General features: G+C 42.5%; 54 protein-coding genes, 1 pseudogene and 1 riboswitch (1 of these 56 running past the window's edge). Of the genes and pseudogenes, 28 read left to right on the forward strand and 27 right to left on the reverse strand.

Annotated features, from left to right (window positions below; translation table 11 throughout):
• Positions 1 to 125: 125 nt before the first annotated feature.
• The gene (locus LC586_RS23115) at positions 126 to 1,298 is read right to left on the reverse strand and encodes a homospermidine biosynthesis protein (RefSeq protein WP_229487004.1); all 1,173 of its coding nucleotides are present in this window, start codon (positions 1,296 to 1,298) and stop codon (positions 126 to 128) included.
• Between the two features lie 42 nt (positions 1,299 to 1,340).
• Positions 1,341 to 1,601 (reverse strand): hypothetical protein, encoded by a 261-nt coding sequence (locus LC586_RS23120; RefSeq protein WP_229487005.1) that lies wholly within the window; start codon positions 1,599 to 1,601, stop codon positions 1,341 to 1,343.
• Positions 1,602 to 1,715: 114 nt separating this feature from the next.
• On the opposite strand from LC586_RS23120, the gene LC586_RS23125 reads away from it, so the two are divergent.
• Positions 1,716 to 2,600, forward strand: coding sequence for a ParA family protein (locus LC586_RS23125; RefSeq protein WP_229487048.1), 885 nt, complete (start codon positions 1,716 to 1,718; stop codon positions 2,598 to 2,600).
• 224 nt (positions 2,601 to 2,824) lie between these two features.
• Entirely contained in the window at positions 2,825 to 6,208 is a 3,384-nt protein-coding gene (locus tag LC586_RS23130; protein ID WP_229487006.1) for an amino acid permease, read from the forward strand.
• 169 nt (positions 6,209 to 6,377) lie between these two features.
• Here the strand turns inward: LC586_RS23130 and LC586_RS23135 are convergent, their stop codons facing one another.
• Together LC586_RS23135 and ileS are read right to left on the reverse strand one after the other, a co-directional pair.
• A complete protein-coding gene (locus LC586_RS23135; protein WP_229487007.1) occupies positions 6,378 to 7,529 on the reverse strand; it encodes a histidine decarboxylase in 1,152 nt (383 codons plus the stop codon).
• A 540-nt stretch (positions 7,530 to 8,069) separates the two neighbouring features.
• Positions 8,070 to 10,985, reverse strand: coding sequence for an isoleucine--tRNA ligase (gene ileS, locus LC586_RS23140; RefSeq protein ID WP_229487049.1), 2,916 nt, complete (start codon positions 10,983 to 10,985; stop codon positions 8,070 to 8,072).
• Between the two features lie 359 nt (positions 10,986 to 11,344).
• Here ileS and LC586_RS23145 point away from each other — a divergent pair, with 359 nt between their 5' ends.
• From LC586_RS23145 to LC586_RS23195, 11 genes are all read left to right on the forward strand, one after another.
• Positions 11,345 to 11,713 (forward strand): Crp/Fnr family transcriptional regulator, encoded by a 369-nt coding sequence (locus LC586_RS23145; protein ID WP_229487008.1) that lies wholly within the window; start codon positions 11,345 to 11,347, stop codon positions 11,711 to 11,713.
• A 280-nt stretch (positions 11,714 to 11,993) separates the two neighbouring features.
• Positions 11,994 to 12,359 carry a Lin0512 family protein gene (locus tag LC586_RS23150; RefSeq protein ID WP_229487050.1) on the forward strand — a complete coding sequence of 122 codons (366 nt, stop codon included), beginning with the start codon at positions 11,994 to 11,996 and terminating at the stop codon, positions 12,357 to 12,359.
• Positions 12,360 to 12,739: 380 nt separating this feature from the next.
• Positions 12,740 to 13,093: a hypothetical protein gene (locus tag LC586_RS23155; protein WP_229487009.1), complete on the forward strand. Its 354-nt coding sequence runs from the start codon at positions 12,740 to 12,742 to the stop codon at positions 13,091 to 13,093.
• 183 nt (positions 13,094 to 13,276) lie between these two features.
• Positions 13,277 to 13,687 (forward strand): hypothetical protein, encoded by a 411-nt coding sequence (locus LC586_RS23160; RefSeq protein ID WP_229487010.1) that lies wholly within the window; start codon positions 13,277 to 13,279, stop codon positions 13,685 to 13,687.
• A gap of 391 nt (positions 13,688 to 14,078) precedes the next feature.
• Positions 14,079 to 14,417 carry a hypothetical protein gene (locus LC586_RS23165; protein ID WP_229487051.1) on the forward strand — a complete coding sequence of 113 codons (339 nt, stop codon included), beginning with the start codon at positions 14,079 to 14,081 and terminating at the stop codon, positions 14,415 to 14,417.
• 296 nt (positions 14,418 to 14,713) lie between these two features.
• Positions 14,714 to 15,898 (forward strand): AbrB family transcriptional regulator, encoded by a 1,185-nt coding sequence (locus LC586_RS23170; protein ID WP_229487011.1) that lies wholly within the window; start codon positions 14,714 to 14,716, stop codon positions 15,896 to 15,898.
• A 239-nt stretch (positions 15,899 to 16,137) separates the two neighbouring features.
• A complete protein-coding gene (locus LC586_RS23175; protein ID WP_229487012.1) occupies positions 16,138 to 16,329 on the forward strand; it encodes a hypothetical protein in 192 nt (63 codons plus the stop codon).
• 274 nt (positions 16,330 to 16,603) lie between these two features.
• Positions 16,604 to 17,308, forward strand: coding sequence for a phosphoribosylanthranilate isomerase (locus LC586_RS23180; protein WP_229487013.1), 705 nt, complete (start codon positions 16,604 to 16,606; stop codon positions 17,306 to 17,308).
• Between the two features lie 78 nt (positions 17,309 to 17,386).
• Complete coding sequence (locus LC586_RS23185; RefSeq protein ID WP_229487014.1) at positions 17,387 to 18,202, forward strand: DUF1838 domain-containing protein; 816 nt, start codon at positions 17,387 to 17,389, stop codon at positions 18,200 to 18,202.
• 43 nt (positions 18,203 to 18,245) lie between these two features.
• A complete protein-coding gene (locus LC586_RS23190) occupies positions 18,246 to 18,767 on the forward strand; it encodes a GNAT family N-acetyltransferase (protein ID WP_229487015.1) in 522 nt (173 codons plus the stop codon).
• Between the two features lie 6 nt (positions 18,768 to 18,773).
• Positions 18,774 to 18,959 carry a hypothetical protein gene (locus tag LC586_RS23195; protein WP_229487016.1) on the forward strand — a complete coding sequence of 62 codons (186 nt, stop codon included), beginning with the start codon at positions 18,774 to 18,776 and terminating at the stop codon, positions 18,957 to 18,959.
• A gap of 61 nt (positions 18,960 to 19,020) precedes the next feature.
• Here the strand turns inward: LC586_RS23195 and glsA are convergent, their stop codons facing one another.
• Entirely contained in the window at positions 19,021 to 20,013 is a 993-nt protein-coding gene (gene glsA / locus LC586_RS23200; RefSeq protein ID WP_229487017.1) for a glutaminase A, read from the reverse strand.
• 899 nt (positions 20,014 to 20,912) lie between these two features.
• Here glsA and LC586_RS23205 point away from each other — a divergent pair.
• The 6 genes from LC586_RS23205 (at position 20,913) to LC586_RS23230 (ending at position 27,986) form a co-directional block, all read left to right on the forward strand.
• Positions 20,913 to 22,019, forward strand: coding sequence for a septal ring lytic transglycosylase RlpA family protein (locus LC586_RS23205; RefSeq protein ID WP_229487018.1), 1,107 nt, complete (start codon positions 20,913 to 20,915; stop codon positions 22,017 to 22,019).
• 334 nt (positions 22,020 to 22,353) lie between these two features.
• Complete coding sequence (locus tag LC586_RS23210) at positions 22,354 to 23,955, forward strand: bifunctional pantoate--beta-alanine ligase/(d)CMP kinase (RefSeq protein WP_229487019.1); 1,602 nt, start codon at positions 22,354 to 22,356, stop codon at positions 23,953 to 23,955.
• A gap of 676 nt (positions 23,956 to 24,631) precedes the next feature.
• Complete coding sequence (gene sodB, locus LC586_RS23215; RefSeq protein WP_229487020.1) at positions 24,632 to 25,234, forward strand: superoxide dismutase [Fe]; 603 nt, start codon at positions 24,632 to 24,634, stop codon at positions 25,232 to 25,234.
• A 138-nt stretch (positions 25,235 to 25,372) separates the two neighbouring features.
• Positions 25,373 to 25,579: a hypothetical protein gene (locus LC586_RS23220; RefSeq protein WP_229487021.1), complete on the forward strand. Its 207-nt coding sequence runs from the start codon at positions 25,373 to 25,375 to the stop codon at positions 25,577 to 25,579.
• A 93-nt stretch (positions 25,580 to 25,672) separates the two neighbouring features.
• Positions 25,673 to 26,809 carry an AIR synthase related protein gene (locus LC586_RS23225; RefSeq protein WP_229487022.1) on the forward strand — a complete coding sequence of 379 codons (1,137 nt, stop codon included), beginning with the start codon at positions 25,673 to 25,675 and terminating at the stop codon, positions 26,807 to 26,809.
• A gap of 490 nt (positions 26,810 to 27,299) precedes the next feature.
• A complete protein-coding gene (locus LC586_RS23230) occupies positions 27,300 to 27,986 on the forward strand; it encodes a PHP domain-containing protein (RefSeq protein ID WP_229487023.1) in 687 nt (228 codons plus the stop codon).
• Positions 27,987 to 28,544: 558 nt separating this feature from the next.
• On the opposite strand, the gene LC586_RS23235 is transcribed toward LC586_RS23230, so the two are convergent.
• From LC586_RS23235 to LC586_RS23300, 16 genes are all read right to left on the reverse strand, one after another.
• Positions 28,545 to 30,008 (reverse strand): calcium-binding protein, encoded by a 1,464-nt coding sequence (locus LC586_RS23235; RefSeq protein WP_229487024.1) that lies wholly within the window; start codon positions 30,006 to 30,008, stop codon positions 28,545 to 28,547.
• Between the two features lie 1,150 nt (positions 30,009 to 31,158).
• On the reverse strand, positions 31,159 to 31,845 hold the full coding sequence (gene arsH, locus LC586_RS23240; protein WP_229487025.1) for an arsenical resistance protein ArsH: 687 nt from the start codon (positions 31,843 to 31,845) through the stop codon (positions 31,159 to 31,161).
• Between the two features lie 164 nt (positions 31,846 to 32,009).
• Positions 32,010 to 32,483, reverse strand: coding sequence for a phosphatase domain-containing putative toxin (locus tag LC586_RS23245; protein ID WP_229487026.1), 474 nt, complete (start codon positions 32,481 to 32,483; stop codon positions 32,010 to 32,012).
• A gap of 50 nt (positions 32,484 to 32,533) precedes the next feature.
• Positions 32,534 to 32,947, reverse strand: a complete 414-nt coding sequence (arsC, locus tag LC586_RS23250) for an arsenate reductase, glutathione/glutaredoxin type (RefSeq protein WP_229487027.1) — start codon at positions 32,945 to 32,947, stop codon at positions 32,534 to 32,536.
• Between the two features lie 183 nt (positions 32,948 to 33,130).
• Positions 33,131 to 34,282 (reverse strand): ACR3 family arsenite efflux transporter, encoded by a 1,152-nt coding sequence (arsB, locus tag LC586_RS23255; RefSeq protein ID WP_229487028.1) that lies wholly within the window; start codon positions 34,280 to 34,282, stop codon positions 33,131 to 33,133.
• The gene (locus LC586_RS42735; RefSeq protein ID WP_438822925.1) at positions 34,279 to 34,515 is read right to left on the reverse strand and encodes a hypothetical protein; all 237 of its coding nucleotides are present in this window, start codon (positions 34,513 to 34,515) and stop codon (positions 34,279 to 34,281) included. Before LC586_RS42735 ends, arsB begins: the two co-directional genes overlap by 4 nt.
• The gene (locus tag LC586_RS42740) at positions 34,499 to 34,837 is read right to left on the reverse strand and encodes a hypothetical protein (protein WP_438822926.1); all 339 of its coding nucleotides are present in this window, start codon (positions 34,835 to 34,837) and stop codon (positions 34,499 to 34,501) included. Before LC586_RS42740 ends, LC586_RS42735 begins: the two co-directional genes overlap by 17 nt.
• Before the next feature lie 118 nt (positions 34,838 to 34,955).
• The gene (locus tag LC586_RS23265) at positions 34,956 to 35,282 is read right to left on the reverse strand and encodes an ArsR/SmtB family transcription factor (RefSeq protein ID WP_229487029.1); all 327 of its coding nucleotides are present in this window, start codon (positions 35,280 to 35,282) and stop codon (positions 34,956 to 34,958) included.
• Positions 35,283 to 35,485: 203 nt separating this feature from the next.
• Complete coding sequence (locus LC586_RS23270) at positions 35,486 to 35,806, reverse strand: type II toxin-antitoxin system HicB family antitoxin (RefSeq protein ID WP_229487030.1); 321 nt, start codon at positions 35,804 to 35,806, stop codon at positions 35,486 to 35,488.
• Positions 35,796 to 35,921 carry a type II toxin-antitoxin system HicA family toxin gene (locus LC586_RS41195; protein WP_308189086.1) on the reverse strand — a complete coding sequence of 42 codons (126 nt, stop codon included), beginning with the start codon at positions 35,919 to 35,921 and terminating at the stop codon, positions 35,796 to 35,798. The genes LC586_RS23270 and LC586_RS41195 overlap by 11 nt, the downstream gene beginning before the upstream one ends.
• A complete protein-coding gene (locus LC586_RS41200) occupies positions 35,918 to 36,079 on the reverse strand; it encodes a hypothetical protein (RefSeq protein ID WP_306423283.1) in 162 nt (53 codons plus the stop codon). Before LC586_RS41200 ends, LC586_RS41195 begins: the two co-directional genes overlap by 4 nt.
• 316 nt (positions 36,080 to 36,395) lie before the next feature.
• A complete protein-coding gene (locus LC586_RS23280) occupies positions 36,396 to 37,100 on the reverse strand; it encodes a precorrin-2 C(20)-methyltransferase (protein WP_229487052.1) in 705 nt (234 codons plus the stop codon).
• A gap of 2 nt (positions 37,101 to 37,102) precedes the next feature.
• Positions 37,103 to 37,729 (reverse strand): precorrin-8X methylmutase, encoded by a 627-nt coding sequence (locus LC586_RS23285; protein ID WP_229487031.1) that lies wholly within the window; start codon positions 37,727 to 37,729, stop codon positions 37,103 to 37,105.
• Positions 37,730 to 37,928: 199 nt separating this feature from the next.
• On the reverse strand, positions 37,929 to 39,524 hold the full coding sequence (gene cobG, locus LC586_RS23290; protein WP_438822927.1) for a precorrin-3B synthase: 1,596 nt from the start codon (positions 39,522 to 39,524) through the stop codon (positions 37,929 to 37,931).
• A 1-nt stretch (position 39,525) separates the two neighbouring features.
• Positions 39,526 to 39,618, reverse strand: a riboswitch (adenosylcobalamin-variant (AdoCbl-variant) riboswitch).
• A gap of 461 nt (positions 39,619 to 40,079) precedes the next feature.
• Positions 40,080 to 40,538, reverse strand: a complete 459-nt coding sequence (locus LC586_RS23295) for a universal stress protein (RefSeq protein WP_229487033.1) — start codon at positions 40,536 to 40,538, stop codon at positions 40,080 to 40,082.
• A 41-nt stretch (positions 40,539 to 40,579) separates the two neighbouring features.
• Positions 40,580 to 41,476, reverse strand: coding sequence for an FAD-binding domain-containing protein (locus tag LC586_RS23300; protein WP_229487034.1), 897 nt, complete (start codon positions 41,474 to 41,476; stop codon positions 40,580 to 40,582).
• Between the two features lie 99 nt (positions 41,477 to 41,575).
• On the opposite strand from LC586_RS23300, the pseudogene LC586_RS23305 reads away from it, so the two are divergent.
• Positions 41,576 to 41,671 (forward strand): annotated as a pseudogene (locus tag LC586_RS23305) (peroxiredoxin); the annotation flags it as partial.
• Positions 41,672 to 41,734: 63 nt separating this feature from the next.
• Here the strand turns inward: LC586_RS23305 and LC586_RS41950 are convergent.
• Positions 41,735 to 41,950: a hypothetical protein gene (locus LC586_RS41950; RefSeq protein ID WP_369010539.1), complete on the reverse strand. Its 216-nt coding sequence runs from the start codon at positions 41,948 to 41,950 to the stop codon at positions 41,735 to 41,737.
• Positions 41,951 to 42,272: 322 nt separating this feature from the next.
• On the opposite strand from LC586_RS41950, the gene LC586_RS23315 reads away from it, so the two are divergent.
• The 5 genes from LC586_RS23315 (at position 42,273) to LC586_RS23335 (ending at position 45,955) form a co-directional block, all read left to right on the forward strand.
• Positions 42,273 to 42,662, forward strand: a complete 390-nt coding sequence (locus tag LC586_RS23315; protein ID WP_229487036.1) for a hypothetical protein — start codon at positions 42,273 to 42,275, stop codon at positions 42,660 to 42,662.
• A 3-nt stretch (positions 42,663 to 42,665) separates the two neighbouring features.
• Positions 42,666 to 43,091, forward strand: a complete 426-nt coding sequence (locus LC586_RS23320) for a hypothetical protein (RefSeq protein ID WP_229487037.1) — start codon at positions 42,666 to 42,668, stop codon at positions 43,089 to 43,091.
• A gap of 106 nt (positions 43,092 to 43,197) precedes the next feature.
• A complete protein-coding gene (locus tag LC586_RS23325) occupies positions 43,198 to 43,854 on the forward strand; it encodes a type I restriction endonuclease (RefSeq protein ID WP_229487038.1) in 657 nt (218 codons plus the stop codon).
• A 260-nt stretch (positions 43,855 to 44,114) separates the two neighbouring features.
• Positions 44,115 to 44,741 (forward strand): restriction endonuclease subunit R, encoded by a 627-nt coding sequence (locus tag LC586_RS23330; protein WP_229487039.1) that lies wholly within the window; start codon positions 44,115 to 44,117, stop codon positions 44,739 to 44,741.
• A gap of 5 nt (positions 44,742 to 44,746) precedes the next feature.
• The gene (locus tag LC586_RS23335) at positions 44,747 to 45,955 is read left to right on the forward strand and encodes a cysteine desulfurase family protein (protein ID WP_229487040.1); all 1,209 of its coding nucleotides are present in this window, start codon (positions 44,747 to 44,749) and stop codon (positions 45,953 to 45,955) included.
• Here the strand turns inward: LC586_RS23335 and LC586_RS23340 are convergent.
• Positions 45,903 to 46,130 (reverse strand): aldo/keto reductase, encoded by a 228-nt coding sequence (locus LC586_RS23340; RefSeq protein WP_229487041.1) that lies wholly within the window; start codon positions 46,128 to 46,130, stop codon positions 45,903 to 45,905. The two genes, LC586_RS23335 and LC586_RS23340, sit on opposite strands and share 53 nt — an antisense overlap.
• Positions 46,131 to 46,863: 733 nt before the next feature.
• On the opposite strand from LC586_RS23340, the gene LC586_RS23345 reads away from it, so the two are divergent.
• Entirely contained in the window at positions 46,864 to 47,604 is a 741-nt protein-coding gene (locus LC586_RS23345) for an SDR family oxidoreductase (RefSeq protein ID WP_229487042.1), read from the forward strand.
• Positions 47,605 to 47,946: 342 nt separating this feature from the next.
• On the opposite strand, the gene LC586_RS23350 is transcribed toward LC586_RS23345, so the two are convergent.
• From LC586_RS23350 to lepA, 4 genes are all read right to left on the reverse strand, one after another.
• A complete protein-coding gene (locus LC586_RS23350; protein WP_229487043.1) occupies positions 47,947 to 49,002 on the reverse strand; it encodes a cyanophycinase in 1,056 nt (351 codons plus the stop codon).
• A gap of 921 nt (positions 49,003 to 49,923) precedes the next feature.
• Positions 49,924 to 51,111 carry a glycosyltransferase family 4 protein gene (locus tag LC586_RS23355; protein WP_229487044.1) on the reverse strand — a complete coding sequence of 396 codons (1,188 nt, stop codon included), beginning with the start codon at positions 51,109 to 51,111 and terminating at the stop codon, positions 49,924 to 49,926.
• Positions 51,112 to 51,642: 531 nt separating this feature from the next.
• Positions 51,643 to 54,330 (reverse strand): sensor domain-containing diguanylate cyclase, encoded by a 2,688-nt coding sequence (locus LC586_RS23360; protein WP_229487045.1) that lies wholly within the window; start codon positions 54,328 to 54,330, stop codon positions 51,643 to 51,645.
• A 359-nt stretch (positions 54,331 to 54,689) separates the two neighbouring features.
• The gene (lepA, locus tag LC586_RS23365) at positions 54,690 to 56,501 is read right to left on the reverse strand and encodes a translation elongation factor 4 (RefSeq protein WP_229487046.1); all 1,812 of its coding nucleotides are present in this window, start codon (positions 56,499 to 56,501) and stop codon (positions 54,690 to 54,692) included.
• 694 nt (positions 56,502 to 57,195) lie between these two features.
• Between lepA and LC586_RS23370 the strand changes: the two genes are divergently transcribed.
• Positions 57,196 to 57,432: a hypothetical protein gene (locus tag LC586_RS23370; protein WP_109006978.1), complete on the forward strand. Its 237-nt coding sequence runs from the start codon at positions 57,196 to 57,198 to the stop codon at positions 57,430 to 57,432.
• 171 nt (positions 57,433 to 57,603) lie between these two features.
• Positions 57,604 to 57,671, forward strand: the beginning of a protein-coding gene (locus LC586_RS23375; RefSeq protein WP_229487047.1) for a sensor histidine kinase. Its footprint extends 1,696 nt past the window's final position; 68 of the gene's 1,764 nt are visible here — the first part of the coding sequence; its start codon is at positions 57,604 to 57,606; its stop codon lies beyond the right edge, outside the window.

The following is a 57,671-nucleotide window of genomic DNA, read 5'->3' on the forward strand; positions in this document are numbered from 1 at the left end:
GTAAAGCGTCTCGCCAATAAACAACGCCCAATGCAGCCGAGAGTTCCCAATTTCCAAAGCTAGCCAAATTTCCCCCATCTCCCTCATCTCCCTCATCCCCCTCATCTCCCTCATCCCCCTACTCCCTACATATTCGGAATCAACCGCCCACAAGGATAAGTCGCTGTTTGCTTTTGGGCACTTTCAGCCACTGCTGCTGGAACCTGATCAGATGGTTGGGTTTTGGCTGCTAAATAGTCTTTTTGCAGTTTATCCAAAATAGCTTCTCGCCTGTCGTACACACGCTTCAGGGGACGAGGCTGGCACTTGTTCAAGACGTATGCTGTTACCAGTGGTAGAGCGATCGTGCTATCGGTATAACAAACAATAGTGTTAGGTAACTCTTCCGGGTCAATCTTACCCCAACTGACAGCTTCCGATGGGGTTGCTCCAGACAAACCGCCTGTATCTGGACGCGCATCGGTAAACTGCACAAAGTAATCGTGTCCTCGTTCTTCTAATCCTAATACTTCGTGAAGTTGCGGTTGAGTTTGGAGCAAAAAGTTTTTGGGACTACCGCCACCCAGAATTACAGCCGCGCTTTTACCTCCTGATTCACGGGCATTATATGCGATCGCAGCCGTTTCATTTACGTCAATTGATGGATCTAATACCAACTGCGAACCTTCCAAAGCCAAAGCCGCCACGTTCATCCCAATTGAACTATCTCCTGGAGAAGACGTATATATAGGCACGCCATACTCATAAGCTGTAGCAAGCAAGCAGGAATGCTGTACACCCAGTTGCTTTTCTACTTCTCGAACATACTTACCCAGTAAATGGTGAAACTCAGCAGTTCCCATCCGCTTTTGAAACGCTTCCCCTTGCAGAATCTTGCGGATGAATGCATCAGTTTCTAGTAGCACATCGTAACCAAAGATAATGTCATAAATGCGAATAGTGCCTTCCTGGCGCAGTTTCACATCATCCAAAAACGGATTACCAGCAAAAAGTTCAAAACCCAAACCGTAGTGCATATCGTGGTAAAGATTTGCACCAGTGCTAATCATCCAGTCAATAAAGCCGTTGCGAATTAAAGGTGCAAGCGCTGAAACCCCAAATCCTGCTGGCGTCATCGCACCGGAAAGGCTAACTCCCACCGTCACACCTTCCGTTAGCACATCACGACTCAGTAGTTGGCAGATTTCCCGCAACCGCGCTGAGTTGTAAGCGGTAAAGTATTGATCAATCAAATCCACCACATTGATATCATTTGATATAGGTGTAGGTGCAATTTTTTGACCCAGCTGTTTAGACATTTTGGCACTCCCGAACAGTAAACACGCCGAATCTAATGGTATCTAGCTTTTAACCAAAGTGACAGCAATTTTACTAATACAGCACCGCGTAAATCCACCCACGCCACGAGGAAGCAATACGGTTCGGATAAGGTTTTTTGATGACACGCCGCTAATCGCAAAGACGCGATAAATCGCCGTTTTTACAATAATCAGTCCTTTGTCTTGACGGCGATTTATCGCGTCTCTTGCCTTAACCCTTGGAGACGCTGTGTTTCGACTCCGCTCAACATAAAGAAAGCGTTCGGGGAAGTCAAAAGTCATTTCCCCCTGCCTCTTCGTTGAGATTCCGAAAATATTAAATTTAATGGAAGATTTAATAGATCGAGACAGGTGTACGCTACCTACATGGGAATGCGTCAACAGAGGACTCAACCAATGGGATATGTAATTGCTACTGCAAATATGAAAGGTGGCGTAGGTAAAACCACCCTCACCGTAAACTTAGCTACCTGTTTAGCTAAAAATCATGGCAAGCGAGTGCTTGTCCTTGATTTAGACAGCCAAATTAGCGCCACACTCAGTTTGATGTCGCCTTTAGATTTTGCCAAGCGTCGTAAACAAAGTAAGACATTTAGGTATCTGATAGACCAAGTTATCAATCCCGAACCAGAAGCAAAATTGACAATTCAAGATATCATTCAATCCCAGGTTTGTAATCTTTCCGGACTGGATTTATTGCCAGGAGATATCGACTTATATGATGAATTTGTTGTGTCAGAAATGTTGTATCAGCAAGCAACTGCTTTGGGTGAACAGGACTTTGAAACAATTTGGAATCGCTTTGAAAGAGTCTTGATAAATAATATTTTAAAACCTGTACGTCAAGAATATGATTTTATCCTCTTAGATTGTGCGCCTGGATATAATTTATTGACTCGTAGCGCTTTAGCTGCCAGTGATTTTTACATACTTCCTGCTAAACCAGAACCCTTATCTGTAGTAGGTATTCAACTGCTAGAAAGACGCATTGCACAATTAAAAGAGAGTCACGGGCATGAAACCAAAATAGATATAAAAATGCTGGGAATTGTATTTAGCATGTCCAGCGCTAATCTTCTTACTGGCAGATACTATAAGCAAGTGATGCACCGCGTTGTTGAAGATTTCGGTGTAGAAAAAATTTGTAAAGTACAAATACCAGTTGATGTCAACGTTGCTAAGGCTGTTGATAGTTTTATGCCAGCTGTTTTAAATGCTCCCCAATCAGCTGGTTCAAAAGCGTTCTTTCAGTTAACTCAGGAGTTGTTGCAAAAGCTATAGCTATAACTCCAGAAGTGTTGAGTTCAACGAAGAGGCAGGGCGAAGGGGGCTAAAAGCTTGGGGGAAATCACCCCATCAAGAACTGCCCTCTCCCTCCTGCCTTCCTCGATAAAAGGTGGTAATAATTAAGTGATTTTTCCGATAAGTTCAGCGTTTATACTGAAGCTAAGTACAGCAATATTCGGCTATTGAGTGAAAAGGCCAGTAAATCTCGCTAAGAAACAATGCTTACTAAAAATTTTGTACAGGCAGAGAAAAATCAACGCTTGGTAATGCGCCTACCACAGACTCTGAGTTATCTCGAAACCTGGGGCTTTGGCTTAACGGGTCATGTGGGATGGATTGGTACTGCTCCCATTATTCATGCAGCGTTAGGGCCTAAAGCTATCTTAGTTTGGTTATTTGGCACGATCATCTCCTTTCTACTCAACTTGCAGGTACAAAGTCTAGGTAGACATTGGCCAGATGTCGCCGGAGGAACACCAAGCTATACCACAAGGCTACTAAAGAACTTTCCTGGCTTGGGCCGTTATGTAGCTTTAGGATACTTTTTTAGCTGGGCAGCAGCACCAGCACTGTATGCGATTATTCTTACAAACCTAATTAAAGTCAATTTTGAAGCATTAGGTATTTCTTGTCCAGAAACTTTTTTAAAAGTTCTTTTTACAGCAATTCCTTTTATTTTGGCTTTTAGTGGCACCCGTGCTTTAGCGCTCTTGCATTTATTTTTTGTATTCCCAGCCATTTTATTACTACTTTTGTTTTGTATTCAAGGCGTAGTATGGTCAGCCTTCTCAACCACTAGTTTTAAACTTATCCTAACTAGCACAGATAGCCTGAGCTTTGGAGAATGGGCAAAGTGGTTTTTTCTGGCTAGCTATTCAATTTATGCTTGTGAAACCACTTCTTCTTTTGTTGCTGATAGCCGCCACCCACATAAAACTTTGAGGTTCTTAACCGTAGCTGCTTGGCTAATACCTGCGGTGTTTTTAGGTGGTTCTTGGGTATTAATGTGTTCGGCTCCAAATCCAACAATAGGTGACGATGCGTTCTTAAATCTGGTGGAGGCTTCTAAGCCTTTTTGGGGTGAATCTGCCTCTTTTATAGTCACACTTCTCATTACTATATCCTGCCTTTTAAGTGCTGCTACGGCAGTTTCTAACTCTCCTCGGATATTATACCAACTTGCTTTAGACGGTGAGCTTTCTCCTCTATTTGCATCAGTTTCCCCCCAAGGTGTCCTTGGGCCCGCTATCTTAGTTACCTTTCTACTCAGTCTGCTTTGTCTGAATTTGGGAAATGTACCTCAACTTGTCACGGTAGCAGGCACTTGTTATCTTGTGTCGATTATGGGTCTACATTTGGGATTATGGCTGTGTCGGGGCAAACCACAGGTGTTATGGCCTTGGTGGTCACTTGGTTTTTTCTGTGTAGAAGCGGTAGTTCTAATAGTAGGAGGTTTAGCTTGGAATTGGAGAGATTTTTTAGTGGGTTTATTATTACCCATTCTTCTGATGATAGGAGATGTAGCACTACGTCGCTTAAAATTAGCACCATTACACCTAAAATGGTGGACACAGAATTACGACGTTAGGTCTGGTAAAAACAACCAAGATTTTGTGGCACTACAGGTGGTTGTCCTAGTATCATTAATTTGTATTACTGCCACAAGCAGTTGGGTTATCCGCGATTTATTAGACGCAAATTATCATAATATTCATAACTCATTGCTAGCTATTCTGTTAGTGACACTTTCTTTTGCAGGGGTTGCGATCGCTTGCTGGACAACTCTACCACAAATTGTTGCTATTGATAACGCACGCAAACAAGCAAAAAGCCTATTTATTACTACTCTCGATACTGTCCCCGATACTGTTTTAGTCTTAGATGAAAACGGAAAAATTTGCCAGACAAATACGGCTGCTGAAGAATTATTTCAAACAACTGTTCAGCAGCTAATTGGCAAAAAATTGAATCAACTCTTAATATGCTATCGCGGTAAACCGGAGCAATGGTCTATTAGAAGTGAGCAAACCTTAAAAATAAATCAAGGTGTACGAATTGTTGAATCTACTATTTCACAGCCATTTAATTCCCAGCTACGAGAGTATATTGTTATTGTCCGTGACATCACTAAGCGTAAGTTAGTAGAAAAAGAATTAGTTCAGTATCGTCATCAGCTTGAGCAGATGGTTCTAGAACGCACCATTGAACTTATTAGAGTGAATCAACAACTTGAGCAAGACATTATCAAGCGTCAACAAGCACAAGAGCAATTACTGCACAATAGTCTTCATGACGGGCTAACCGGATTACCTAATCAACGATTATTTTTGGAGCGAGTGCAGGGGGCAATAGAACGTACTAAACAGCAAAATAAATATTTATTTGCCGTACTTTTCTTAGACTTAGACCGCTTTAAAGTTGTTAATGACAGCCTTGGACATCTACTGGGAAATCAACTTTTAATTGAAATTTCTCATCGTCTAAAGTCAGTTCTGCGAGTTGGAGACATAGTTGCCCGTTTTGGCGGAGACGAGTTCACAATCTTAATTGAGGAAATTGAGGATATCAGCACCGCCATACAGGTAGCCGAGCGAATTAAAAAAGTGCTAGCTTTACCATTTCAATTAAATGAGCATAGGGTGTTTACTAATGCTAGTATTGGCATCGCTTTAAGTAAAGCAGATTATGAGCAAGCAGGGCAGATTCTACGCGATGCCGATGTGGCAATGTACTGCGCCAAATCACTTGGTAAGGCACGCTATGAGGTCTTTGACCGAAAAATGCACGAGGGTGCATCTTTACTCTTGGAGTTAGAAACTGCTCTGCGAAATGCACTGCTCAAACAAGAAGAATTTCGCCTTGATTACCAGCCCATTATTTCACTGACAACTGGCAAACTTATTGGATTTGAGGCACTAATACGTTGGCATCATCCAAAACGAGGACTCATTTCTCCTCAAGATTTTATTCCCCTGGCGGAAGAAACTGGAATGATTGTTACTATTGGGCAATGGGTGCTTTATGAAGCCTGTCATCAAATGCACAAATGGCATAAACAATTTCCTAGCTCATTACCTCTGACAATTAGCGTTAATTTTTCTGGTAAACAAATCACTCAACCTGATGTGTTTAAACAAGTTAAACATATTTTGCAAGAAACTGGGCTGAAGCCATGCAGTTTGAAATTGGAGATTACTGAAACCTTCTTGATGGATAATTTTGAATTAGCTATTACCGTACTTTCCCAGTTAGCAGCGCTGAATGTCGAGATGCACATGGATGATTTTGGTACTGGCTATTCATCCTTGAATTATCTGCACCGCCTACCAATCAAAACCCTTAAGATTGACCGTTCTTTCGTCAACAATATAGGTAGTCGAGGAGAAAATTTAGAAATTGTTCGAGCTATTGTAACATTAGCTCATAATTTAAATATGTCTGTAACAGCAGAAGGGATAGAAACTGTAGAGCAATTAGCACAACTGAAGGCTTTACAATGTGATTATGGACAAGGGTATTTTTTCTTACCAGCTATGGAAGGTGCAGAAGTAGAAACATTACTTGCTGCTAACTTGTGTTATAAAAACTTTTTAAAGAGATAAAACAGGAGTCAGCCCCAACTCTTGGAGACGCTGTATATAAATATATAAACATTCTTTATAATCGTTGACGGTTGACGGTTGACGGTTATCGGTCATCAGTCAACGGTCAACAGTCATCAGGTAAATGTACTAGTTTTATGCGTAACAGCTTATCACTTGATAGTCTACATTAGTGTCCTACTGGCTGTAGCTGGAAATCCTCGGCGTTATCAAGTAACCCTTCTTCTTGCAAAAGTTCATTAATAAAAATATCGATTTTCTTCCGATTAATATTCTGCATGACTATAATGTGTGCCCAATCTTCAAGAACTGCTAACTGCCACTTTTTAATTAACCTTTGAGAAGGTTTTTGAAACACTACTGTATTGGAAAAATTATTTAACATGCATGGATATTCTCTGATTTGAAGTTGTTGGAAAAGATATTGGGCGTTATCAATACAGGTATTTGCTTCTCTAGCTAATCCATCATAACCTCTTGTTTGCAGTGCATACCAGAGAATCAAAGGAGTATGACCGTTTCTAGATCCTAGAATTGTTGTATCTGATGAACCAATATATTCAATTTCTGTTTCAACTTTTTCTACCCATTTTTTCTTAGTTAAAACTACACCACAAGGTAACGGAGAACCAATGAATTTAGCAGAAATAGCTATACTATCTATGGGTTTTTGAAAGTTAACTTGCGGAGCGCCATCTAAAAACGGTAATATTAATCCTGAAAGTGCAGCATCACAATGAATGTAGTAATCTTTAATCTGATTGCGCTCTAAAATTTCTAGAACTTTGTCTAAGTTATCAATTGCACCTTTGACAGTAGTGCCAATATTTAAATTTATGATGGCTGGATAACTACGATTTTCGCTAATTAGTTGTTCAAAATGTTCATAATTTATTTCTCCATTAATTTGCGAATTAACAACATTATGTTGGATGCGGAATAATTTGGCTGCTTTGGGAATTGAATAATGAGAGTCTTGTGATGAGTAAAGAATGCCATTAGGGTAGATTTCTCTTGCTAAGAACATTCCATATAAATTACCTTCAGTTCCGCCAGCAGTAACATAACCCCAAAACTGATCTTCTGGAATTTTATAGAGGTGAGCAAAAAAAGATAAGACTTCTTGCTCAAACTTCCGAGAATGAAGACCAAAATCTGGCTCTACATAAGGATCTCCAGCATTATTTAACAGATGATTGAAAAATTTTGCGATCGCACTGTAATCACAACTTAAATTATATGGATAACCTGCATGAAACTGCGATCGCTGTTCTATTTGCACCAAAAAATCTGCTAAGTCTTTAGCAACTTGATTTGACATATCTCTCTATCCCTTAAATTTTGATTGATTTAATGAATGTTTTAATCTAAGTTATACGTATTATTCCATACCTTTATTTTTTCTTAATAATCCCTCTAGTTGGCTCTATAATTGAAGATAATCTAGTAAAAATACTGAGTAATTTTCAGTAATAATACCCAAAATTTTTGCTCAAATGTTTATTACACTTAGAATTTACGCACTGTAGGAAATAACCATAATGTGTATTACGCAAAATATTTATTTCAGGCGCTGACTGCAACCTGATTTAACCTGAATTCCACGGATGATGTAGTGTCTAAGCTGATATGCGTCTAAATTATATAAACATTCTTTATAATCGTTGACGGTTGACGGTTATCGGTCATCAGTCATCAGGTAAATGTACTAGTTTTATGCGTAACAGCTTATCTAATTAGCTGAATGAAAAGACCACTAAGAGGTTTTACTACGCAAAACTTTCCCTCTCCGAGTCGGAGAGGGAAAGACTTGAACTTTAATTGAAGGCAGGGAGAGGTTCGTTGAACGGACGTATATTTACTAGAACTCTCCGGCTAAAGCTGCAACGCATCGTTCGCAAATTAAGGGATGTTCTGCTGATTCTCCCACATGAGTAGAGTAGTTCCAACAGCGATCGCACTTTTCCCCGTCTGCATTCACTACACCAATTCCCCAGTCTTCCGTCTGCGCTGTATATTTTAATCCTTGCAACCCTTGAGCAGAATCTAATAATTCCACCTGGGAAGTCAGCAATAGATATCGCAGTTCGTCAATACCGTTACCCTTAACCGGGTTAAAGGCTTTGATAGCATCACCTAACTGTTTGTGAGGTATATGAATCAAAGCTTTCGCTTCCAAGGAAGAACCAATCATTTTTTCTATCCTGGCTTGTTCCAACACCTTGTTAACATCAGTGCGGAGTTGTCGCAGTGCTGACCAAAATTCCGCTAACTCTGGATTACGCCATTTTTCCTCAACTAGTACCCAACCGGCTTCAAATACCGATTTGTAAGGTGTTTTGTAGGGGAGATATTGCCAGATATCTTCGGCTGTGTGGCATAACACTGGAGCGATCGCTCGTGCTAAATTATCTATTGCTATCTTCAGCACCGTTTGACAACTGCGACGACGGAAAGCATCGGTTGCACTGATGTACAGCCTATCTTTGGCAACATCTAAATAAAAGTTGGATAAATCCACCACGCAGAAATTCTGCACTGTTTGGAAGAAGCGGAAGAATTGGAAACTCTCAAAGGCAACGGTTACTTCCTCAAATACCTCGGTGATGCGGTGTAGCATATAACGGTCAAGTTCTGGCAATTCCTCGAAGGGAACTGCATCTTTTTCCGGGTCAAAATCATCCAAGCTACCCAACAAAAACCGCGCTGTATTGCGGATTTTGCCTCTGACATCGTTCATCTGCTTGATGATGTTTTTGCCAATGCGGACATCCCCAGAGTAGTCAACCGATGATACCCACAATCTCAAGATATCTGCACCGTAAGGCGGTTCTAATTTTTGATTTTTCCCGCCTTCAATGATTGTATTTGGGTCAACCACATTTCCTTCTGACTTACTCATCTTTCGCCCTTGTTCGTCCAAAGCGAAGCCGTGAGTTAGCACAGTTTTGTAAGGTGCAATGTCATTTACAGCTACACTGGTAAGCAAACTTGACTGGAACCAGCCGCGATGTTGGTCGGAACCTTCCAAATATATATCAGCAGGGTAGCGTAACTCTGGACGCTGTTGGACGACAGATGCCCAAGATGAGCCAGAATCAAACCATACATCCATTGTGTCTGTACCTCTGCGGTAAGACTTGCCATTTTGACGATAAGATTCGGGTAATAACTCCTCCACTGAAAGTTCCCACCAAGCATCAGAACCTTTTTCTGCGATAATTCCTTGGACGTGGTTGATAATTTCTTCATTCAGCAGTGGTTCTCCCGTGGCTTCATCGTAGAAGACGGGAATGGGTACACCCCAACTCCGCTGACGAGAGATACACCAATCGGAACGTTCCGCGACCATTGGCGTGATGCGATTTTCACCTTGGGCTGGAATCCATTTTACAGTTGCGATCGCATCAAGTGCTTCTTCTCTAAATCCTTCCACAGAAGCAAACCATTGTTCAGTAGCACGGAAAATCGTTGGCTTCTTCGTCCGCCAATCATAAGGATACTTATGGGGATATGGTTCTTCCTTCAACAAAGAACCAGCCGCAGCCAGTGCATCAATTACCGCTTGATTCCCATCACCCAGCACATTCAAACCAGCAAATTGTCCCGCTTCTTCGGTAAAATTGCCATTGTCATCCACTGGTGCAAGGATGGGTAAACCGTAGCGCTGACCAACAATGTAGTCTTCTTGACCATGACCAGGAGCAGTATGTACCAACCCAGTACCCGACTCAGTAGTAATGTAATCACCGCCCACGACAATCGAACTTTCCCGGTCAAATAGAGGATGACGGTAAGTAGTATGTTCTAAATCATTCCCCTTAAACGTGGCTTTTACAGTTAACTCAACTCCCAACCTTGAAGATAAACGTTCTACTAAATCAGCAGCAACGATGAGATAGCGGAACCTCACCCCCTCAGTCTCGCTCCCCCTAAGAGCTTGCGGGGAGGGGGTTGGGGGGTGGGGTTCCACTTCCACCACTGTATAATTCAAATCTGCATTCACCGCCACAGCCAAATTCCCCGGAATCGTCCAAGGTGTAGTTGTCCAAATAGCCACACCCAAATCTGATAGATATTCCGCCAACAGTGGTTTTACAGCTTCCGCCAAACTTGTAACTGCAAAAGCTGCATAGATACTGCGGGAAACGTGACCTTCGGGATATTCCAACTCAGCTTCAGCCAAAGCAGTTTTAGAACTCGGACTCCAGTGAACCGGCTTCAAACCGCGATAGATGTAGCCTTTTAAGAACATCTGACCAAACACGCCAATTTGCGCCGCTTCATATTCCGGCTTCAGAGTTAGATAAGGGTGGTTCCAGTCACCCCAAATACCGTAGCGTTGAAAATTTTGGCGCTGGTCATTTACCGCAGTTAGAGCAAATTCTTCCGCTTTCTGCCGCAGTTGTAAAGATGTTAAGTTTTGCCGTTCTGCTGACTTCATATTCTGCAAAACTTTCAACTCAATTGGCAAACCGTGACAATCCCAACCAGGAACGTAGCGAACTTTACGCCCTTTTAGCAGTTGGTAGCGATTAATAATATCTTTGAGAATTTTATTTAAGGCATGACCAATATGGAGTGAGCCATTAGCGTAGGGAGGCCCATCGTGCAGTATAAATAATTCGCCGGGGTTATTTTTGGAGAGGCGATCGTAAATTTTATTTTCTTCCCAAAATTTTTGGATTTCAGGCTCACGCTTGATGGCGTTTGCCCGCATATCAAAATTAGTCTTGGGTAGGTTTACAGTATCTTTGTAACTTCCTGATTCGGTCACAGTCTCATGCCTAGAATTAGGTGTGCAGGTTTTATTAATTATAGAAGATGACATGAAAACCAAAATTTGCTATTTGAACGTGAGTTTGATAAATATTATTTGACCTCTCCCCCAGCCCCTCTCCGAAGCGGAGAGGGGAGCAAAAAGCTGAATTTTCGCTCAAGTCTCTCGCTCTCCGACTCGGAGAGGGACGGTTTTGCGTAGTAAAACCAGGGAGAGGTTTCTAGGCGATTAGGAGACTAATCAGAAATTTTGCGGAGGTTGAGAGTTAATCAACAGAAAGTAGTATACTTTTGTGGGTTCGCGTAAAGCTATCTAAAAGTTTCGTCTAAAAACCAAGAATTTTGGGGTTGCTCTAAATGCTAAGTCCTGTAGTAACAGTCAGTATCTTTCAAAAACAACCCGACCCTCAAGCATTTTCAGCAGGCGAAGTCATCTTTGAAGAAGGACAGCCAGGTGAGCACATGTATGGGATTCTGGAAGGAACAGTAGATATATTAGTCAATGGCAAGGTTGTAGAAACCATTGAGACAGGCGAAGTTTTTGGTGTCGGGGTACTTGTAGGAGTAAAAAATAGAACTTACACAGCTATTGCCAAGGTGGACAGCAAACTTGCTTTCGTTAATGAGAAAAGGTTTCTTTTTGCCGTTCAGGAAACACCCATGTTTGCCCTCAAGGTGATGAAAAGTTACTCAGAGCGTCTGAGTCGTGTGCAGCGTATGGTGTGAGGCAGGAGGCAGGAGGCAGGGGGCAGGGGACATGTGTACCTCTCATTGCAAGACTCTACGTGAAGGTTTTCGTAAGACCTCTTGCAAAAGTCCTTAACACCCCACCCCCAACCCCTCCCCGCTTGCGGGGAGGGGAGCGTTTGCTTTACTCAAATGCGGGGTGGGGTTCTTTATTTTTGATTTATGCAAGAGGTCTGTAGAGAAGCGATGCAGTATTGCAAGTGAGCCTCCAGCCCTCTGCTTTTCTTGGTGAAACATGAAAGATTTACCGGAGGTAGCAATGGCGCGTAAACGGTTGATTATCGAGATGGGGATGGGAATAGATCAACATGGACAAGATCCTACAGTAGCAGCATCTAGGGCAGTACGGAATGCGATCGCTCATAATGCCTTACCTGGTGTTTGGGAGGTTGCTGGCTTAAGTCACCCCAATGAAATGATTGTAGAGGTTCAGGTAGCAGTTCCATATCCAGAGCAAGTTAGAGAAGAAGAGGTATTAGCTGTACTACCATTTGGTCGGAAAACTCTTACCGTAGAATCTGGGGGGATGGTAGTTCAAGGGCGGGCGATTCCCGAACTCAATGATAAAAATGATGAAATGTTAATTGCGATCGCTGCTGTTACAGTTTTAATCGAAGATAAGTAGCTGAGGTCAAAGGTACGTAAGCTGACAATTACCTTTGTTTGCGCTTGAGAGATTATACCGAAAAGTTTTTAATTTATTTGAGCATCGGCTTTGAAAGTATATCTGTGATTTTTAATTGCCAGGTATATTTGCTGATTACTTTATCAAAATGCCTAATTGCTTTATCAAAATGCCTGTTTACTTTCTCAAAATACTGAAATGCTTTATCAAAATGGCATTTGACTTACTCAAAATGCCTTATGACTTATTCATTTTGGTGTTTTCCGCAAGTAAAATGACGTTTTACTTACTCAAACCCCAGTTTACTTATTCATTTTGGTGTTTTCCGCAAGTAAAATGACGTTTTACTTACTCAAACCCCAGTTTACTTACTCATTTTGGTGTTTTCCGCTGACCTACCTTACGACCAAAGCTATTTTATTGAAAACATTATTGATCCAGCTCACGTTCCAATCAGCCATGATGGCATCATGGGAAGTCGAAAAGATGCCCAAGCGCTGGAACTAGAAGTCATTGAGAGCAATATTCAGGGAATTAAGGGAAGGTGGCGGCGAACACGCACACCCAATACGCCTTGGATTTCATTAGATTTCATTGCTCCTAATTTGATTCTCTACAAATTTGGTAATGAACAGCAAGGTAAATTTGGAGGCATAGCCTTATATTCAATTCCACTAGGTAAGAATAGATGTCGGATTCTCATCAGAAATTATAGTAATACCATTTCTTTGTGAGGCTGCGCCAAACCCTTTTAACTTCTTTCTTTCTTTCTTTCTTTCTTTCTTTCTTTCTTTCTTTCTTTGTGTCCTTTGCGTCCTTTGCGGTTCGTTTCTCTTTATTCTTTCTTATACTTAAATATTTTTTAGCGCATCTTCATACAGAATTGGTATAACTCGTTTCCCAAAAAAATCAAGCTGATGCCTCCCTGGTTAGATCACATATTGATCCGAAACAAAATCTTAGAAGGTGATTTGCAATTAGTCGTTGAACAAAAGGCACAAATTGAGCGTTTGGGACAAAATCTCAAAGAAGTGTATTTACCGCTCAAAACATCTGATACTTTAGTGGTTGAGTATCGCAAGTGGCTAGATAAATTTGGGTCATCTTTGCCGTTTTATCAAGGTTATTCCACCTCCAAAAATGTCGGTAATAGCGAGTCTGATCAAAAGTTGATCACGTTAGACCGATTCTCGCAACATACACTTATTTGTCATTCCTGCAATCAAGCTTATCAAGTTACAAATACGGTTAAGCAAAGTTGTATCGGGGTAGCGATCGCTCTAGCTTGCGTTTCTATCCCGCCTCGGAATGAATTCCGAGTCTCATAGTTGAAGTCCACGCTTTGTGGACTGAATAATCAATTTAGGGAACTCCAAAAAATAAATTATCCCATTTCTGGACTTCACTACGACTTTCCCTCCCCCAGCTAGAAAGCTCCCTGTTCCTAAAGCGATGGGATATTTTTTTATTTGGAAGTCCCTTAGTCCACAAAGCGTGGACTTCAGCTATGAGCCGCTAAACTTTAGTTCAGGGCGGGATGTCGGTAAGTGTGAGAGTTTAACTGTACCGAAAGTTTGTTTACCTGAAACAATTTGCTCAAACCCCAAGTCTTGTTAAGTCATGCTCAAGTTAGTGGCTCTGCGCTAAAGTAAAAATATTGGGATAAAAATCTCTGCCAGTAAGTTCAATACACCACTAATCTTTACCACTGCGGCGATGATGTCTCAAGAGCATAACGAATCACTCCAAATTCAGGAGATCACCAAACTAAAACCGAAACACTTTGCTGATTTAGTTAGATCAGCACAATTGGTTTTCGACCCCACAGCAGGAGTTTCGGGAAGGAGTATAACAGTTGACTGGGAACAATTCGGAATTCCCCATGATGTAGCGGACAATCTCAAATCACTTGGTCAGCAATACCAATATGCATCTCCTCACATTCCTGTTGAAGACATTTGGAGGAAATTAACTCCAGAAACTCGTATTTGGTTCGTTGAAAATAAAGATAGGTTGTGGCAGCTTGAAGAAGCTTTCCCAGCCCTTGACGAAGATTAAACGGCTGAATCATTGAAAGGAATATAAATTATTTGTAGGGGCACAACGATCATTGTGCCCCTATCCTCTCTCTATAGGCATTTTTGTTTGAATACAACACGCGGTAAATTTAAACCTAGTAGTCCACCAGACCAACTTTAATCGATAAAGAAGTTTGTAGTAAGGACTTTAGTCCTTGATTTGAGCGCTAAAGCGCTCACTACGAACCTAGTGAACTTGACTTGATAGACTCTAGTTATCTTGTGCGATCGCATTACCTTAAATGCATAGTTAAATTAATAAAAAAGCTCATATCGATGAATCAAAGCCTAAGTGTTGCTCCCAGTCTAGAAGAACACACTCATGAAAATCCCGTTGTTACCAAACAACAGCTATTTACGAAGCAACTAATTGTCCTTGTTTTGGAAATGCTTCTGGCATTACCTCTGGGTTTACTCCTCGCCAAGTTCCAAATTGGCAGAATTGCCTGGATATTTGGCGGGATTGCTGCTGGTACAGTGGTTCTTCAAGGGTGTCGAATTTTTTATCAATATTCTCCCCAACCAAACCGCACTGCTAGAAAAGTGGGAATGGCACTTGTAGGCTTAACTGTCGGCGCTTCCAATGCTCACGGTAATCTAGCTAGTGTTGCTTCTAATATTCCCATATTTATTTTTCTTACCTTGTTTCTACTGCTGAGTGGAAGCTGTATTGGTTATATTTACTCGCGCCTTAGCAAAACCAACCTGTTAACAGCAATGCTGGCTACAGTTCCTGGTGGTGTAGGAATTATGGCAGCGATCGCTGCCGATTACAACAAAAATGTTAGTTTGGTTGCCTTAGTTCAGGCGATTCGCGTCACCTCAGTAGTTGTTCTAATTCCCTTCATCGCTAAGACATCAACTGGTAATTACTCTTTGCAAACACTCCCAATCAACGCTGCTTGGCTCAATTTCGATCCATCTCAACTAGAATTACTCTTGTTAGTACTGCTAATTACTGGATTAGTAGTTTATCCAGCTATATTATTTAAAATTCCGGCTGGCGATTTCTTTGGTGCATTGTTGATTGGTATCGGGTTTAATCCTTTGCTACATTGGCTGCCTTTTGTAGGTGATATTAGCTTTAGTCCGCCGCCAATAATTAACTTATTGGGTCAAATGCTCCTGGGAATTACTATTGGTGAGTATTGGGGAGACAAACCCAACTTTAGAAAGCGGACTGTCGGCTATGCCTTAATGTCTGTGGGCATGACCCTAATAGCGGGAGCGATCGCTGCTATAATTGCGATGCAATTAACCTCTTGGGACTGGTTAACCTGTCTATTAGTCACAGCACCAGGAGGATCAGCAGAAATGATCCTAGTTTCACTGGCATTGAATCATAATGTTGAAATTGTCACAACTGGTCATTTAGTGCGACTAATTGCAATTAATAGTTCCCTGCCACTTTGGGTGTTTTTGTTTCGCCGTCTAGATGAGCGACTTTCTGAATCAGTTTAATTGTTGAAGGCAGTGCATAGAGGTAGGGGAGTAGAAAGGTAAAAGAAATATATTTTGGAATGCAACAATGAGTCTTTGAACTCTGTTAATGAGTCTTTAGGGACTTCCAAGAAATAAATTATCCAAATAAACGAACCACAGAGACACAGAGAACACAGAGAGAGGAGAAATAGAGAGAGTTTTGGAACATTTTTTTATTTGGAAGTCCCTTAATACTCGCCGACGAGTCTTTGATACTCGTGAATGAGTCTTTGATACTCGCCGACGAGTCTTTGATACTCGTGAATGAGTCTTTTTTACTCGCCGACGAGTCTTTGATACTCGTGCATGAGTCTTTGATACTCGCCGACGAGTCTTTGATACTCGTGAATGAGTCTTTGATACTCGCCAACGAGTCTTTGATACTCGTGAATGATATCATGTCCGCATAATTAGTTATGATTCCCACAGTCATTCCACCCCACCCCGCCAAAGCTACGCTTTGTCTCCCCTCCCGAAGAGCGGGGAGGGGATTAAGGGGTGGGGTTCTTGGGGTTTAATAAGTAATCAAGCGGACATGATATGAGTCTTTTTTACTCGTGGATGCACATCATAGCTCTCCCGCCTTTCCTTTAAACTGTCAGCTTCAGGGATTATTCTAAATTTAGATGTTGCAGTTTTTGTCAACTACTTTTAAAGGACTGGCGCTTTCGGAGTTAGGAAAGAATGGAAAGAACAGCAAACCCAAGAGTCAAAATTTGCTGTATTAGCAGCATAGAAGAAGCATGGATTGCCATTCGTTGCGGTGCATCTGCCCTCGGCTTGGTTTCTCAGATGCCAAGTGGCCCCGGTGTCATCTCTGAGGAACTCATTGCGAAAATAGCTGCTTGTGTACCACCCCCGATCGCTACTTTTTTACTTACTTCAAGCCTTGATGCTCAAGAGATTATTCAGCAAGTAAGGTGCTGTCGAACAAATACTGTACAAATCTGCGATTACCTAGAATCAGGAAGCTATCAAGATATACGAGATGCCTTACCTGGGATCTCCATTGTCCAAGTAATTCATGTCATTACAGAAAAATCTATAGACGAGGCAATCAATGTAGCGCCCTACGTAGATGCAATTCTACTAGACTCCGGCAATCAATCACTGCTGATTAAAGAGTTGGGCGGCACAGGACGCTTACATGACTGGAACTTGAGCGCCAAAATCCGTGAGCAGGTAAACGTGCCAATTTTCTTAGCTGGAGGGCTAAAACCTGAAAATGTTGCGATCGCAGTCAAACAAGTTGCTCCTTTCGGACTAGATTTGTGTAGCGCGGTTCGTAGCAATGGCAAATTAGATGAGAATAAACTGAAGCTGTTCTTCCAGCAATTGAATAGGGCATTGGGCAGAAGCGAGATAAAACTCCCAACTCCTAACTCCTAACTCCCAACTCCTAACTCCTAACTCCCCACTCCCCACTCCCCACTCCCCACTCCCTTTCAAATACAAAGGATGCTTTAGATGGTTGCCCAAATCCAAGAACTTGAAGCGCAGCACTGGGTTAAAACTCGTTCTTCCCTCGACCCTAGCGAATCCACTTTCCTGATTTGGAAAGGTAAAATTTACGCTTTTATCCCCAAAGAGAAAAGACAACTCCTGTTTAAGATGCTGGGATTGAGTGTTAGCAGATGTATTCCCACAGCAGAGGGTAGCTGGGATTTTACTTCCAGGGAATTAACTTACTACCTCAACCCACAAACAGATGAGGTTTTGACCAAATGGGAGAATCCTTGGACAGGCGAGACAGTTCCGGTGATTCACGTTGCTAATAATCCAGTGCAGGGGAAGTTTAAGGGAAATTTCCCGGCACAAGTAAATGGTGACAGCACAACCTTTGTTTTTGATATATTTCCCTATTACCCTAATCCCTTAGCAGACGATCCCAAATTTGCCGAATATAGCCCAAATCCAATTTATCAGGCAGCAGAATTGTTTAAATTAACTGTGCCAACCGCAGATTTATTCAACACAGCCCTCTCCTCAGTTTCTCAACTCAAACTAAGCTGGGATCGCATTGGTCAATGGCTTCCCTGGATGAAAATGGGCGATCGCCCCGGTCAACTTATCTACAGTGCTGTTGGCAGCAAAGTCAATGGTTTAACAGAACTGCCTCCACTGCTGCAAGACGAAATTAATAACCGTATTCCTCTATATAAAAAAGCCCCAAAAGCATTGATAGATGGGGAAGATATGACTTCCTGGTTGTACTTTCAAAAGCACTTTCAAGCTTACTTGGCTGGTGAAATTTTCCCGCTTCCCCAAGCAGAAGAATTGTAAACTAGCTATAAAGAATTATCAAACTCTTGCCAGGAGATAGCTGATGGTGATCCGAGAAGCAAACTTAGCCGATGCACCCGCGATTGCCAAAGTGCATGTAGACGCTTGGCGGACAACCTACAGCAACTTAATGCCAGCAAAGTTCCTGGCAGATTTATCTTATGAAGAACGAGAGACAAAATGGGTAAAAATTTTGAGCAATATAGCTCAAGATAATTTCACATATATTGCTGAGGATGAAATTGGGCAAATAGTTGGTTTTGCCAATGGAGGTCAAGAGAGGACAGGCGATCGCCTTTACCAAGGTGAGTTGTACGCTATCTATATTCTGAAGAAGTACCAGCGCCAAGGTTTAGGATATCGCCTGATTTCCACCATAGCAACAAGGTTGATCGAGTCAGGTATTAGTTCAATGTTAGTGTGGGTTTTAGCTGATAATCCCGCCTCCGGGTTCTATCAAAGCCTTGGTGGTCAACAAGTGAACCAAAAGCAAATCGAGATTGCCACAGTGCAACTGGTTGAGGTTGCATACGGTTGGACGGACACGCGAAGAGGGATAATTTAGAGTTTTGTGACTATATATAGCAATCCTAAATCAGATGTGAAAACTTCTCTTTCTTTTCTTGGCGCTCTTGGCGTCTTCTCTGCGAGACGCTGCGCGTTGGCGGAAGCCTCTCGTAGAGATGGCGGTTCGTTAATTTTCACAACTCAGATAGGATTGCTATATCTATATATAGTGTTATTTTGCGATCGCTAATAAATTTTAAATTGTTCAATCCAAAATCCAAAATCGAAAATCTAAAATTCTTCTACCTCCTTCAATCAAATTTCGCCTCTTGACCTGAACAATCAAATAAATGTAAACCTAACCGTTGGGAAAGTTCTTCACACACCTTCACCCCCCGCACACTATTACCACGCACATCTAGCAGAGGCGAAAAAACTCCAATGCCCATCTTATTGGGTACAACGGCGATAATCCCACCACAAATTCCGCTTTTCGCCGGAATCCCAATTTTATAAGCCCACTCACCTGCAAAGTTGTACATTCCGCAGGTATACATCACACTCAAAATATCTTTGATGTAACGCTTATCTACCGCCTGTTCTTTGGTAATCGGGTTTATACCTCTGTTAGCAAGGGTAGCCGCCATCACCGCTAAGTCTTGGCAATTCACCATCACAGCACACTGTTGGAAATAAAGATCCAACGACTCTTCAATATTCCGGTCAATCATGCCAAAGTTGAGCATCAGATGCGCCATTGCGCGGTTACGATGCCCTGTACTGCGTTCTGAGGTAAAAACTGAAATGTCAACGAACACGTCGCGCCCAATATATCGCCGGAACATATCAAGCATTCGGTTGAGGCGTTCGGTTGGGCCGGAACCTTTAATTAAGCTGGTGGTTGCGATCGCTCCAGCGTTTACCATTGGGTTATAAGGCCGCTTCGATTGCTCATCCAAAACAATCGCGTTAAATGCATCCCCCGTCGGTTCCACGCCAACTCTAGTCAAAACGTAATCCAGTCCATGATCTTCTAAGGCAAGTCCATAAGCAAACACCTTGGAGATTGACTGAATGGTAAAGAATTGCTCGTAGTCCCCTACTTTGTAAACCTGACCATCTACTGTCACAATGCAAATACTGAACAAATCCGGGTTTACCTTTGCCAGTTCTGGAATGTATTTCGCTACTGCACCCTCCCCCAGTAACTTGTACTGGGAATGCAACTCCTTAAGAAAAGCTTTTAATGGCGATGGATCTATTGGATCTATTTCTAAATCTCCTTGATGTGCTTGGTTTGTCATCACGCTAATAGGATTCCCCAAAATACTCACTATATATAGTAGGGGTGCAGCTGCACATCCCTACAGTTACAAAGATTTCTGAAAAAATAGCTTGCTCTAAAAAATCATATTTGAGCAACTACTTAGGGCAAAAAATAGCCACTGTCAGTTTTGATACCAATAAAACTTTTTCTACAAGCGATCGCAAAGATTTCTTAATTTTTTTATCATTCATCCTGAAAAACATTAAGTTGAGTATCTTCCTTTTTTTTATACCCAGTATTACTGTAGTGCCAAGTTACATATATCACCATTTTCAGCCTAGTCATGGAAAATAAAAGTCATGATTAATCTAAGTGGAAAAAACTTTGAAAAAAGATATTAAACCCAAATTAATTTACATAATTATTTAAGATGTAACTCGTATCATGACTTATTCATAGAGAAATCTAAATATTTTATAAAATAAGTTATTTTGAGTATTTATGCCGATGCCATTCAATTAAAGTTATATTATCTTTTAGTTGGAAATAGCCCAAATAGATGTAAGATAAAATACACGGGTAGCGACGAGCCTTTAGAACCGATGTGAATAGGGTATCGTCGCTTTAGCGTGCAATAAGCGTAAAGTTTTTTTAATAATTTTTGGACTTGCCAAAAAAAGCGTTACATAGCCAAAGTCCCCAATTGAGAAAGGTTTCACCCTGAAAATTGGAATTGGAATCTGAGAAAGCTGCCAAGAATTACGCTAAAACCCTGATCCCCAAGCCAAAAGGTTCGTGCTAGTCTGTTGCAGTTATAAACAACAAAGTGAAAACGGAACGAATTCGAGTTTTTCAGGAGGGAAGTCACTTTCACAAAGTGAAGAATCCCGCGAATCATAAAACTTAAATTCTATAGTCGCTTTAAAAAACGGACGCATGAATCAAAGACATTTGTGGATTATTGTTGCCCTGTCTATGGCTGCTTTGGGCATACCCTCAGTTGGTTGCACTCAAACCACCAAGGGAAATGCGCTAGCTTCCCAGAAATCACCCGCCCCTGATGTGGTGAAGGTGGGAGAGTACCAATCCAGAGCAGGGAAACAAACCTTGGATGCTGTGATTACAGAAATTCATCCTCACAACATTAGAGGACGTAAGGCGGCAACCCTTTTTATCCGAAATATACCTGTTCTCACCTTTTTGAGTTCTGTATCAAATACGAATCTTGAAAGTAAAAAAGTTGGTGCAATTGCAGATACTAGGGGCGTACAACAGTACGCCCTTATTGCTAGCAATTCATCAAATGCACTGAATACTTCCTATGGGAACGTAACAGATGTGAGTAACCAGATTAGCTCCGCCGACAATGACCCGGTTCAGATAGCTGGTGTAATAGCAGCTAAGATCAACCAGTTGAATCGGGAAAATGTGGACGGGAGTAAGATTACTGTAAGTTGGAAAGCAGGGGAAAAATCGACTGCCAATCAAGCGCAAAATAAAAGCGCCCCCCTCCAACAAAATGGCGATCGCTATGTAATCAAAATTAATGGCGAAGAACTAGTCGAAATCAACGAAGGTACGCGACTAGCAGATAGCACCAACAATCTGGCGCAAGATGCATTGCAGGCAACCAATCGCCTGCGGAGGCTACTAGGCAATGCATCTCCCTTAAAAGAAATTGCTAATTTACCAGTGCGTCTGCCATTATCAATACCAAAGCTACCTCAACAGGCCCTTGGAGTAGTGCGAGCCACCTTGAGAGGTGTAGCTTCTTATTATGGCTATGACTTTTCTGGTAATCGTACTGCTAGCGGCCAGAGATTCAACCCAGAAGGCATGACTGCCGCTCATCGCAGCTTACCTTTTGGTACAAAAGTCCGTGTAACCAACACCCGCAACGGTCGTTCTGTAGTGCTGCGAATTAATGACCGAGGCCCATTCATTCGGGGTCGAGTCATTGATGTATCTGCTGGTGCAGCTCGAATTTTGGGAATGATGGGCAGTGGTGTGGCACCAGTACATATTGAAGTCTTAGGGAAATAATCGAGTAGGGAGTAGGGAGTAGGGAATACGGAAGAAAGTTAATTACTTACTCTCCACTCCCCAATACCTTTCGGTTAAGGAATTTCTTGGTTGAGGCAGGCTGTTATTGAGCAATTTGGCAAGAGAAGCTGTTCTTGAGAGAAGAATTACTGAACAATAACTCTCTTCCCTTAAGATCCTCCCCTGCCTCCTCTGCTTATCCGAACCGTATTACCCCACTCCCCACTCCCCACTCCCCACTCTCCATAACAATTCCCCTAGTTCAATCATCTCTTCCCTCTCTTTCAGATATAAACTAACGGGGGAGGGATCGATAAGAACTAGGGGTATTTTTGTGCGCCTGCTGACAACAGTCGCAGCTTTACGCTGCTATTTAACTAAACGCTGCTCAGAAAACAAGCTAATTGCGGTTACTGAGGATCTAAGACTAGATGAGATGGCTGGCTGGTATCAGACGGCAGTCGGTCTGGTGCCAACGATGGGAAATTTGCATCAAGGTCATTTAAGCTTGATTCAACGGGCGCGGCAAGAAAATTCTACGGTGATTGTGAGTATTTTTGTCAATCCCCTGCAATTTGCTCCCAATGAGGATTATCAACGCTACCCTCGCACTTTAGAGCAAGACCAACAATTTTGCGAACAAGCTGGGGTAGATGCAATTTTTGCGCCAACTCCGGAAGAGATGGCAGTTCCTCAGAAGAGTATACAAGAATCAAAGGTTACACAAGTTATCCCCCCATCTGCTATGATAACAGGCTTGTGTGGTCGTTCTCGGCAAGGTCACTTTCAGGGTGTCGCTACGATTGTGACCAAACTTTTCAACTTGGTACAGCCTGACCGTGCCTACTTTGGCCAAAAGGATGGTCAGCAACTGGCAATTATTAAACGCTTAGTAGCTGACTTAAATTTGCCAGTAGAAATTGTTGGTTGTCCAATAGTGCGGGAAGCTTCGGGTCTTGCGTTCAGTTCTCGTAATCAATATTTGACTGCAACGGCAAAAGAGCAAGCAGCAGCATTATATCGCGGCTTGCGACGAGCTGAAGCTGCTTTCATGGCAGGCGATCGCAATAGTAACAAGTTGATAGCACTAGTACAGCAAGAAGTGGCTATAGTCAGCACGATTTTAGTGGAATATATTGAATTGGTTGAACCGACTACGTTAATGTCTTTAGAAAAAGTTCAGGAGGAAGGAATGTTGGCGATCGCAGCTCGTCTTGGGTCTACACGTTTGATTGACAATATCATATTGCGCGATCGTCAACCCATCATCGCCATTGATGGCCCAGCCGGGGCTGGAAAATCCACAGTGGCGCGTCAAGTGGCAGCAAATCTAAATCTCGTGTATTTAGATACAGGAGCAATGTACCGTGCTGTAACTTGGTTAGTTCTGCAAAAGGGGATTGCTATTGATGATGAATGTGCGATCGCCCAATTAACTAGCCAGTGTAAAATTGAACTTACCCCTACCCAGGATTTACAATCATCGGTGCGGGTTTGGATTGACGGTATCGATGTTACCCAGGCAATTCGCACGATTGAGGTAACATCTCAAGTATCTGCGATCGCTGCACAAAGCGCTGTCCGTCAAGCACTGGTTAAACAACAGCAAAACTGGGGAAAGAAAGGCGGTTTAGTGGCTGAAGGTCGAGACATCGGTACTCACGTATTCCCCGATGCCGAAGTGAAAATCTTCTTAACCGCTTCTGTGAGTGAACGCGCCCGTCGCCGCCAGGAAGACTTTAACAAACAAGGTCAACCCGAAATGAGTTTAGAGCAGCTGGAACGGGATATTGCTGAACGTGACTGGAAAGATAGTACACGCAAAGTTTCCCCTTTGCAAAAAGCAGCCGATGCGGTTGAAGTTCAAACCGATGGACTGAATATTTCTGAAGTCACAGCACAAATTGTGAACTACTACCAGCAGCGTTTATCTTAGTAGTAATCATCACTATTTGCTGTTAGTTTTTCAGTTCAAAAGGGTGGTGGGTGAGTGATTATCCACTTACCACCCTCAAAACTGTACCTACCAGAAACAGCCCAGATGCAAAATAAATAATTTTAAAATTTTAGTCTTGTATTCTACATTTTAGCTTTTTTTAAGTGCTAAATCATCACGCTTTCGACTGATTCTTCACATCACAATTAATCACGCCACAGATAGAAGCCTGAAAGCTTTAATTGCTAAATGCTAAGTAAAAGGCAGTTTATGCTGAAGGCAGAAGGACGGCACTTGATTCCACTTGGGGAAACCCCTTCGGGTAGCGTCTCGTAGAGAAGACCGCACCGCCTCTAGAAGGAAAAACCTGCTCAGTAAGCTGATTTTACTGGTTGGTATTTTACGTTTAATTATGCCTATCTACTTAATTACTTATTAGTTTTTAACTAGGAAATATTAGCCATTTTTATTTATAGTCATTATTTCCTAGTGATTTGACTTATTTTACTTATTAGACGAGTACTTTGTTTTTATCTTCACTTTGGTAGTAAAATGACGATGTTAAGTTTTATGTTTCATCATTAAAGACATAAAACCTTAAAAATAAAAGCTGTTAATTTCCTAAGCTTCTGTAATAGCTTAAAACTGGAAACCGGTAAAGAGAGGATTTGACACGATGGCATTTGTACAAGACCCACTACCCTTCGATATTAATGCTTTAGAGCCTTATGGCATGAAAGCTGAAACTTTCGAGTATCACTATGGCAAGCATCACAAAGCTTATGTAGACAACCTCAACAAGCTCACTGAAGGTACAGAACTTGCTAATAAGTCTCTCGAAGAGGTGATCAAAACTTCCTTCAACGACTCCTCTAAAGCGGGAATCTTCAACAACGCTGCCCAAGTTTGGAACCACACCTTCTTTTGGAATTCCTTGAAACCAGCAGGTGGCGGCGCACCCAGTGGTGACCTCGCAGCCAAAATTGATAAAGATTTTGGTAGCTTCGACAAATTTAAGGAAGAGTTCTCAAACGCAGCCGCAACTCAATTCGGCAGTGGCTGGTCTTGGCTTATTGATGATGGTGGTACGCTGAAGGTGATAAAAACACCAAATGCAGAAAACCCTCTAGCTCATGGTAAGAAAGCACTCCTAACCTTGGATGTTTGGGAACACGCCTACTACATTGACTATAGAAACGCCCGTCCGGCGTTCATCAAGAATTTCCTAGATAACTTGGTTAACTGGGACTTTGCTGCTGAAAACTTGGCCAAAGCTTAATTAACTGTCAGTTTTGAACTGGCTCCACCAAGAAAAGGGAGAAATTAAAAAGAATTTCTCCCTTTTCTGTTATTAAGTGGCGGGACGGGCAGTAGCTTGAATAAAAGTAGTGGCATGAAAATTAAAATATAAAACATTATGGATAGCAAAGAACTAGCACAATACATAGAAGCAACTAATAGCATTACTAAACCTTGGCTATTGGTACAACTGCGCCTTAAAAAATTGCAAGAGCGTCGAGCCACCCTTACAGATGATGTTTACAACAAAGAATTAAAGGACATTCACCAAGACATGATGAATTTGGGGGAATGGTGGCGTGGTATTGAAGATAAGGTATTTTAAAGTTAGAAGTTAGGAGTAATGAGTTTTCCTAACTTTTAACTCCTGCACAGACGGGATTAATCGCGTCTCTACTCTAAATTAAAACGCAACCTGATGGCTCAAGCTCTCGATCAAGTCGATTACGATACTCTCGATGCCGCAAAACGACGCTTCATCGATGCCGCAAAACGCACCCTTGGCTTTGCAAGCGCCTATGGCATCGTGCCCGCATCGGGTCTTGGAGCAAGTGCTAACGCTTTCAGCTTCAATCTCGCTCCGTTTCTAGAGGCGGGGGCTAGAGAACTTTCTATGACACTTGTCCCGGAAGGACTGGGTACAGCAGACGATACTCGACCTGACGACCTTTCCGAAGAAGAACTTCGACAATTTTGGTGGAATATCGGTATCAAGATCATCTCGTGTCTTACGAACGATGCCGCAACATCAGGTATGCAGACTATACTTCTGGGTTTATATCTGCCGTCGAGTACTCCTGAAACGATCTTCACCCCGGCGTTCCTTGATGGGTTTCTGGATGGAGTGGTTGAAGGGTGCAAACGAGTGGGGTGTGTCTATCTCTCAGGCGAAACTCCTCAACTAAAAACGAAGATGATTCCAGGTCGGCTTGACATCGCAGGCTCGGTTTTTGGGGTTATGCCGGCTGGTGTCGCTCCCATTGATAGCTCGCGTCTGGATGCCGGAAATACCATTGTTCTGGTCGAGAGTTCGGGGCCCCATGAGAACGGCTTTACCCCACTGCGAAAGCTTGCCCAGTCCCTCCCTGATGGCTACAGAACAAAACTTCCAAGTGGGCAGGAGTTCTGGGAAGCGATGAATGCTGCTTCGTATCTTTACACGCCGCTTGTGCAGGCGGTGCTTGGGGAGGGGATTCATCCCACCGCGATGGAGAACATCACTGGACATGGATGGCAAAAGCTGATGCGGTCGGTGAAGCCGCTCCGGTATGTCATCGAAACGATGCTCCCAGTGCCGGAGATATTTACCTTTGTTGAGGGTCATCTTGAAGGCGGGGCAGCGACGATGCTTTCTGTGTTCAATTACGGTGCAGGATTTGCATTCTATACAGAGTCGGAGCAGGATGCAGAGAGGATCGTTATCCTTGCAAGAGAACATAAGCTTACGGCTGTGATTGCCGGGAGGGTTGAAGCGTCCCTTAGCCGCGAGGTGGTAATAGAACCGCTTGGAGTCACCTTAAAGGGAGATTCTTTTGGGATTGCGCGAGGAGTATAGTGATTCAGGAGCGATCGCTAGTTTTCTTGAAGCTATTGTAGATAATTATCCCTTTTCAATCAAAGAATTTTCTTACTTTGGCGATGCCTGCGGCGGGCTAGGCCTACGCTGAAGTCTTTACTAGTTAGTTCAAAGCGATAATTACTGAGATTAATGACGATTTTTACACCTAAAGTAGAGTTGCTTTTCAGGCTTAGTAGAGCAATTATCTCTAATAAGCCTTTACTATCTCAGTCATTTCCCAGAGATCCGATAAGCCTATTGATGAAATTATGGATGCAATATTTATTACTACTTAATTTTCAAGTAGTCCAAAACACCCATGACTACTGAGGTTAAGATTTGCTAACGTAGTCTTAACATATTGAAAAATTTGCTGAGAAAGCTGAGAAAGTAGCAACCGACACTAATTCTTATTGTTGGGTCTTTCTCATCTGTAGATGTACCGTTTTAGTGTGTTAAAAAGATATATTTTTGTTCAGAGGGGGTTATGGTTGTAAATTTGGCCCGAACTACTGCTTCCACAGAACTTTTGAAGCAAGTATTCCAAAACATTGATGCACAAAGTTGTCCAAGGTTATTCAACTTTCACATGCACACTGTCTACTCGGATGGTAGGTTGCAGCCGAGTGCATTGATGGAACAGGCGATCGCTATTGGACTAAAAGGGTTAGCCATCACCGATCATCATGGTATTATCGGCTATCAAGCATCACTTGCTTGGTTAGAAGACTGGAAGTGGAATAATCCTGGCGCAAGCACTCCTTACCTGTGGAGTGGTGTGGAAATTAATGCCAACCTTTTGGATATAGAAGTTCACATTTTGGCTTACGCTTTTACACCAGAACACCCTAGTATCAAGCCTTATCTCCAAAGAAGGCCGACTACAGGTCAAGAATATCAGGCAAGTAACGTGATTGCTGCTATTCATGAAGCTGGGGGATTGGCAGTTCTGGCTCATCCGGCTCGTTACAAGCGATCGCTTTTTGACTTAATTCCGGCTGCGTCCGAAAAGGGCATTGATGGCGTGGAAACTTTCTACGCCTACAATAACCCTAACCCCTGGAAACCCAGCGTATTGGAATCAGAACAAGTACAAAAGTTGGCTGATGAATACTTTCTTTTCAATACTTGTGGTACTGATACCCACGGTTTGAGCCTGCTACAACGCTTGTAAAGATGAATCAATTTTTTTGAACTCTCCTGGTTAAATCTGCCAGGAGGTTATTCTATTTGGGATTTTCGCTAATCAAGCCTGATATTAACCTACATTCGGCAGGTTAGTTTGAAAATCATGGTATTTTCTATAAACCATTCATAGTACAACTTACAGCTATATAAGAACCCCACCCCCAACCCCTCCCCGCTTGCGGGGAGGGGGGCAAAAGCGCAGCTTTGGCGGGGTGGGGTTCCGGCCAGGTTAGTTTGAAAATCATGGTATTTTCTATAAACCATTCATAGTACAACTTACAGCTATATAAGAACCCCACCCCCAACCCCTCCCCGCAAGCGGGGAGGGGGGCAAAAGCGCAGCTTTGGCGGGGTGGGGTTCCGGCCATTGGTGAGAGGTTAAGGTTATATAGCTTTTGTCAATAAGTAATAGTACTTAAAATGCTGAAGATCGGGCTAGCGATGCCGAAGCATCACATCAAATACTCGCTACTTCAGCACATTTTCAGCATGACTATTAATTGACAAAAATGATTTTGTCTTAACCTATCACGAATGCTGCTAACTAAACAAAGAAACTGCTCACTGCAATATTTCCTAACGCCGGTAAAGTACCTGTTAATCCTGTTAAATTGACTAACAAATCACTATTCGACTGAAAACCAGCAGTGCTATTATTGATCGCTAGATAAGTTCCGGCGATCGCTCCACTTGTGACTCTGACTAGGGCTGCACCATTCACCCCTAAAGCTTGATTTCCGGCTACGGCTCCATTAGCATCGGTAAATACCTGATTGGCTAAATTTACTAAAGTGGTGGCAGTCTTATCGGCGGCACGGGTAAAACTGCTAGGTGTAGTCACGGTTAGTGGGTCTGAAGTCAGTAAACCAATTGCATCTGTGCCAATGGTGAAGTCAGTAATGCGATCGGTTCCTGATACTAATGATTGTCCAAACTCGAAGGAGAATATATCTGCGCCTTGGCCGCCAGTTAGAGTATCAGCACCAAGATCACCACTCAAAATATCATCTCCATTGTCGCCATTAAGAACATTGGCTCCAGAGTTACCGAAGAGGAAGTCATTGAAAATCGAGCCTTTTACGTTTTCAACGTTGGAAATAAAATCGGTTCCTGCACCACCAATAGCGAATCCAGCAGCAAGACTTACGGTAACCCCGGAACCGACAAAACCGTACTCAACGGTATCAATGCCACCCCCACCATCGATAGTATCGTCACCAAATCCCCCTAAGAAAGATTCATTGGCATTAGAACCAATCAGCAGGTCACTAAAACGAGATCCCAACACCCGCTCAATGGAAACTAAGGTATCATCACCGCTACCACCAATAACAACTCCGGCGGACAAATCAACACCGACTCCTGAGCTAGCGTCGAAATAGACAGCAGTATCAAATCCTGCACCGCCATTAATCCTATCAGCGCCGCCAAACCCTTGAATCTGGTTATTTCCAGAGTTCCCAGTCAGTATATCGCTGAATGCTGACCCCTCGATATCTTCGACGTTGGAAATAACCGATGTGCCAAAAGAAGTAATTGCCAGCCCTGTTGAGAGATTAACAATTACTCCCTCACTAAATTTTTGGAAGCTTATGACATCAATACCCGCCCCACCATTGATGGTGTCGTTACCGTTGGAGCCGTCAAAGCTATCATCCTCCGCAGATCCGAGGAAACTGTCATTACCTCGATAAAAATATTGACCATACTCGTATGATGACGTGCCGATAGATAAAAGGCTATTTCTTGTGGCAACGTCAATATTCAGATTTGTGTCCTGGCTGATGATTTGGCCGTTAGTTCCGAAGACAAATAGCGAAGTGATGGTTCCAGAATTAAAGAATCCGCTTGAAGCATAGGTGAAATTGACACCTACATAACTAGTTTCGAGAACGCCACTACTATAGAGTATTTCAAAATTGGTGGACGTTTGCGCCCCAAAGAATTCGGCAAGACCAGTAGTATCCCCAATGTACCTGTTACCTTGAAATAATACGGTATTAGCCATAAAACTTTCTCTCCTGATTAAACGTTTGGTGTGAATTTATCTTCAGTTAAGATGTAATTAAGGATTTGCAAAAAATAAATTATCCAATCTTATGGGGTGGGCATTTTGCACACAGCAAAAAGCTGGCGAGAGAGAAGCCCACGCCACAAACTGACTTTTCACGGTATCTGGAAAACCTCTCTCTAAATCTCTCTCCTAAAAGGAGAGAGACTTTGAATTTTCCCCCTTCCCGCGTCGGGAAGGGGGTTAGGGGGTTAGGTTTTTCGTGGGATTTTCCAGATGACGTGAAAAATTAGCCCGCACAAGTAGTTGAGTATTTTTTATTTGGAAGTCCTTTAGCGTTGTAGTACGCTATGCCAGATAATACCATTTTTTTTTAGAAAAATATCATCAAACCATTTACTTTTATATCTGGAAAAATAATTTATATAGTAATTGACCGGACAAATTGGGCTTATGCAAATGGCTCTTTTTTATATCTCTGAATAGAGAAAAATAACATGCTGACTTTAAATCTTTTTCAAAGCGTCGCTTGCTCAGCAAAGTTAAAAAATCCTTGTTTGGAAACAAGCACGGAGAAACAAGGTTTTACAGCAGTTTTCATATATTTAAACCACATCTATCGTAGGGGTAAAGCGCATTGCTAAACCCCTACCGCGTGGTCTATTTACCTGAAAATTACTGTAAATATTCTCTAATGAGAGTTAAAATCTCCGTCTAAAAATGTTTTGAATTATTAAGTCTCTGAAGATAGAAAAATAAGATGCTGACTTTGAATCTTTTTCAAAGTCTCGATTTATCAGCAAAGCTAAAAAATCCTTGTTTGGAAACAAGCACGGAGAAACAAGGTTTTAGAGGATGTTTAAAAAGTTTCGTATAGCACATCAACTTGTGACATTACCCCCCCCAACCCCCCGATGTATTGGGGGGCTTGAAGAGGCTATTTGCCCCCCCTTTCTAAGGGGGGGTTGGGGGGGTATTAGATACTTTTGGTAACAAATATAGCTTTTCAAACAACCTCTTATATCATGTCTACTTGATTGCTTATTAAACCCGAAGAACCCCACCCCGCCAAAGCTACGCTTTGTCTCCCCTCCCCGCAAGCGAGGAGGGGAATATGATGTATACCTCATCCGATTAGGAAACGCTGTTAAGGGGAGCCAGTATTTTGGGGAACTATATTAGAGTTAAGTTCAAGAGCTTGAGAAGCTATCTTGATTGTCTCTTTAGCAGCTTTTTCCTTGCGTTCACTGTAGCGGTCTGTGAGATAATCAACTTTGTCACGCAATAGCAAAGTAAATTTGTAAAGTTCTTCCATGACATCGACAACGCGATCGCGGTAGGGCGAATCCTTCATATTCCCGTCTTCCTTAAACTCCTCGTATGCTTTAGCCACTGAAGATTGATTCGGGATAGTGAACATCCGCATCCAGCGCCCAAGAATTCTTAATGTGTTGACGGCATTAAAAGACTGAGATCCACCACTCACTTGCATCACAGCCAAAGTTCTCCCTTGAGTCGGGCGAACGGCTCCAATACTGAGCGGAATCCAGTCAATTTGGTTTTTCATAGTGCCAGAAATCTGACCGTGCAGTTCTGGGCTAGACCAAACCTGCCCTTCTGACCACAGGCTTAATTGACGCAACTCCTGCACCTTTGGGTGGCTGTCAGGTACGCTGCCATAAATTGGTAGTTCACGGGGATCGAAAAACTTTACCTCTGCGCCAAATTCTTCAATGATGCGTGCTGCTTCCTCTGCCAAGAGGCGGCTATAGGAACGCTCACGCAGGGAGCCATATAAAAACAAAATTCTGGGAGGATGCTCAAATGTCGTCATGATAATTGCTTACGGATTTCCAAGAAATAAAGTATCCAAGAAAACGAACCACAGAGGCGCAGAGAAGCCAGTGCGTTGGGCGGGTTCCCCGACTTGAAGCAACTGGCGCGACACGGAGAGATGAAGAAGAGAGAGGATTGTTGTATGAGATTTTTGGATATTTTTTAATTTGGAAGTCCCTTATTTTCCTCCAACTTTCGCAAAAAGGTGCTTTGGGCTTCTCGCAATTCGACATCAGGATTTGCGTGTTGGATTTTCTGTATTGCGTCGTTAAAAGACAAGCCAGTGTAAATCAGGTAAGAAGCCAGTATCGTTCCCGTTCTTCGCCTCCCACTGGTGCAATGAACTGCAACAGCTTTGCCAATGCCTTTTTGAGTGTCAATGAAGTTTTGTAATTCCTGAAGCTGCTCTAGGCTGGGTGCAGTGCCACCTTTGATTGGCAACCACAGATGAGGAATGTTTGCTTTTTGATACAAATCTAGGTTAGAGGGGTCATCCATAACGGAGACGATCGCACCAATACCAGTAGCCCGTAACTCTGTCAACTCCTCTGCCATTGGCTTCCGAACACCTGCCAGTTTCCCTGGAATCACCCACCACAGGTTCTCTGAAATTGGTTGAATTGTTTCTTGCTCCATTGGTTCGAGCCTTAGTTTAATTCCAGTACTACAATTTGACGTTGCAATCTTTATCGAGCAGGTGTAAATTCTTTATTCACAGACTCAATCAATTGAGTCACCCGTTCTTTAATCTCATCGCGGACTCTAGGAAAAATTTCCGGTTGTTCTGCTGGATCATCTAATTGCCAGTCTTCAAATACTTCCCGCACAACCCACTCTGGCGGCAAATTCACGCCACAGCCACACAAAGAAATCACTACATCAAAGTCTTTCGCTTGGAAATCACTGAGGGGTTTGGAGTGTTGATTGGTAATGTCGATACCAATTTCTTTCATGGTTGCGATTGCTTCTGGTCTGACCTGACTTGCTTCTAAGCCTGAGCTAATCACTTCAATTTTTCCCTTACCAAGAGTTTTCGCAAAACCTTCCGCCATTTGAGAACGGGCAGAATTCTTTTTACAAACAAACATCACTCGTTTCATAGTTCGATTCCCCTAATAATGTCGTTAAATTTATAAGCTGCGAGATTCAGGTGTTACGAAATATTCGTAATTTGTAATTCGTAATTACATTTTTGCCGTACTGTGCTAATTAGTAGAGGCAGTTCTATCAATGAAGATCAGCTATTACTTTGATTACACAATCTTTAGAGTCAAAGATTGCGATCATTTTAAGACACCAAAACAGCGCGGATCTTGCAATGTTGCTTTTTCCGGTTCCCGTGGAAACCAAGCTGCTGTGCGCTTACAAAACTCAACCAGCATCAACATCACTGGCACTTCAATTAAAACCCCTACCACTGTAGCGAGTGCTGCACCTGAATTTAAGCCAAATAGCATCACAGCAGTGGCAATAGCAACTTCAAAATGATTGCTTGCTCCAATTAATGCTGCGGGTGCGGCATCTTCGTAGTATAAGTTCAACTTCAATGCTGCTACATAACTAATCAAGAAAATGAAATTAGTTTGGATAAATAGTGGTACGGCAATTAACAAGATATGCAAGGGATTTTTAACAATTAGTTCGCCCTTGAATGCAAATAGCAGTACCAAAGTTAGCAATAGAGCAGTAATCGAAACTGGAGTCAGATACTTTAAGAATCGTCTTTCAAACCACTCTGTACCTTTGTATTTAAAAATCCAGTAACGGCTGTACATTCCCGCCACTAGGGGAAACCCAACATAAATGACTACTGACAAAACAATAGTTTCCCAAGGCACGGTTAAATCATTCGCCGCTAATAACCATCTACCCAATGGTGCGTATAAGAACAGCATCGCCAGAGAATTTACTGCCACCATTATTAAGGTATGTCCCTGGTTGCCGTAGGAAAGATATCCCCATAACAATACCATTGCTGTACAAGGAGCAATTCCTAGTAAGATAGTACCAGCAATATAAGAATTTGCCAGTGCTACTTCGCTACCGCCAATGATCTCAGTTCCGGTAATCAAAGGACGAAATAACCATCCTAAGAAAAATTGAGCAAATATTACCATCGTGAATGGTTTAATCAACCAGTTCACTACCAAGGTGAGAATAACGGGTTTTGGGGCGCGGATAGCATTTGCTGCTTGTGTGAAGTCAATCTTCACCATGATTGGATACATCATGAAAAACAAACATACTGCGATGGGAATAGACACTTGATACACACTCATTGCATCAAGAGCTACTGCTATCCCTGGAAACAATCTACCTAGTGCAATTCCGACAAAGATACACAAAAATACCCAAACGGTGAGATATTTTTCAAAAAAACTTAGATTGCTTCCTGCTTGTATCCGGGCTGTACTACCTTGTGAATTCTGACTCATTGGAATAAACCTAAAAATAAAAGAAATGTCAAGTTTATCTCTGCTTTGCCTTCAAATACTGTTCCCACTTTGCCTTGATACAAGTGAACGTAATTGAGGTGTTTGCTTTCATTTGGTAAAGGTATATAGCCCACAGCATTTGCTATTGTTGGTGCTTTATCAATGTAAAATTCGACAAATTTGTTTACTAATCCTTTGTTTTGGTTATCTCGAAAATTAACGTAGATAAACAAAGGTCGTTTCTCCGGCACAGAATTTTTCAAATCCGCCAGTAGTACCAGAAATGTTAACTGCAACCTGCACCCGATTCTTTAGGTCAGCTTGATAGTCTTTAGCGTAGGCGTAGCCCGCCGCAGGCATCGCCTCTGTAATGGGATAGACCGTGCTGGAACCATCAATTTTAATTGTTGCTGTTGCAGGCTGGACAGAATCTCTTACCTGAGTTACATCAGGTGACTGCTGAGTTTGAGTAGATGTGTTGGATGCTGCTGTACAACTGGTCGTTAAAGCCAACATTCCGAGTGCAAGAGCCAATTCCTTTGGTGCTGTCTTCATTGACCCCACCCCTGTGAGTTATATCAAGAGTATATCTCTATCATTTCAAAAAAAATTGATTTGTCAATCCGTAGAGAACTAGAAGTAAACAAAAGATTACAAAAAAATTGATGGATTTTTAAGTCTCGCAGGGGGGACGAATAGGCAATATTGGGCTAAAGCGGCGGAATTCTGCTAGATACTGCTCTAGGGCAACAAATTGCGGCAAATTGAGGCTGTAGTAAATCCAGCGCCCTTCTTGACGAGCGCGAACTAAGCCAGCTTCTTTCAGGGTTTTGAGGTGAAAAGACAGTTTAGACTGAGTGGTTCCCAGGTGGTCGCACAGGTCACACACGCATAGTTCTTGAGAGCGCAGCAGTTCTAATACCTTAATCCGTAGGGGGTCAGACAGGGCATGAAAGCCAGCAGCGATCGTATCAGGAGTGAAGGTGCTATTAGAAGCCATCAACTTTTTTTGAAGTATTTCTTTATGGTAAAGTCTAATTGAATAGTATTAGTACTTAAAAAGACCCGAAGTGTCTGACCAAAAAAGTCCACCAGCAGTAATTAGAGTACTGTCTTGTTTTTGAAGATTTATTGATAATGATAATTGCTTGACCGAGTTTTTTTGGTATTCGTGCTGTAATTGCTATTAGTTAACTAACTAACTTAACTAGCGTACAGGCGCAAGCTTTTTTCGACCAAGGAGTTAAGGCTTTGTCCCTCTTTCTTTGCAATAAATACAATTTTTTTGTGTAAATCAGGGTCAATTCTCACCATGAATTTACCTGAGAATGGCTTATCAGCCTCCTCTCCACGTTCTCTACAAAAATCTAAATAATCATCCACTGAATCAGAAAAAGCTTGTTTTAGTTCGTCTACGCTACTACCTTGAAAAGTAATCACGTCCCGAATATTAATTACTTCACCGTGAAAAATTTCTGCCTCAGCATCAAATTCTACAGATGCTTCATATCCTTTATATTTCATCGTTTTCAGTCCCCGCTTCTTTAATCCCCGCTTCTGTCAAGAACCGCCGCATCGACTTAACAGCACCTTTGTCAGTTTCTTTTTCAGGGTGTGGTCTGTGAAATGTAGCTCTTATATCATTAAGAGCAAATCTGACTCTTGACCCTCAACATCTGATACCTCTGCACCAAGAGCAACTAATAAAGACTCTATATCACTCCAGAAAATATTTGATCTGATGGGGTTTTGAAAAAGGGCATCAAGAGTTTTTTGGTGTTTACTGTTAAGTTCCATTTTGATAGTATCATATACTGATAAGCTGATATGCGTCTAAATTATATAAACATTCTTTATAATCGTTGACGGTTGACGGTTATCGGTCATCAGTCAACGGTCAACAGTCAACAGTCATCAGGTAAATGTACTAGTTTTATGCGTAACAGCTTACTATGATTTCCGAAAATTGTTACACTTTGCAAAATCTTAAAGATTAAGGTAACTGTTACAAAACTGTACTTCCAACTTCCAACTTCCGACTTCCGACTTCTTTAACCTACTTTGATTTCTTCTCGCCTACTTACGAATTACAAATTACGAATTATTTTAAGGTTTATAGCCGATTCTTAGTTGGAATCACAATCATTGAGAAATAAGGTACTTCGGCTGGATCAACTTCATCCAGGGGTATGATGCGTTGCTGTGATGTTGATGCCCGTTCAATATATCTTGCCCGTGATGCTAGCCCTAATTTATGCAGAATATCTCGTACTTTGGTAAAGTGACGACCTAACTTCATAATTGCTGCTGCATCGGTCATCAGCAGATGTGTAGTCAGTTCTTCTGCTGGTAATGGCGCGGGTAGGACGGTGAGGATATCGGTGTAGTAGGTGAAAGGTACACCCAAGGCTACCGGACAAGCCATCAGCGAGGAAACTCCGGGGACAACTTCTGTTTCATACTGGTCACATAACCGCGTGAACAGGTACATGAATGAACCATAGAAAAATGGATCGCCCTCACACAGCACAACGACATCTCGACCGGCTGCTAAATGGTCGGCGATTGGTTCAATTTCTTTGTCATAAATAGACTTTGCCTTTTCTGGTTCCAAGGCGCGGGGGAGGTGAAATAACACCTCGATTTGATTCCCAGGAAGATACTGCGCCACGATCGCTCTAGCAATACTTTCTTTATCTGTGGCTGATTGATAGGCTACCACGGGAGCAGCACGTAATAACCGCAGTGCTTTCAGAGTCAATAGTTCGGGATCGCCTGGGCCGACACCAATTCCATAAAGACGACCTTTGTTTTTTATCATTATTCTTCCTCCGTTGCCAGGGCGTTAACTGCTGCGGCTGCGATCGCACTCCCACCGCGCCGACCATGTAAGGTTAAAAATGGTACATTTCTGCTGTCTGCTGCCAATGCGGCTTTCGATTCGGCTGCACCGACAAACCCCACTGGAAAGCCTAAGATAATAGCAGGTTTCGGCACTCCTTCATCGAGCATTTCTAATAGCCTAAATAGTGCTGTGGGCGCATTGCCAATTGCAATCACCGATCCTTCGAGGTGCGATCGCCATAATTCTAAAGCTGCCGCCGACCTTGTAGTATTTAGACGCTGGGCAATTTCTGGCACTTCCGGCTCATTGAGAGTACAAATAACTTGATTATTTGCAGACAACCGCCGCCTGGTAACGCCATCAGCAACCATCCGGCAATCGCATAGAATTGGCGCTCCTGCTGCTAGTGCTGCCCTTGCAGATTGTACTGCGGTTGGTGAATATCCCAAGTCAGTGACAATATCCGTCATTCCACAGGCATGAATGAGACGCACAGCAACTTTTGCTACATCTGGTGGCAGCACATCTAGGTTTGCTTCTGACCGGATGATTGCAAAAGAATTGCGGTAAATTTCGTTGGCATCTCGGATGTAGTCGGGCATTCGATTTGGGATTTTAGATTTTGGATTTTGGATGAATTTGTTAATTAACCGCAGAGGCGCAGAGAAGCCAGTGCGCCCTTGCGGTTAAGAGACTTGTTCGCGCAGCGTCTCCCCTTGGGAGAAGCAACTGGCGCAACACAGAGGAAGAGAAACAGATTTCTAAGTATTTATTAAATTCAGGATTTGTGCAAAATACCTTTCAAACTCTTATTTCTCCGTGTTCTCTGTGCCTAATAAGGTTCAATTTTTCGTTACCTGTGTGTATTGCATATCGATTAGCAAATTCCCCAAAGGACTCATTAGAATTTAGGCGTTGAATTTTATATACATATAGCATCCGCTCTATTAATGCCGGTAGTTCGGCAAAAGTTACATTTTGATATAGTTCACGTCCGAATTTCTCCTTGCTGTCACCAACATAAACGTGATAGCCTTCCACAGTTCCGTTGTCACCCTCAATGCTGACACCAAGCAGAGTAATATCACTCTTGCTATGCTGGGCACAGGATTTTTCGCAGCCGCTAAAGTGGATATTAACAGGGCAATCCAGAGTAACGCGAGTTTCCAGATACTCTGCTAATGCCAACGCATGATTTTTGGTGTCCGTGGCAGAAGCGGCACAACCCTTTTTGCCAGAACAGGCAACTAATGCACTCTTGATGTTGGTTGCTGAAGAATCTAATCCTAAGAAAGCAATTTCTCGCAGGACATCGCCAACCCATTGCTGAGGAACATCAGTTAACAGCAGATTTTGCCAAGGAGTTAGCCTAAGAGTTCCACTGCCGTATTTTGTTGCTAAATCTGCTAAACCCCGCATCTGGCTACTCTGCAATCGCCCAAGGGGTAACACGACACCAAGATAAAATAAGTCTTTCTGACGTTGGGGATGGATGCCAATATGCTGATAATTAGCATTTGACCTCTCCCCCAACCCCTCTCCTGCAAGGAGAGGGGAGAATTTCTCCCCCTTCCCTAATAGGGAAGGGGGTTGGGGGGTTAGGTCACTGTACAAAAGAGGGAAAGGTAGACGCTGTTCAACTTCCTGGAGATAATTTTCACAACCCAAAGTATTTAATAACTCTAAGAGCCGTACCCGACGCTTACCTGTAGTATTACTATGAGCTAGATAGACATCCGTCAAAGCTGCCAAGACGGGCAAACATTTCTCTGGTGGTAACAAAATTCCCATATCACTGGGCGGTTGACCCTTTGCGCCGACACTGAGATAGAGGCGGAAATAAACATTACCGTCAAATAAGACAGCAGCAAATAGGATATCATTCAAGCGATCGCACACCCGAATTATCCCACCACCATCAAAGCAAACGCTAAATTTTGCCGACAGTCCCGAAAGCGCCGGATGTGCAGCAATATAATCATCCCAACTTTGGGCAAAAGGGCGAGTGTCGATTAATTCTAGCGGATCAATACCAGCAGTTGGGCTGGTCATAACATTACGGATGTGGTCTACAACAGGATTGCGAGAACCCAGTCCTATATCTTGTAGGTGTTTCAGAACCTCAGCATTTATCCCCGTGCGGATTTCACGGACTTGTAGGTTAGCTCGATTAGTCACATCTACATAGCCGCCACCGTGCTGTTCTGCTATATCTGCGATCGCACGGCACTGCTGACTACTAATAATTCCACCTGGTATTCTAATGCGAGATAATATACCATCGGCGGCGGGTGTCGCATAAAACAAGCCAGGACAAGCGGCAAATCTAGAAAGCAAACTTGGAACTCCTTCCCCGTGTAACGCAGGGAGTAGACGGTGAGTGTGTCTTGACGACATCTTGAGAGTTGGCATTCTGACTTGGGTGATCCCATCACAGCTGCGGCACAGTCCCGGAATTTCACCGGAGTTTCCCAACTCCAAGCTTTAGTAATTTAGCACGAGAACGTAGTCAGAAAATTTAACGTTTCATATTTTGAATCAACCTATAGCAGTTCTCGCTTGCGTCAAATACAGGTGATCGTAGGGGCACAGCAATGCTCATTGGTGTCAACTTAAGTCAGAGAGCTTCATTCCACAGTCATTTTACCCCACACGCTATCCGGCTCCACGCAGGTGAACCCCAAGACCGCACTGGCTCCCCTTAATCCCCTCCCGAAGAGCGGGGAGGGGAAGTTTTGGCTTTAGACAAAACTGCGGTGGGGTGACGCGTCGAGTGATGGGTAAGTGAGTGAACTCAATATCACGTCTTTACAAGGGTTTCACGTTAAGTTGACACCTATGAGCAATGCTGTGCCCTTACCGTGTATCGTCTCCACGCCCAAAGACGTGAGTTCGACGGCTCATGTAGTAACCGCCTAATTAGTTTAATAAAAAAACTTCTCCCTGGGTTTACTACGCAAAACCGTCTTTTTCCGAGTCGGAGAGGGACAGATTTGAACGAAAAACATAATTTTGAGCCACTTTCCAATAGCGCGAGAACCGCTTCAGGTCAATATAGCCATCATAGTCAAAAAATGGTTTTACTTCTAGCACTTCCACTGCTATAGAACCCTCCATTTGATTGCAGATATCATCAAATCGGGGACTGGGACTCTTAGCTGTGACAACTAAATTTGCATCATGTTCTTGAGCAAAAGCTAAAATTTCTTGTGCCACATCGCCACGACGGATAATAACGGGTAACTCTAGCAAGCATTCGTAGATAAAAGCGATGCGTTTGAGACTCAGTTGCCATTCCTCTATCAAAGCCTCGTCCCAAACCCAGATAGCTGGGGCATCAGGGTATTTTTGTAGTACAGGGTTGTATGGACTGAGGCAATCTCCATGTACCCAAACAATTGGTTTAGTCATTAGTTATTAGTCATTAGTCATTAGTCATTAGTCAAGAGTTATTATTCTCTTCCTTGTCCCCCTTGTCCTCCCCTACTTCCCCTGCTCCCCTTCCCTTTCTTTCCACGCTGCCAACTTTGGCTATTGGCTTGTTTGCTAAATTCCCCCTTGGGAAAAAGTCGCTGTTCTAATTCTTCATAGCTGCCTTCAAAATCACAATGACCGTAAAGGGGACATTTTTGGCAATAAATGCCTTTGGTATAGCGTTCTAAGTTCTCACGATTGAAAAAATACGGTTTCTGACTAAAGGTGCTGGCAACCCACTGCCATGACATATTATTACTAGCAGGATCTCCATCTAAAAGGTGTTCAAGAAACCATTTGGCTCCTGCTTGCCAACGAATACGCAGCCAATGGACAATGTAAGCCGCTAGCCACATTCGGGCGTGGTTATGTAGATAGCCAGTTTCTTTCAAGTCACGGCTAAAACTGTCGATGCAAACCCTACCTGTGGTTCCTTGTCTGATATCTTGCGGCAATTCGGGTGCATATTCAGCCACAGTGTAACCAGTTTTGTACTCTTCCTGGTCTTTCCAGATTCCATCTCCTAACTTGACATATAACCGTTGCCAGTAGTCGCGCCAACCTAACTCGTTAATTAGTTTCGTAGCATCATTTTGGTGCTGTACCCGTTCAAGGACATAATCTCGAATTTCTCGCAAACTCAAAACGCCATAGCGGATGTAAGGCGAAAGTCGCGTAACCGCACCTGTGAAAAAATTACGTGTTTGGGCGTAGCTTACTGCATCGATTTGTTGCAGCGCTTTCTGTGCCGCTTTGCGTCCCCCCACCGTTTCACTGATGTGGTCATCGCGTTGTGCCGCATCTGGGAATTGTTCGCGCAGGTAGGCTACCAACTCATCGCGGTTGGTAAATTCGCGTTGCATATCTTTAGACATTGTAAGCAAATATAAATGGGTGGGTAGGCATAGCCTGCCGCAGGCATCGCTCAATATATGTACAATTCTAAAGCGATTCCAATCTCTCATACCCCTATCATGAGCAACATTCCCCAAGTCGGACAACCAGCGCCAGATTTCTCCACTCCTGACCAAAATGGCAATTCAGTTACTCTCGACGACCTCAGCAGTCAAGTCGCTCCCTTGACAATTCGTAATACTTCGGCTACCAAGAGTACAAGTTCGTAATGGGCTGAATTAGTTTGTCATTAAGGTTACAACATTTTGCCTTAAGGTTACAACATTTTGGCTTAAAGTTACAACATTTTGGCTTAAAGTTACAACATTTTGGCTTAAGGTTACAACATTTTGGCTTAAGGTTACAACATTTTGGCTTAAGGTTACAACATTTTGCCTTAAAGTTACAACATTTTGGCTTAAAGTTACAACATTTTGCCTTAAAGTTAAAGCGATCGCTGATAGCGGTTCTCAATTGCATGGAATACAGACCATTTGTAGGGGCACAGTAACGCTGATTGGTGTCAAACTAATTCATAATTGCAATTAGTGCTTGCTCTGAACCCACCGCTAATTGTAGACCGCTAAATTTTAAATGTTTAGGGGGCTTGTACCCATTCTAAAATTTATGAATTATGAATTATGAATTAATAATTATTTGGTCATGCTCTGGCAGTTTTAACTAAATTACGGGAATTAGCAGCCACATAAGGCGACTGAATGCAGGTATAGTTACAGCAATGCTACGTGAATCATATTTATAGTAATAAAGCAGGATGTGAGCAGCTTATTTGAGCAAGCGATCGCCGATGCACTGAACTCAGTCAATCCTCAAAAAGTTCTGGAAGGCAAAGTCGCTAATGCTATCATCCAGGCAGGCTTTGATTTAGTTAGTTTTAATAAAACAGTGGGTCTAAATGGCGAAGTCGGTGAAATCGATGTGGAAACTAGTAACGCTATCATCGAAGTAACAACCCAAACTGCTCGAAAGTTGAAGCAAGTTCAAAAGTTGATATCAAACTCTGACTTGAATCCTTTGAACAAGCCAGTTATTCTCTATGCACCCAATTATAAATTTACTCCGGCTCAAGATATCATCGCTACTGGCAGTTACGTAGTTTGCAGTCAAGATGAATTATTAGAATTATTATCCATACTAGGAGCATAAGTGATGCCAGAACCCATTTCTCTAATTTCTAGTGCTGAGATTAAACCAGGAGAATTTTTGAGTTTTCTGCAATATTCTGGAATATTACTACATCCAGATAATGTTTATGATGGACGTATTTCTAGAGACAATACTCATGTTTGGATTGTTTTAGATAACACTGAATTAAAAAACTTTAATCATGATGAAATTGAACTCATAACCCAGAAGCTTACAGCTAAACCTCAGACTCACATTTTACTTGATGTCAGCAAAACTTCAGGAAGTGAGCAACTAGCGCTAGAGTTTGCATGTAAGTTTGCCAAAAAATGGTCTTGTATTGTTTACAACTCAAATTATAAAATCTACTCACCACAAGAATTATTGGAGTTATGCCCAGCAGAAGCAGGCTTTGTTTGGGAAGTAGATTCAAAGTTTAATCCCATATAGACTCTATTAGGGTATCTTAAAGTCTGGTGAAGTTGCTCTAGAAACTGCCAGCGCGATGATTGAAGTAAGGAATTAGACTTTTTGCATTTTGCAATTTGAAATAAACATGATTCAAGTCATCCAAGCCCAAAATGTCACTCTTGCCTACTTAAAGGAAAAATTTGCTCTATATAAATCTGAAGATGAGCAATTTTTTACAGAGTGGTTTGACTACATACCTAAAATTTCCGAATTAGAAAAGCAATCCTTAGACAGAGTTAAAAATAACTATCTCAATGTGCTTGAAAATGCCCCTCTTTTAGAAGAAGCAGTAAAATTGGTAGTATTATCTCCGTTGCTAGATTTAGCTGGTTTTTATCGTCATCCTTTTTATATTGCTACAGAAGAAAGTGTAGAAATTAGTGAAAAAATTATCATTGATAATGAAGGAAATACAGAAGAAACTAAAGAAATTATCAAAGGCAAAATTGATGTATTAGTTCTTCAAAATCAGCTATGGTTACTAATAATTGAATCTAAGAGGTCTAGTTTTTCATTGGCAAAGGCGATTCCTCAAGCACTGACTTATATGCTGGCAAATCCTCACCCTGAAAATCCTGCATATTCCTTAGTAATGAATGGAGAAGATTTTCAATTTATGAAGTTGATAAAACAAGATAACCCAATGTATGCTTTATCTGATAGATTCACTTTATATAGACGCGAAAATGAATTATATAAAGTTTTGAATATATTAAAAAAAATAGGTCAAGTTTTAAGTTAACTAGTTCCGTGGGTTTAAGTCCCCCGGTTCAATAAAAATTTTGTTTTGTGTTGGGGTTAAATCCCCATTACAAAACAAAATTTACGAAAGCGTTGCGGGGCGTTCGCGTTTAGCGTCTCTAAGAGTTGCCCATTACGAACTTGTACTGAGCGTAGCCGAAGTATTACGAATTACGAATTATTTAATTATCTTTGCTATTCATATCTAAGTTAATACTGGAATAGTGTCATAATAGTTATATTGCATCTTTTAAAGGGATTATGGTTCAATTTATCCAAGCACAAAATATCGGACTTGCCTATTTGGAGGAAAAATTTAGTCTACAGCTAGCCGAAGATGAGGCATTCTTCACAGAATGGTTTGAAAATTTACCGGAAATTACAGATTTAGAAAAGCCAGATTTAGACAGAATAAAACTTCATTTTCTCCGTTTAGTCAAGCGTCCTCCTTTGTCAGAAGAAACGGTGAAATTAGTAATTTTATCTCCTTTACTCAATTTAGCTGGATTTTATGATGAGCCTTTTTATATGAGAGGTGAGCAATCAATAGAAATTTCTGCAGAAGATGAAGGAGAAGTTATTAGAGGTAGAATTGATTTTTTAGTTATTCAAGAACAATTCTGGTTGTTAGTAATTGAATCTAAAAGGTCTAGCTTTTCTCTTTTAGAAACCATACCTCAAGCACTTGTTTATATGTTGGCTAATCCTAGTCAAGACAAACCTACTTTTGGATTAGTCACAAATGGTAGTCATTTCATTTTTGTAAAACTGACTAAACAAAATATACCAAAATATGCATTGTCTGATGAATTTACGCTGTTGAGGAGAAAAAACGAATTATATCAGGTTCTAAGTATATTAAAAAAATTGAGTCAAGTTTTGAGTTAATAATTATGTCTATTATTCCTATATACCTTGATTGCCACGCTACTACAGCCGTAGATGAACGGGTATTAGCAGCAATGCTGCCCTACTTCACAGAAAAATTTGGCAACCCATCTAGTATCGGTCATGTTTACGGCTGGGAAGCAGAAGCTGCTGTTAAACAAACGCGAGAGATTTTAGCAGCAGCAATTAACGCCACTCCCGAAGAAATTGTTTTTACCAGTGGTGCAACAGAAGCGAATAATTTAGCTATTAAAGGTGTTGCTGAAGCTTATTTTAAAAAAGGTCAGCATATTATTACTGTTGCCACTGAACATAATGCAGTTATTGACCCTTGTAATTATTTAAAAACTCTTGGTTTTGAAATTACTATTCTCCCCGTCCAAAAAGATGGATTGATTGATTTAAATGAATTAAAAAAAGCTTTCCGTCCTGAGACGATTTTGGTGTCGGTAATGGCTGCAAATAATGAAATTGGTGTGTTGCAGCCATTGGCAGAAATTGGGGAAATGTGCCATGAACACAATATCATTTTCCACACCGATGCAGCCCAAGCTATTGGTAAAATTCCCTTAGATGTGCAAGCGATGAAAATTGACTTGATGTCGCTAACCGCACACAAAGTATATGGGCCAAAGGGCATTGGGGCGCTGTACGTCCGCAGGCGCAACCCCAGAGTGCAACTAGCTCCCCAGCAGCACGGCGGCGGACATGAACGAGGGATGCGGTCTGGGACATTATATACACCGCAAATTGTCGGCTTTGGGAAAGCTGTAGAAATCGCTTTGATAGAACAAGCAACAGAAACCCAACGCCTTACCCAGTTAAGGCAAAGCTTGTGGGAACAGCTTTCCCAACTTGAAGGAATTCATCTCAACGGACACCCTCAAGATCGATTGGCGGGAAACTTGAATATCAGCGTTGAGGGAGTGGATGGAGCCGCACTTTTGCTAGGATTGCAGCCAGTAATGGCGATTTCTTCTGGTTCTGCTTGCTCATCGGCAAGTACAGCACCTTCCCATGTTTTGACAGCACTGGGAAACTCCCAACAGCTAGCTTATGCCTCAGTGCGGTTTGGGATTGGACGGTTTAATACCCAAGAGGAAATTGATATTGTGGCGAAACATGCGATCGCTACTATTCAAAGTTTACGTAAAACCTCTTTTATGGATTGTCGCAAAGGAAAGTACCAATCTGATCTAGCTCCTGCTGATTGAGGCGAAATTCCCCAGCAGCGATGATTCCTTCCACCTGCTTGGGATTGCGTGCGCCAACGATCGCAGCTGTCACCGCCGGATTGTTTAAAGTCCAAGCGATCGCCACCTCACCGGGGGAGCGATCGTGTTGCTTACCAATATCCTGTAACACCTCCACCGATCGCCCAGGCTCCAAAGCCGATTGGGGACAGTCCGTTAAAACGGACTTTAGCTATGAGCCGCAAAACTTCAGTTCTGGGCGGTTTCTGTCTAGAACGAAATAGCCCTGGTGGAAACACGACAGTCAATCACTACTTATGTAGGATGAAAGTTGTGTTGATACATACTGCTTATACACTAGTGGTCTGTCCCATTAATTCTGAGAGTTAAGAGAACGAACCGCAAAGGACGCAAAGAGCGCGAAGTTTAAGAGGTAAAGAAGAGAAATTTAAAACTAATTCACCTATCAAAATTAATGACATAGACTACTAGTGGTCTGTCCCATTAATTCTGAGAGTTAAGAGAACGAACCGCAAAGGACGCAAAGAGCGCGAAGTTTAAGAGGTAAAGAAGAGAAATTTAAAACTAATTCACCTATCAAAACTAATGGAACAGACTACTAGTGGTCTATGTCATTAATTCTGATAGGTGAATCAAATTTCAATTTCTCCAGGACTTACGCAAACAATAGCTGAAACCCTTATTTTCACGTAGGGGCAATTCATGTAGACGCAAAGCGGCTTCCCGCAGGGTATTGCCCCTACAGCGTGTACTTTTGCGTAAGTGCTATTCTCTTCTTTCCTTCTTCCTTTGCGCTCTTTGCGTCCTTTGCGGTTCGTTCTCTTAATTTCTCAAAATTAATGAAACAGACCACTAGACTTGCTCGAAGATAGTAACAGTTGTCAGTGTCAACAAAATAGATAAGTGATATGTCAGAAGATTTAAAAGGCAAAGTTGCGCTGATTACTGGCGCAAACAAAGGTATCGGGTATGAGATTGCACGCCAACTAGGTTCTAGAGGCGCTACTGTTCTTGTTGCTGCAAGAGATATCAAACGTGGTGAAGAAGCGGCGAATAAACTTCGTTTAAATGAGATCGATGCCCGAACAATTCAACTTGATGTCATCGAGCAAAAAACAATCGATTCTGCGGTTAAACAAATCGAGAGCGAATTCGGAAAACTTGACATCCTTGTGAATAATGCTGGGATAATAAGTGATAGCGATCGCCTTCCACCTAGTCAAGTTGATATTGAAACACTGCGACACACTTACGAAACGAATGTATTTGGAGTGTTTGCAGTTACAAAAGCCCTGTTGCCACTTTTGAAGAAGTCAACAGCAGGGCGAATAGTTAATTTATCAAGTGGTTTAGGTTCTCTGACTCAGAACTCTGACCCCAATTATGAGTTCGCTGATTTTAAGCTTCTTGCATATAACTCATCAAAGACAGCAGTAAATGCCATCACAGTTCTGTTGGCTGCTGAACTTAAAGATACTCCGATTAAAATCAATGCTGCTGACCCAGGTTTCACAGCAACTGACATTAATCAATACCAAGGGTATCGCACTGTTGAGCAAGGAGCGATCGTAGCAGTGAGACTTGCCACTCTACCTGATGATGGTTCTAGCGGAGGGTTTTTTGATGAAAATGGCGTGGTTCCCTGGTAGGAATTAGAGGACATTGGGTAGAAGCAAGGGGGAGTAAAAACTTAAACTTTGAGCCTCAGAAGGTGAACGTTGAGCCTCAGAAGGTGAACGTTGAGCCTCTGAAGGTGAACATTGAGCCTCAGAAGGCTCAACATTCAAATTTTAATAGACATAGGAGTGAAAAAGAATTGTTTTGACGTAGCAATGCTACGTCTCTACAAGGTTCTAGATAACGCATATAGCGGTTCTCGTTTACGTGAGGTACACCCGTAGGGGCACGGCACTGCCGTGCCCCTACACCTCGTGATGTAATGTTGTACCGCATCTGAATGGGAACGGCTATATTTAATTTCTACCAGATGTCTAATATGGATTTGAATCAATCCGTCCCCTTTTAACACTCCTGAGATAATACCCAGAGGTTGGTCTGTTTCTCAAGTTAAAGGTATCGCCACTGCGAACTTTCCAAATTTTGTAATTGGAAAAGGTCAAAGGCGTTCGGGGTTCGCATACTTCCGGCATGTGATTGCCAAGTACAAAGTACGCGTCACCCCTACCCATAACTTTCACCAAACCGTTTTTATCCACAAGAACCGATGTACTTTCACTAACCGCTATGCCTAAAACACTGCTACATACACCGTCTTTAATTTGACGGGCAATGAAAGCCATAATTCGACCCATTCTTTGCCGCCTGTCGAAGTGCGTATCTACGATGGTTCCCTTCAAATTACTCCAATTGAAAAAGTTGTAAGTAAAAGTAATGTCTCGGTAGGGATCATCGAGTGCATCTCTAGTTTCAATGCCTTTTTCAGATGAAGCACAAGCATCATAGACACAATCACTTTGGATCATCGCACCCGCACTGGTGCCACCAATACCACCTCCCTTAAGGTAAACTGACTTAACGGCAGCCTCAAGCTTGGTATCCTTCCAGTTGCGGATGTATTGACATTGGTCGCCGCCAGCAAAGAAAATTACATCAGCATTTCTGATTTTTTCATAAATATCAGCTTTGTTTGCTTCTTCTCTATTGCGAATCAGAAGAGTTTCCACAAAGTTTACGCCCTTCATGGCATAAATTAGCCGATTGTAATCGTGATTACCATTCGTGCGGAGAACTACAACATTAACTTTAGTGCCGGAATTACTACCTCCCCGAACTTGGTTGATCATCCACTGGATAGCATCATCGACATCGGGGCCACCCCCACCTAAGGTAAGGACTGGGCCTGCTAAGGAGGGTCTAGCATCGTCGAAAGAGGGAGAGGGGGAGGGACGGACATCATCAAAAGTGTCACCCAGGAAGTAGCGTTTCCAGCTTGCAATAAAACGGGTTATTAGGAAGGTTCCCATCTTCAACAACTTGATTCCTGTACTTTTCAAGCGCCTTGCTATGCTTGGGAATGCCTTTGTCATACTAAGCTTCTGGAGCAAACTGCAATTATTGCTAGGCTGTTACGCACTTTAATTGCTTATTTTTCCGTGAAATTCGTCTTGGTCATTAGTCATTTATCAGTTGCCTTTTGTGAATAATCAATGACAAATGACAGTTTTAACGAAAAAATCTGCAACTTAAACGCGTACTAGCTTAACTTTGGCACTAGAGAGGGTAGAATTTCCAGCGTACAGGGCTTGTACTGTTTGTTAACTCAAAATAACGCGGAGTAATCATTTATTCTCTGCTCTACTCTGCGAAAATCCCCATATTGCTTGTGTTGTTTATAGCGCTTCTGCAATGGAAGCAATACACCACGATACACGGTAGGGGCACAGCATTGCTCATTGGTGTCAACTTAACGTGAAACCCTTGTAAAGACGTGATCTTGAGTTCATTAGACCTCTTGCAAAAGTCCCTAACACCCCACCCCCAACCCCTAAGAGTTCTTCGGGAGGGGAGCGTTTGCTTTACTCAAATGCGGGGTGGGGTTCTTTATTTTTGATTTATGCAAGAGGTCTATTCACTTACCATCACGATTTGCGTCACCCCACCCCGGTTTTGTCTAAAGCCAAAACCGCCCCTCCCCAAAGCATCGGGGAGGGGTTGGGGGTGGGGTAAAAGCCTGTGGGATAAGCGTTTGAGCTTAAGTTGACACCAATGAGCATTGTTGTGCCCCCAATACGCTTGGGTTAGCGTTGAAAACCTTAAACTGTGTAGTAGGTTGGGTTGAGGAACGAAACCCAACATTTTCGAGGGTTTGTTGGGTTTCACTTCGTTCAATCCAACCTACGATTATCTTTAACTAAACCGTATTGATTGTGCCCCTACGATCGCTCAAAAAATCATATCCTGATAAAATTTTAGATCCCCGACTTCTTCAAGAAATCGGGGATCTATGCTTACCAGGCAATTTGCGATCGCTCTTGTACAACTCGCTGATATACTTCTTCAGTTTGCTTGGCTAATTTCGGCCAACTGAAGCGTCGCTTTAAATCCTCATAAGCGTTATCCACCAGCCATTGCCGATATCCTGGATTTTTCAAAACCTCCAAAATTCCCCAAGCTAAAGAATCGGGATTGTTCACCCAAGTCACAATGCCTGTTTTAGTATGTTGCACTACTTCTGGAAAACCACCAGTATCAGAAACTACTACAGGAACCCGAGAAGCAAAGCTTTCTAAAGCCACAATCCCAAAAGGTTCGTAAAGACTAGGAAATACTGCACAGTCTGCGACAGTTTGGAATCTATCTAAGTATCTATCAGAGAGAAAACCTGTAAAATAGCAATTATGCCAAATTCCCAAATCCCAGGCTTGGTGCTTGAGATGGTCGGTATTGCCGCCACCAACAATTACAAATTTAACGTTACCTGCCATTTGGGAAAGGATCTTAGGTGCGGCATTGAGCAATACAGGTACACCCTTTTCATAGGTCATGCGACCAAGGTAGTAAACGATTTTCTCATCGTCTGTGGCGAATTGGCGGCGAAAATTCAGAGCATGAAAATCTACGTGATGCTGTTTCTTTTCGGCTCGGATACCGTTATAAATGACATCTATTTTGTCCCAAGGACTGTGTAGCGCTCGTTCTACTTCTTGGCGCATATAGTCGCTACAAACAATAATCCGCCAAGCATTGTAAGCCAGCAAGGTTTCTTTGCCATTTATATAACCTTGAATATCTGTGTGAATACCGTTATAGCGTCCGTATTCCGTAGCGTGAATTGTGGCAATTAGTGGTATTTTAAAATTATGCTTGAGAGCGATCGCAGCATCTCCGACCAACCAATCATGGGCATGAATTAAATCAAAAGGCCCTTCCTCTAAAATCAACTTACCACCGTGATCTCCCATACTCAGGTTGAGATTGACTACCCAGTGGAAAAAGTCGTTACTATGTGCCACTGGCACTCGATGCACCTTTACTCCCTCAACCACCTCATACATCGATGCCTGACCAAACTCTGCTGTAATTAGGTAGACTTCATGCCCCAGCTTTACCAGCTCCGGGTACAACTCCGCTACATGCCGCGCAATTCCCCCAATAATCCTCGGCGGAAACTCCCAACTCAGTACTAGTATCTTCATCTGCTAGACTCCCCGACACTTTACAAATATCTAAAAAATTACATTCACCTAAAAATACAAGGGTGGCAAATGCAGTGAGTATGTTTACTAAAATTTTGAGATTTTTTAACAGTTATTTTGTTAAAGCTTATCAAAGGTTATCAACTGCGGGCTAGGGATAAAAAGCAAGGGCTGTTTCATTCTCATCTAGGCCGCCTCATATGATGTCCGGGTAATTAACCATAATAACCGGAACCCCACCCCGCAAAAGCTGCGCTTTAGCTCCCCTCCCCGCTTGCGGGGAGGGGTTGGGGGTGGGGTTCTTTTATTGATGGGTGATTTGGCGGACATGATATCAGAATGAATTCTGAGTCTAATAGCGAAAGTCGTCTAAAGACGACTGAGAAAAGGTTATAGTCCGTTAAAACGGACTTTAGCTATGAGCCGCGGAACTTCAGTTCTGGGCGGTTTCTGTTTAGAACGAAATAGCCCTGATAAAAAGCAAGGTGTACGTAATTAAAACAATTTACCAGCCCCTTCGCAATTCAGACTTTAAGGAGGGCTAACGACGCCAACAGCATGAACTCGATCGCGCCCTTTCTGTTTGGCTATATAAAGTGCTTTGTCCGCAGCATTAATCAAGTCTTGCGGTGAAATTTCGGAATTTGGCACAATGCTGACAACGCCTAGACTGACAGTAACGCGATCGCACACACTAGACTGAGCATGGGGGATCTCCAAATCGCGGACTGCTTGTCGAATAGTTTGAGCTACATAGATTGCGCCTTTAATCTCTGTATTAGGCAGAATCACAACAAATTCTTCCCCCCCGTAACGGGCGACTAAATCGGCTGGACGCTTAATAATACTTTTGAATGCACTCCCCAATTGCCGCAAACAATCATCCCCTGCTAAATGCCCATAAGTATCGTTGTAGCGTTTAAAAAAATCGACATCGAACAAAATTAAAGACAACGGCACTTGCTCACGTTTAAGCCGATGCCACTCATCCTCAAGATACTGATCAAATCGGCGGCGATTGGCTATTTGAGTCAAGCCATCTAAGGTAGCCAATCTTTGTAGTTCTTCATTGGCAGCTTGTACTTTCTGGTAGAGTACTGATTGATGAATAGCGATCGCCACCTGACTTGCCAACTGCTGCAACAAATTAACTTCAAACGCTTGCCAGTAACGAGGTGTGCCACACTGGTGAGCAATGAGTAAACCCCACAAATCCTCCCCATTCAAAATCGGCACTATCATAGCAGCCTTGACCTGATAGAGTTGTAATAACTCAAAAACATCGGCTGAAAAATCAGATTCGTCAATATCATGCAGGACTGTAGGTAATCCCTGGTAATATTGGCTAAAATCTCGTTTTATTGAAAATGGGTGCATTATCTGCTCTAATCTCCGGGGGTAGCCATCACGCACTGATTCCGCTGCAAAATTGCCACTTCCGTCAGATTGTAACTGGTAGATAGCTACGGAATCTGAACCCAAACACTGGCGAATGCTGTTAACTGTTGTATTAAGAACCTCGTCCAAATTCAGTGATTGCCGAATCTGTTGAGTTACTTCAGTAATTAGCCGTTCCCCCTCTGCTTGTTGTCGCAGCAATGTTTCGGCTTGTTTGCGAGTGTTAATGTCTTCTACCGAGCCAAGAATCTGCGTTGGAGTGCCACCAGCATCTCTGGCAAATACAACTTCTCGTGTATTGAGCCAACGCCACTCCCCATTTTTGTGTCGGAATCGGTATTCGGTGGAAAGAACTTCGTTGTCGCTAAGGTTAACGAAGCGACTTGGTATGTCATAGCAGAGATGTTGGTCGTCTGGATGAAAGCAATTTATGAACCATTGCGGATCTGCGTGATAAAATTCCTCCGCAGAATAGCCTAAAACGGTAACACTCTGCTCGTTAAGATAAATGTTTGTTCCTTTTAAAAGGTCGAACAAATACAAAATATGCGGTACGGTATTAGCAACCTTTTGGAGAAAGTCTTGACTTGAGCGTAATGCTTCTTCAGCTTTGTGGCGTTCGCGCAGCGCGGCTTGGTATTCAGTAATATCTCGTCCCTCGAAAATGAGTAGTGTAACACGCCCTACTTCATTGAGTATCGGACGTAGTGAGAAATCAATCGTGATAACTTGATCATCTCGACCAAAAACGTCAACTTCATAACGAATCGATTCACCATTAGCAGCAGATGCGATCGCAGTTTTTAATTGCGCTTGTGTCTCTAAGGAAATTGTCCACCATTTTGCTTCCCAAAATGGTTTACCAACTACTTCTTCTCGAGTAATTCCAGCAAAATTTAGTGCTGTTTGGTTGGCCTCTAATACAACTCCATTCGGCTGAAGCAATCCGATAAACTGAATGGTTTGATTGAAGATGGCACGGAATTTTTGCTCATTTTCACTTAAAGCTTCTTCTATCCGTTTACGGTCAGTAATATCTCGTCCAACCGATTGAAGTTCTACAATAGTACCCTGGTCATCAAATATCCCTCGAATAATCCATTGCGTCCACCGCACCCCTTGGCAAGCTAGGGCCCGATTTTCAATAGTGATAACGGGATTTTCTAAGCTGATGGAATTTACCAGATTAACCACACGTTCCCGGTCTTCCTCAAACACAACAGGTTCGTAGTGGTGGCCGATAATCTCTTCCCGCTTCAGTCCAAAAAATCGACAGAACGCTTCATTAACGAATGAAACAGTACCATTTGGCAAGCCTCTAGCAATCAGTTCCGTTTGGTCTTCGAGGATGGCACGATAAAGCGCTTCGCTTTTTTGCAGTGCGGCTTCTGCCTGTTTGCGTAAGCGAAGCTCGTCGTAGACATCGCTAATATCAGATACTAAACCCTGAAGTACCTGAGTTTGTCCATCGGCACAGAGAACGAGATTAGCTTGGTTTCGTACCCAAATTGTTTTACCATCGCGCCTAATCATCCGATACTCGACGCTCAAAAGCTCACCCGTAGCGATCGTAGTATTTACAGCTTGCCAATAGCGATAGCGATCATCTGGATGAGTGTAATCTGACCAACTATTGAAGAAACCAAAATTCCAATCTTCGGGAGCAATGCCCAATAATTGTTGCAGTTGCGGGCTAATATAAGCTTCTTTAGTAGTGTTATTAATCGGTGAGACATAAACAACGCCCGGAATTTGCTCTAGCAGAGTCCGATACCTTTGCTCTGCCTCAGAAAGTTTTTCTTCCGCCTGCTTGCGACTCATAATCTTTTGAATTTCTACAATAAATTATATTTTGCTGTTAGAAATCCCGTATTAGAGGCACACTCAAGGATGGTTTAGCCAACAGCGAGTCAGTCTGGCTTTCTAAAAGCTAAACCTACCAGCAACAGGCTGAAATTCCTACACTTGAGCCTGCTGTTGACAGCTTTTGTAATTAAAATTAACGGATGTTGAAGAAGAATACAGAATTCAGAATTCAGAATTCAGAACAAAAAAACTGTGGTGGGGGACTAAAAATAGCACATTCAGATACTCGCAAAATTGCTACCACTGCGCTATCCGCCACTCGAACTCCAATTCATTCTGAATTCTGACTCCTAACTCCTGACTCCTGAATTCTATTAGCTTTGATCCAAGCGCAGTACTGCCATAAAGGCTTCTTGCGGTACATCCACAGTACCCACAGATTTCATCCGCTTTTTACCTTTTGCTTGCTTCTGTAATAGTTTCTTCTTCCGGCTGATGTCACCACCGTAACACTTGGCTAACACATCTTTCCGCAAGGCGGGGATGTGTTCGCTGGCGATAACTTTACTGCCAATAGATGCTTGAATTGGCACTTTGAATTGATGGCGGGGAATTAGTTCCTTGAGTTTTTCCGCCATTGCCCGCCCGACGTTGTAAGCTTTATCCCGATGCACAATCATCGCCAAGGAATCCACAGGATCGCCGTTAATCATAATATCCAGCTTCACCAGAGGATTTTCACGGTAGCCAATGATGTGATATTCCATACTGGCGTAACCGCGCGATCGCGACTTCATTTGATCAAAAAAGTCAGTCACAACTTCCGCCAAGGGTAGCTCATAAGTAAGTGTGGTTCGTCCTTGGGTGAGATATTTCATATCTTTGAAGATGCCACGCCGGTTTTGTGACAACTCCATCAAGCTGCCAACATAAGTTTCCGGGGTAATCATCTCTACTTGGACGTAGGGTTCTTCAATTCTTTCGCGATCGTTGGGAGAAGGTAAGCGGCTAGGATTATCGATGTACAGTTCCTCACCTTTGAGGGTAATCACCTTATAAACCACCGAGGGGGCTGTAATGATTAAATCTAAGTTATACTCTCGCTCTAGACGTTCCTGAACAATTTCCATGTGCAGTAAGCCCAAAAACCCGCAACGGAAGCCAAACCCCATCGCGCTCGAAGTTTCTGGTTCGTAATGCAGCGCTGCGTCGTTGAGTTCGAGCTTTTCCAAGGCTTCCCGCAAATCTTCAAATTGGTCTGCATCAATGGGGAACATCCCACAAAAAACCATCGGGTTCGCTTCTGCATAACCTGGTAAGGGTGACTCTGCTTTCGCCTTACTAAGAGTAATTGTGTCTCCTACCCGTGCATCAGCTACAGCTTTGATTGCCGCTCCCAAATAGCCTACTTCCCCAGCGTGCAGTTCATCAACTTGCTTTTGAGTCGGAGAAAGAACGCCTAACTCATCAATTTCAAATTCTTTACCAGATGCCATTAAATGGATGCGATCGCCTTTTTTCAATGTGCCATCCATCACCCGGAAATACACAATTACTCCCCGGTAACTGTCGTAATAGCTATCAAATATTAACGCTCGTAAGCGCTCATTTATGGTATTGGGCGGTGGCGGTATCCGCTCGACAACTGCTTCTAAAATCTCATCAATACCAATTCCTTCTTTAGCAGAGGCAAGAATCGCACCACTGCAATCTAGACCGATAATTTCTTCAATTTCGCCAATTACCCGTTCTGGTTCTGCCCCAGGCAAATCGATTTTATTCAAAACCGGGATAATTTCCAGGTTATTTTCTAAGGCTAAATATACATTTGCCAAAGTTTGCGCCTCAACACCTTGGGATGCATCTACTACTAATAGCGCTCCTTCACAAGCAACAAGAGAGCGGGAGACTTCATAAGAGAAATCCACATGTCCTGGAGTATCAATTAGGTTCAGCACATACTGCTGACCATCCTTAGCTGTGTAGTTCATCCGGGCAGCTTGCAGCTTAATTGTAATGCCGCGCTCCCGTTCCAAATCCATATTGTCGAGGAACTGTTCCTTCATCTGTCGGTCTTCAACAGTGCCAGTAGCTTGTAGTAAGCGATCGGCGAGGGTTGATTTCCCGTGGTCGATGTGAGCAATAATACAAAAATTGCGAATGCGAACTGCGGGAACGTCAGTCATATACTATCTTTGCCTTAGCAGCAACCAAAGTTAAAAGAGCAATTTACTTAATGTATTTTAATGCTTTCTTAGCCAAGACGCTCCGTTTTTAGTGGGGAGTGGGGAGTGGGGAGTGGGGAGTGGGGAGTTAGGAGTTAGGAGTTAGGAGTTAGGAGTTAGGAGTTAGGAGTTAGGAGTTAGGAGTTAGGAGTTAGGAGTTAGGAGTTAGGAGTTAGGAGTTAGGAGTTAGGAGTTAGGAGTTAGGAGTTATTATTCTCCCCCTACCTCCCCTGCTTCCCCTGCTTCCCCTGCACCCTGCCCCTTGCCCCCTGCCCCTCTTCACCCCATCTTTAACATTCGATCTAAATAGGTGGACTTTTAAGAATATTATGAAAGTCTATTTGTCGCTGCTAGTATTCAACAGCTAGGAGCGTACAATAAATGTAAATAAGTACATGTAGGGATCATGTAGGGATCATGGATAATTACCACCCGTAATTACCCATAATCACTGATTTCTCCGCAAAACTTCTAAAGCCATTGTCTAGTAAGTTATATGAAAAATGCGATTTGAAACTTAAAGCTGTTACTTTGGTGCTATTTCGGGGAACTATGTAAATGTCCCGTTGAAGATTTTTCAGTGAATTAGCCCAAATTATGAATATAACTACTTTACAAAGCTTTAGACAAAACCAATTCAGAGTATATCAAACCTATGAATATGCAAGAGAAAACTACCGAAGCGGAAAACACACGAGCCGATAAGGTAGAAATTGCTGTCCGCCTGGACTCCGAGCTACTAGAGCAAATTCAGCATCTCACCAATGACCCAAGTAAAGTGATTGAGGTGGCGATTCGCCAGTGGTTGCGGGGTGAAATCCTTAGAGATGACGAACTGACGCGCACCCCTGTTCGTAAACCCGTTCCTCCTCGGGGTGAATGGAATGATTGACGCTATTAATCAGCTGTCAATGGAAATTAAAAAGTGAAATTTGCCAATTTGGATTTCAGATCACCAAGAAATACTCAATAAGAAACGAAAAAGCTGTAAGAATTTATGCAAAAATTTGAGCAGCTTTAGTAAAATTACGGTCGGATACCCTTTGTCTATCCAACTCAATTAATGACTATTACTGCCAATTCCCAATTGTCAAATGTATTTTCCCAAAATCTGGAACCTATTACCAGTAA

This window comes from Nostoc favosum CHAB5714 (genome assembly GCF_020829495.1).
GTDB classification, from domain to species: Bacteria; Cyanobacteriota; Cyanobacteriia; order Cyanobacteriales; family Nostocaceae; genus Nostoc; species Nostoc favosum.

Excerpts from the sequence above, each read along its gene's own strand:
- LC586_RS23115 (WP_229487004.1), bottom strand. The coding sequence starts at position 1,298 with ATGTCTAAACAGCTGGGTCAAAAAATTGCACCTACACCTATATCAAAT.
- LC586_RS23120 (WP_229487005.1), bottom strand. The coding sequence starts at position 1,601 with ATGACTTTTGACTTCCCCGAACGCTTTCTTTATGTTGAGCGGAGTCGA.
- LC586_RS23125 (WP_229487048.1), top strand. The coding sequence starts at position 1,716 with ATGGGATATGTAATTGCTACTGCAAATATGAAAGGTGGCGTAGGTAAA.
- LC586_RS23130 (WP_229487006.1), top strand. The coding sequence starts at position 2,825 with ATGCTTACTAAAAATTTTGTACAGGCAGAGAAAAATCAACGCTTGGTA.
- LC586_RS23135 (WP_229487007.1), bottom strand. The coding sequence starts at position 7,529 with ATGTCAAATCAAGTTGCTAAAGACTTAGCAGATTTTTTGGTGCAAATA.
- LC586_RS23145 (WP_229487008.1), top strand. The coding sequence starts at position 11,345 with ATGCTAAGTCCTGTAGTAACAGTCAGTATCTTTCAAAAACAACCCGAC.
- LC586_RS23150 (WP_229487050.1), top strand. The coding sequence starts at position 11,994 with ATGGCGCGTAAACGGTTGATTATCGAGATGGGGATGGGAATAGATCAA.
- LC586_RS23160 (WP_229487010.1), top strand. The coding sequence starts at position 13,277 with ATGCCTCCCTGGTTAGATCACATATTGATCCGAAACAAAATCTTAGAA.
- LC586_RS23165 (WP_229487051.1), top strand. The coding sequence starts at position 14,079 with ATGTCTCAAGAGCATAACGAATCACTCCAAATTCAGGAGATCACCAAA.
- LC586_RS23170 (WP_229487011.1), top strand. The coding sequence starts at position 14,714 with ATGAATCAAAGCCTAAGTGTTGCTCCCAGTCTAGAAGAACACACTCAT.
- LC586_RS23180 (WP_229487013.1), top strand. The coding sequence starts at position 16,604 with ATGGAAAGAACAGCAAACCCAAGAGTCAAAATTTGCTGTATTAGCAGC.
- LC586_RS23185 (WP_229487014.1), top strand. The coding sequence starts at position 17,387 with ATGGTTGCCCAAATCCAAGAACTTGAAGCGCAGCACTGGGTTAAAACT.
- LC586_RS23190 (WP_229487015.1), top strand. The coding sequence starts at position 18,246 with ATGGTGATCCGAGAAGCAAACTTAGCCGATGCACCCGCGATTGCCAAA.
- glsA (WP_229487017.1), bottom strand. The coding sequence starts at position 20,013 with ATGACAAACCAAGCACATCAAGGAGATTTAGAAATAGATCCAATAGAT.
- LC586_RS23205 (WP_229487018.1), top strand. The coding sequence starts at position 20,913 with ATGAATCAAAGACATTTGTGGATTATTGTTGCCCTGTCTATGGCTGCT.
- sodB (WP_229487020.1), top strand. The coding sequence starts at position 24,632 with ATGGCATTTGTACAAGACCCACTACCCTTCGATATTAATGCTTTAGAG.
- LC586_RS23220 (WP_229487021.1), top strand. The coding sequence starts at position 25,373 with ATGGATAGCAAAGAACTAGCACAATACATAGAAGCAACTAATAGCATT.
- LC586_RS23225 (WP_229487022.1), top strand. The coding sequence starts at position 25,673 with ATGGCTCAAGCTCTCGATCAAGTCGATTACGATACTCTCGATGCCGCA.
- LC586_RS23230 (WP_229487023.1), top strand. The coding sequence starts at position 27,300 with ATGGTTGTAAATTTGGCCCGAACTACTGCTTCCACAGAACTTTTGAAG.
- LC586_RS23235 (WP_229487024.1), bottom strand. The coding sequence starts at position 30,008 with ATGGCTAATACCGTATTATTTCAAGGTAACAGGTACATTGGGGATACT.
- arsH (WP_229487025.1), bottom strand. The coding sequence starts at position 31,845 with ATGACGACATTTGAGCATCCTCCCAGAATTTTGTTTTTATATGGCTCC.
- LC586_RS23245 (WP_229487026.1), bottom strand. The coding sequence starts at position 32,483 with ATGGAGCAAGAAACAATTCAACCAATTTCAGAGAACCTGTGGTGGGTG.
- arsC (WP_229487027.1), bottom strand. The coding sequence starts at position 32,947 with ATGAAACGAGTGATGTTTGTTTGTAAAAAGAATTCTGCCCGTTCTCAA.
- arsB (WP_229487028.1), bottom strand. The coding sequence starts at position 34,282 with ATGAGTCAGAATTCACAAGGTAGTACAGCCCGGATACAAGCAGGAAGC.
- LC586_RS42740 (WP_438822926.1), bottom strand. The coding sequence starts at position 34,837 with ATGAAGACAGCACCAAAGGAATTGGCTCTTGCACTCGGAATGTTGGCT.
- LC586_RS23265 (WP_229487029.1), bottom strand. The coding sequence starts at position 35,282 with ATGGCTTCTAATAGCACCTTCACTCCTGATACGATCGCTGCTGGCTTT.
- LC586_RS23270 (WP_229487030.1), bottom strand. The coding sequence starts at position 35,806 with ATGAAATATAAAGGATATGAAGCATCTGTAGAATTTGATGCTGAGGCA.
- LC586_RS41200 (WP_306423283.1), bottom strand. The coding sequence starts at position 36,079 with ATGGAACTTAACAGTAAACACCAAAAAACTCTTGATGCCCTTTTTCAA.
- LC586_RS23285 (WP_229487031.1), bottom strand. The coding sequence starts at position 37,729 with ATGCCCGACTACATCCGAGATGCCAACGAAATTTACCGCAATTCTTTT.
- cobG (WP_438822927.1), bottom strand. The coding sequence starts at position 39,524 with ATGTCGTCAAGACACACTCACCGTCTACTCCCTGCGTTACACGGGGAA.
- LC586_RS23295 (WP_229487033.1), bottom strand. The coding sequence starts at position 40,538 with ATGACTAAACCAATTGTTTGGGTACATGGAGATTGCCTCAGTCCATAC.
- LC586_RS23300 (WP_229487034.1), bottom strand. The coding sequence starts at position 41,476 with ATGTCTAAAGATATGCAACGCGAATTTACCAACCGCGATGAGTTGGTA.
- LC586_RS23320 (WP_229487037.1), top strand. The coding sequence starts at position 42,666 with ATGCCAGAACCCATTTCTCTAATTTCTAGTGCTGAGATTAAACCAGGA.
- LC586_RS23325 (WP_229487038.1), top strand. The coding sequence starts at position 43,198 with ATGATTCAAGTCATCCAAGCCCAAAATGTCACTCTTGCCTACTTAAAG.
- LC586_RS23330 (WP_229487039.1), top strand. The coding sequence starts at position 44,115 with ATGGTTCAATTTATCCAAGCACAAAATATCGGACTTGCCTATTTGGAG.
- LC586_RS23335 (WP_229487040.1), top strand. The coding sequence starts at position 44,747 with ATGTCTATTATTCCTATATACCTTGATTGCCACGCTACTACAGCCGTA.
- LC586_RS23345 (WP_229487042.1), top strand. The coding sequence starts at position 46,864 with ATGTCAGAAGATTTAAAAGGCAAAGTTGCGCTGATTACTGGCGCAAAC.
- LC586_RS23350 (WP_229487043.1), bottom strand. The coding sequence starts at position 49,002 with ATGACAAAGGCATTCCCAAGCATAGCAAGGCGCTTGAAAAGTACAGGA.
- LC586_RS23355 (WP_229487044.1), bottom strand. The coding sequence starts at position 51,111 with ATGAAGATACTAGTACTGAGTTGGGAGTTTCCGCCGAGGATTATTGGG.
- LC586_RS23360 (WP_229487045.1), bottom strand. The coding sequence starts at position 54,330 with ATGAGTCGCAAGCAGGCGGAAGAAAAACTTTCTGAGGCAGAGCAAAGG.
- lepA (WP_229487046.1), bottom strand. The coding sequence starts at position 56,501 with ATGACTGACGTTCCCGCAGTTCGCATTCGCAATTTTTGTATTATTGCT.
- LC586_RS23370 (WP_109006978.1), top strand. The coding sequence starts at position 57,196 with ATGAATATGCAAGAGAAAACTACCGAAGCGGAAAACACACGAGCCGAT.